The organism is Pantoea sp. SORGH_AS_0659 (genome assembly GCF_031453915.1).
GTDB classification, from domain to species: Bacteria; Pseudomonadota; Gammaproteobacteria; order Enterobacterales; family Enterobacteriaceae; genus Pantoea; species Pantoea leporis.
This window is the reverse complement of the sequence record NZ_JAVJAK010000001.1, coordinates 623,900-681,570: the sequence shown is the minus strand read 5'-3', so window position 1 is coordinate 681,570 and position 57,671 is coordinate 623,900. Positions and strand designations below refer to the sequence as shown.

The 57,671-nt window shown below is 56.4% G+C and carries 47 protein-coding genes and 1 pseudogene (2 of these 48 running past the window's edge); 16 read left to right on the top strand and 32 right to left on the bottom strand.

Going from position 1 to position 57,671, the window contains the following annotated elements; all coding sequences use genetic code 11:
- From mrdA to Q3H59_RS03300, 11 genes are all read right to left on the bottom strand, one after another.
- On the bottom strand, window positions 1–1,329 hold the 5' portion of the coding sequence (gene mrdA, locus Q3H59_RS03350; protein ID WP_309833171.1) for a penicillin-binding protein 2. Its footprint begins 546 nt before the window's first position; the window shows 1,329 of its 1,875 coding nt (coding positions 1–1,329); the start codon lies at window positions 1,327–1,329; its stop codon lies off the left edge, out of view.
- Window positions 1,330–1,535: 206 nt separating this feature from the next.
- Window positions 1,536–2,249, bottom strand: a complete 714-nt coding sequence (deoD, locus tag Q3H59_RS03345; protein WP_008103284.1) for a purine-nucleoside phosphorylase — start codon at window positions 2,247–2,249, stop codon at window positions 1,536–1,538.
- Between the two features lie 33 nt (window positions 2,250–2,282).
- Entirely contained in the window at window positions 2,283–3,506 is a 1,224-nt protein-coding gene (deoB, locus tag Q3H59_RS03340) for a phosphopentomutase (protein ID WP_101761829.1), read from the bottom strand.
- 94 nt (window positions 3,507–3,600) lie between these two features.
- Window positions 3,601–4,923 (bottom strand): thymidine phosphorylase, encoded by a 1,323-nt coding sequence (gene deoA / locus Q3H59_RS03335; protein WP_309833169.1) that lies wholly within the window; start codon window positions 4,921–4,923, stop codon window positions 3,601–3,603.
- Window positions 4,924–5,080: 157 nt separating this feature from the next.
- Window positions 5,081–5,860, bottom strand: coding sequence for a deoxyribose-phosphate aldolase (deoC, locus tag Q3H59_RS03330; RefSeq protein ID WP_110867274.1), 780 nt, complete (start codon window positions 5,858–5,860; stop codon window positions 5,081–5,083).
- A 291-nt stretch (window positions 5,861–6,151) separates the two neighbouring features.
- Entirely contained in the window at window positions 6,152–6,931 is a 780-nt protein-coding gene (locus Q3H59_RS03325; RefSeq protein WP_309833166.1) for a TatD family hydrolase, read from the bottom strand.
- Complete coding sequence (locus tag Q3H59_RS03320) at window positions 6,928–7,980, bottom strand: patatin family protein (RefSeq protein ID WP_110867276.1); 1,053 nt, start codon at window positions 7,978–7,980, stop codon at window positions 6,928–6,930. Before Q3H59_RS03320 ends, Q3H59_RS03325 begins: the two co-directional genes overlap by 4 nt.
- Window positions 7,981–8,159: 179 nt before the next feature.
- Entirely contained in the window at window positions 8,160–8,321 is a 162-nt protein-coding gene (locus Q3H59_RS03315; RefSeq protein WP_007893192.1) for a DUF1328 domain-containing protein, read from the bottom strand.
- Window positions 8,322–8,414: 93 nt separating this feature from the next.
- Window positions 8,415–9,029, bottom strand: coding sequence for a molecular chaperone OsmY (osmY, locus tag Q3H59_RS03310; protein WP_101761824.1), 615 nt, complete (start codon window positions 9,027–9,029; stop codon window positions 8,415–8,417).
- Between the two features lie 261 nt (window positions 9,030–9,290).
- Window positions 9,291–10,880 carry a peptide chain release factor 3 gene (prfC, locus tag Q3H59_RS03305; RefSeq protein ID WP_101761823.1) on the bottom strand — a complete coding sequence of 530 codons (1,590 nt, stop codon included), beginning with the start codon at window positions 10,878–10,880 and terminating at the stop codon, window positions 9,291–9,293.
- Window positions 10,881–11,119: 239 nt separating this feature from the next.
- A complete protein-coding gene (locus Q3H59_RS03300) occupies window positions 11,120–12,223 on the bottom strand; it encodes an amidohydrolase (protein WP_210081135.1) in 1,104 nt (367 codons plus the stop codon).
- Between the two features lie 238 nt (window positions 12,224–12,461).
- Between Q3H59_RS03300 and ftnA the strand changes: the two genes are divergently transcribed.
- Complete coding sequence (gene ftnA / locus Q3H59_RS03295; protein WP_101761821.1) at window positions 12,462–12,968, top strand: non-heme ferritin; 507 nt, start codon at window positions 12,462–12,464, stop codon at window positions 12,966–12,968.
- A 61-nt stretch (window positions 12,969–13,029) separates the two neighbouring features.
- Here ftnA and Q3H59_RS03290 read toward each other — a convergent pair whose 3' ends face one another.
- The 5 genes from Q3H59_RS03290 to Q3H59_RS03270 form a co-directional block, all read right to left on the bottom strand.
- Window positions 13,030–15,873 carry a bifunctional diguanylate cyclase/phosphodiesterase gene (locus Q3H59_RS03290; protein ID WP_192412104.1) on the bottom strand — a complete coding sequence of 948 codons (2,844 nt, stop codon included), beginning with the start codon at window positions 15,871–15,873 and terminating at the stop codon, window positions 13,030–13,032.
- Window positions 15,874–16,073: 200 nt separating this feature from the next.
- Complete coding sequence (locus Q3H59_RS03285; RefSeq protein ID WP_210081132.1) at window positions 16,074–17,810, bottom strand: iron ABC transporter permease; 1,737 nt, start codon at window positions 17,808–17,810, stop codon at window positions 16,074–16,076.
- A gap of 2 nt (window positions 17,811–17,812) precedes the next feature.
- Window positions 17,813–18,793: an ABC transporter substrate-binding protein gene (locus Q3H59_RS03280; protein WP_405042184.1), complete on the bottom strand. Its 981-nt coding sequence runs from the start codon at window positions 18,791–18,793 to the stop codon at window positions 17,813–17,815.
- Between the two features lie 34 nt (window positions 18,794–18,827).
- Window positions 18,828–19,895 carry an ABC transporter ATP-binding protein gene (locus tag Q3H59_RS03275; protein WP_309833156.1) on the bottom strand — a complete coding sequence of 356 codons (1,068 nt, stop codon included), beginning with the start codon at window positions 19,893–19,895 and terminating at the stop codon, window positions 18,828–18,830.
- A gap of 566 nt (window positions 19,896–20,461) precedes the next feature.
- Window positions 20,462–22,162, bottom strand: a complete 1,701-nt coding sequence (locus Q3H59_RS03270) for a lysophospholipid acyltransferase family protein (protein WP_101761816.1) — start codon at window positions 22,160–22,162, stop codon at window positions 20,462–20,464.
- Between the two features lie 275 nt (window positions 22,163–22,437).
- On the opposite strand from Q3H59_RS03270, the gene Q3H59_RS03265 reads away from it, so the two are divergent.
- On the top strand, window positions 22,438–23,058 hold the full coding sequence (locus tag Q3H59_RS03265) for a response regulator transcription factor (RefSeq protein WP_101761815.1): 621 nt from the start codon (window positions 22,438–22,440) through the stop codon (window positions 23,056–23,058).
- 35 nt (window positions 23,059–23,093) lie between these two features.
- On the opposite strand, the gene Q3H59_RS03260 is transcribed toward Q3H59_RS03265, so the two are convergent.
- The 6 genes from Q3H59_RS03260 to Q3H59_RS03235 all read right to left on the bottom strand — a co-directional run bounded on the left by Q3H59_RS03260 (window position 23,094) and on the right by Q3H59_RS03235 (window position 28,780).
- Window positions 23,094–23,798, bottom strand: a complete 705-nt coding sequence (locus Q3H59_RS03260) for a proteasome-type protease (protein WP_101761814.1) — start codon at window positions 23,796–23,798, stop codon at window positions 23,094–23,096.
- Between the two features lie 17 nt (window positions 23,799–23,815).
- Window positions 23,816–24,616, bottom strand: a complete 801-nt coding sequence (locus Q3H59_RS03255; protein ID WP_101761813.1) for a transglutaminase family protein — start codon at window positions 24,614–24,616, stop codon at window positions 23,816–23,818.
- Window positions 24,613–25,542 carry an alpha-E domain-containing protein gene (locus Q3H59_RS03250; protein WP_101761812.1) on the bottom strand — a complete coding sequence of 310 codons (930 nt, stop codon included), beginning with the start codon at window positions 25,540–25,542 and terminating at the stop codon, window positions 24,613–24,615. The genes Q3H59_RS03255 and Q3H59_RS03250 overlap by 4 nt, the downstream gene beginning before the upstream one ends.
- The gene (locus Q3H59_RS03245) at window positions 25,536–26,975 is read right to left on the bottom strand and encodes a circularly permuted type 2 ATP-grasp protein (protein ID WP_101761811.1); all 1,440 of its coding nucleotides are present in this window, start codon (window positions 26,973–26,975) and stop codon (window positions 25,536–25,538) included. Before Q3H59_RS03245 ends, Q3H59_RS03250 begins: the two co-directional genes overlap by 7 nt.
- A 110-nt stretch (window positions 26,976–27,085) precedes the next feature.
- The gene (locus Q3H59_RS03240; protein ID WP_110867284.1) at window positions 27,086–27,700 is read right to left on the bottom strand and encodes a cupin domain-containing protein; all 615 of its coding nucleotides are present in this window, start codon (window positions 27,698–27,700) and stop codon (window positions 27,086–27,088) included.
- 279 nt (window positions 27,701–27,979) lie between these two features.
- A complete protein-coding gene (locus Q3H59_RS03235; RefSeq protein WP_309833148.1) occupies window positions 27,980–28,780 on the bottom strand; it encodes an OmpA family protein in 801 nt (266 codons plus the stop codon).
- On the opposite strand from Q3H59_RS03235, the pseudogene Q3H59_RS03230 reads away from it, so the two are divergent.
- Together Q3H59_RS03230 and Q3H59_RS03225 are read left to right on the top strand one after the other, a co-directional pair.
- Window positions 28,758–30,470 (top strand): annotated as a pseudogene (locus Q3H59_RS03230) (flagellar biosynthesis protein FlhA); the annotation flags it as partial. The gene Q3H59_RS03235 and the pseudogene Q3H59_RS03230 overlap by 23 nt on opposite strands.
- 224 nt (window positions 30,471–30,694) lie before the next feature.
- Complete coding sequence (locus tag Q3H59_RS03225) at window positions 30,695–31,177, top strand: YlaC family protein (protein WP_101761807.1); 483 nt, start codon at window positions 30,695–30,697, stop codon at window positions 31,175–31,177.
- Here the strand turns inward: Q3H59_RS03225 and Q3H59_RS03220 are convergent.
- The 3 genes from Q3H59_RS03220 to Q3H59_RS03210 all read right to left on the bottom strand — a co-directional run bounded on the left by Q3H59_RS03220 (window position 31,174) and on the right by Q3H59_RS03210 (window position 37,019).
- On the bottom strand, window positions 31,174–32,586 hold the full coding sequence (locus tag Q3H59_RS03220) for a PLP-dependent aminotransferase family protein (protein WP_309836618.1): 1,413 nt from the start codon (window positions 32,584–32,586) through the stop codon (window positions 31,174–31,176). The genes Q3H59_RS03225 and Q3H59_RS03220 overlap by 4 nt on opposite strands.
- Window positions 32,587–32,667: 81 nt before the next feature.
- Complete coding sequence (locus Q3H59_RS03215; protein ID WP_192412112.1) at window positions 32,668–34,758, bottom strand: bifunctional diguanylate cyclase/phosphodiesterase; 2,091 nt, start codon at window positions 34,756–34,758, stop codon at window positions 32,668–32,670.
- A 158-nt stretch (window positions 34,759–34,916) separates the two neighbouring features.
- Window positions 34,917–37,019 (bottom strand): bifunctional diguanylate cyclase/phosphodiesterase, encoded by a 2,103-nt coding sequence (locus Q3H59_RS03210; RefSeq protein ID WP_192412113.1) that lies wholly within the window; start codon window positions 37,017–37,019, stop codon window positions 34,917–34,919.
- A 548-nt stretch (window positions 37,020–37,567) separates the two neighbouring features.
- Here Q3H59_RS03210 and Q3H59_RS03205 point away from each other — a divergent pair.
- Genes Q3H59_RS03205 through Q3H59_RS03185 form a run of 5 tightly spaced genes read left to right on the top strand, consistent with a single transcriptional unit; the run spans window position 37,568 to window position 42,790 of the window.
- Window positions 37,568–38,137: a spore coat protein U domain-containing protein gene (locus Q3H59_RS03205; RefSeq protein ID WP_101761803.1), complete on the top strand. Its 570-nt coding sequence runs from the start codon at window positions 37,568–37,570 to the stop codon at window positions 38,135–38,137.
- Between the two features lie 26 nt (window positions 38,138–38,163).
- Window positions 38,164–38,670 (top strand): spore coat U domain-containing protein, encoded by a 507-nt coding sequence (locus Q3H59_RS03200; protein WP_240632893.1) that lies wholly within the window; start codon window positions 38,164–38,166, stop codon window positions 38,668–38,670.
- 24 nt (window positions 38,671–38,694) lie between these two features.
- Window positions 38,695–39,393 (top strand): molecular chaperone, encoded by a 699-nt coding sequence (locus Q3H59_RS03195; RefSeq protein WP_309836616.1) that lies wholly within the window; start codon window positions 38,695–38,697, stop codon window positions 39,391–39,393.
- Window positions 39,393–41,828, top strand: coding sequence for a fimbria/pilus outer membrane usher protein (locus Q3H59_RS03190; RefSeq protein ID WP_309833140.1), 2,436 nt, complete (start codon window positions 39,393–39,395; stop codon window positions 41,826–41,828). The genes Q3H59_RS03195 and Q3H59_RS03190 overlap by 1 nt, the downstream gene beginning before the upstream one ends.
- On the top strand, window positions 41,825–42,790 hold the full coding sequence (locus Q3H59_RS03185) for a spore coat U domain-containing protein (RefSeq protein WP_309833138.1): 966 nt from the start codon (window positions 41,825–41,827) through the stop codon (window positions 42,788–42,790). The genes Q3H59_RS03190 and Q3H59_RS03185 overlap by 4 nt, the downstream gene beginning before the upstream one ends.
- A gap of 65 nt (window positions 42,791–42,855) precedes the next feature.
- On the opposite strand, the gene Q3H59_RS03180 is transcribed toward Q3H59_RS03185, so the two are convergent.
- From Q3H59_RS03180 to exbB, 3 genes are all read right to left on the bottom strand, one after another.
- Window positions 42,856–44,202 carry an MFS transporter gene (locus Q3H59_RS03180; protein ID WP_110867293.1) on the bottom strand — a complete coding sequence of 449 codons (1,347 nt, stop codon included), beginning with the start codon at window positions 44,200–44,202 and terminating at the stop codon, window positions 42,856–42,858.
- 181 nt (window positions 44,203–44,383) lie between these two features.
- The gene (gene exbD / locus Q3H59_RS03175; RefSeq protein WP_008103349.1) at window positions 44,384–44,806 is read right to left on the bottom strand and encodes a TonB system transport protein ExbD; all 423 of its coding nucleotides are present in this window, start codon (window positions 44,804–44,806) and stop codon (window positions 44,384–44,386) included.
- 5 nt (window positions 44,807–44,811) lie between these two features.
- The gene (gene exbB, locus Q3H59_RS03170) at window positions 44,812–45,540 is read right to left on the bottom strand and encodes a tol-pal system-associated acyl-CoA thioesterase (protein WP_192236537.1); all 729 of its coding nucleotides are present in this window, start codon (window positions 45,538–45,540) and stop codon (window positions 44,812–44,814) included.
- 260 nt (window positions 45,541–45,800) lie between these two features.
- On the opposite strand from exbB, the gene metC reads away from it, so the two are divergent.
- Both metC and Q3H59_RS03160 read left to right on the top strand, forming a co-directional pair.
- Window positions 45,801–46,991, top strand: a complete 1,191-nt coding sequence (gene metC / locus Q3H59_RS03165) for a cystathionine beta-lyase (protein WP_309833135.1) — start codon at window positions 45,801–45,803, stop codon at window positions 46,989–46,991.
- A gap of 98 nt (window positions 46,992–47,089) precedes the next feature.
- Complete coding sequence (locus tag Q3H59_RS03160) at window positions 47,090–47,752, top strand: DedA family protein (protein ID WP_101761796.1); 663 nt, start codon at window positions 47,090–47,092, stop codon at window positions 47,750–47,752.
- Here the strand turns inward: Q3H59_RS03160 and Q3H59_RS03155 are convergent, their stop codons facing one another.
- Entirely contained in the window at window positions 47,753–48,664 is a 912-nt protein-coding gene (locus tag Q3H59_RS03155; protein WP_137386539.1) for an AraC family transcriptional regulator, read from the bottom strand. It abuts the gene before it with no gap.
- A 205-nt stretch (window positions 48,665–48,869) separates the two neighbouring features.
- Between Q3H59_RS03155 and dkgA the strand changes: the two genes are divergently transcribed.
- Entirely contained in the window at window positions 48,870–49,697 is an 828-nt protein-coding gene (dkgA, locus tag Q3H59_RS03150) for a 2,5-didehydrogluconate reductase DkgA (RefSeq protein WP_110867295.1), read from the top strand.
- Window positions 49,698–49,816: 119 nt separating this feature from the next.
- Here dkgA and ftsP read toward each other — a convergent pair whose 3' ends face one another.
- The 3 genes from ftsP to parC all read right to left on the bottom strand — a co-directional run bounded on the left by ftsP (window position 49,817) and on the right by parC (window position 54,413).
- Complete coding sequence (gene ftsP, locus Q3H59_RS03145) at window positions 49,817–51,244, bottom strand: cell division protein FtsP (protein ID WP_101763013.1); 1,428 nt, start codon at window positions 51,242–51,244, stop codon at window positions 49,817–49,819.
- A gap of 119 nt (window positions 51,245–51,363) precedes the next feature.
- Entirely contained in the window at window positions 51,364–52,101 is a 738-nt protein-coding gene (locus tag Q3H59_RS03140; protein ID WP_101763012.1) for a 1-acylglycerol-3-phosphate O-acyltransferase, read from the bottom strand.
- Between the two features lie 41 nt (window positions 52,102–52,142).
- The gene (gene parC, locus Q3H59_RS03135) at window positions 52,143–54,413 is read right to left on the bottom strand and encodes a DNA topoisomerase IV subunit A (protein WP_137386541.1); all 2,271 of its coding nucleotides are present in this window, start codon (window positions 54,411–54,413) and stop codon (window positions 52,143–52,145) included.
- Window positions 54,414–54,820: 407 nt separating this feature from the next.
- Here parC and Q3H59_RS03130 point away from each other — a divergent pair, with 407 nt between their 5' ends.
- The 4 genes in view from Q3H59_RS03130 to Q3H59_RS03115 are tightly spaced (at most 24 nt apart) and all read left to right on the top strand, a layout consistent with a single transcriptional unit that may run on beyond the window.
- Window positions 54,821–56,383, top strand: a complete 1,563-nt coding sequence (locus Q3H59_RS03130; RefSeq protein WP_309833126.1) for a transcription antiterminator — start codon at window positions 54,821–54,823, stop codon at window positions 56,381–56,383.
- 17 nt (window positions 56,384–56,400) lie between these two features.
- A complete protein-coding gene (locus tag Q3H59_RS03125) occupies window positions 56,401–56,871 on the top strand; it encodes a PTS sugar transporter subunit IIA (protein WP_061720482.1) in 471 nt (156 codons plus the stop codon).
- 24 nt (window positions 56,872–56,895) lie between these two features.
- A complete protein-coding gene (locus tag Q3H59_RS03120; RefSeq protein WP_101763009.1) occupies window positions 56,896–57,210 on the top strand; it encodes a PTS fructose transporter subunit IIB in 315 nt (104 codons plus the stop codon).
- An 11-nt stretch (window positions 57,211–57,221) separates the two neighbouring features.
- Window positions 57,222–57,671, top strand: the 5' portion of a protein-coding gene (locus Q3H59_RS03115) for a PTS fructose transporter subunit IIC (protein WP_210081110.1). The gene runs 642 nt beyond the window's last position; the window shows 450 of its 1,092 coding nt (coding positions 1–450); its start codon is at window positions 57,222–57,224; the stop codon falls past the right edge of the window.

Here is a 57,671-nt window from a genome sequence, read left to right as displayed (position 1 = left end):
ATCGCCCTGATACCACACGTGTTTGTGCACCTTCTGCTTCCATTCGCGGCTCGGCAGCAATCCAGCGTACTCTTCGTTAAGATCGATGCCGGTCGATTTTCCGTAGCCAAACTGGCTCAGCATGGTGTGGATGCGATCAATGCCCATCATAAACGCCACCTGATAGAAGAAGCTGTCCGCCGACTCTTCGATGGCTTTGGTGACGTCCAGCATGCCGTGACCGGTTTTTTTCCAGTCGCGATATTTACGATCGGTGCCCGGCAGCGTCCAGGTCGGCGCGCCAAATAGGGTAAAGCTCGGCGTGATGACTTTGGTCAGCAGCGCCGACATCGCCATATAAGGCTTCACGGTGGACGCCGGTGGATACAAGCCTTGCGTAACGCGGTTGATCAGCGGCAGATCTTTATCCTGCAGCAGGGCTTTATAGGCTTTGTAGCTGATGCCTTTGACGAACGGATTGGGATCGTAGCTCGGCGCGGAAACCATCGCCAGCACGCTGCCGTCGTGCGGATCTTCAATCAGCGCCGCCGCACGTTGCCCGGCTAGCTGGCTCTCGACGTACTGCTGCAGATGCAGATCGAGCGTCAGCGTGATGTTCTGACCGGCCACCGGCGGCACCTCTTTCAGCACGCGCACGATGCGGCCGTGGTTATCCACTTCCACTTCCTGATAGCCAGTTTTGCCGTGCAGCAGCGATTCATAATAGCCTTCAATGCCCTGCTTACCGATGTTGTGGTCAGCCGCGTAGTTCTCGCCAACGCCTTCTGCGTTCAGGCGTTTGTAGTCGTTATCGTTGATTTTCGAAACATAGCCAAGTACGTGCGCCAGGTCGGCACCGTAAGGATATTCACGGTCCTGATAGGTATCGACGGTGACGCCGCTAAAGCGGAATTGATTGACGGCGAAGCGCGCGACTTCTTCGTCAGTCAGTTCCGCTTTCAGTTCAACCGGCTTGTAGCGGCTGTTCTGTTTGAGTTCATGCTCGAAGGTTTCAATCTCTTCCGGCGTAAGATCGACAATCGGCGTCAGCTCTTTCAGCGTTTCCTGCATATTGTCGATTTTGTACGGTGTGATGTGAATGTCATACCAGCTGACGTTGCGCACCAGCGGAATGCCGTTGCGATCGAAGATCAATCCACGCGTGGGCGCGATGGGGATCATTTTGATGTCGTTTTCGTTGGAACGCGTCTGGTAATAGCTGTGCTGATCGACCTGCAGGCGATACAGGTTGATGCCTAAAATGGTAAAGCAGATGACAACCAGGGCAAAAGCGACAATCGCACGGCGGGCAAACAGCTTTTCTTCTGCTTCGAAATTACGGAAATTCATCAGGTGGGCTTAATCTCTTTGTTATCACGCTAATGATAAGCAGAGATTGTTTCAGAGCCAGCACGAAGATGCACAAGCCTGGGTAAAAGTGTGTCAGATGTTTACGGGATGGTGCCCTCACCCCGGGGAGAGGGAGACGCTGCCATATGTGAGCTCGATCAATCCCCTCTCCCGCGTGCGGGAGAGGGTTAGGGTGAGGGAAAAAATCAATCGCCCAGCAGCACTGACTCCAGCGCGATCTTAATCATATCGTTGAAGGTGGTCTGACGCTCAGCCGCCGTGGTCTGCTCGTGGGTGCGGATGTGGTCCGACACGGTACAGATGGTCAGCGCTTTCGCACCAAACTCTGCTGCCACGCCGTAAATACCCGCCGCTTCCATCTCCACACCCAGAATGCCGTACTTCTCCATCACGTCGAACATCTGCGGATCTGGCGTATAGAACAGATCGGCGGAGAAGATGTTACCCACGCGCGCATCAACGCCCAGCGCTTTCGCGGCATCAACGGCGTTACGCACCATGTCGAAGTCAGCAATCGCCGCGAAGTCGTGATCCTTGAAGCGCATGCGGTTCACTTTGGAATCGGTGCAGGCACCCATACCAATCACCACGTCACGCAGTTTCACGTCTGCGCGCACTGCGCCGCAAGAACCAACACGGATAATCTTCTTCACGCCGAAATCGGTGATCAGCTCTTTGGTGTAGATCGAGCAGGATGGAATGCCCATGCCGTGACCCATCACCGAAATCTTGCGGCCTTTATAAGTCCCGGTGTAACCCAGCATGCCGCGCACGTTGTTCACTTCCACCACATCTTCGAGGAAGGTTTCCGCAATGTGCTTTGCGCGCAGCGGATCGCCTGGCATCAGCACGACGTCCGCGAAATCACCCATTTCTGCATTAATATGAGGCGTTGCCATGGTTATTTTCCTTATTAAATTTGGGGCGCTGTTTTACAGCATGCTCTTGCCGTAGTCCATGCTGGACAGGCCAAAATATTTTGCGATGGTCTGGCCGATATCCGCGAAGGTATCGCGGTATCCCAGCGATCCTGGCTTCACATTCGGGCCGTAGATCAGAATCGGAATGTGCTCACGCGTGTGCTCGGTGCCTTTCCAGCTTGGATCGCAGCCGTGATCGGCGGTGAGGATCAGAATGTCGCCCTCTTTCACCAATTCCATCAGCTCTGGCAAACGACGATCGAACAACTCCAGTCCGCCCGCATAACCGGCGATATCGCGACGATGTCCCCACGTTGAGTCAAAATCAACGAAGTTAGTGAACACAATCGAAGTATCTGGCGCTTTCTTCATCTGCTCAATGGTAGCGTTGAACAGCGCGTCTAAGCCGGTGGCTTTGACTTTCTGCGTGATGCCCTGCTCGGCGTAGATATCGGCAATTTTACCCACCGAAATCACTTCACCGCCCTTCTCATCGACCAGTTTTTTCAGCATGGTCGCTGAAGGCGGCTCCACCGCCAGATCGTGACGGTTGCCGGTACGCTCGAAGTTACCCGCTTTGTCGCCCACGAACGGACGCGCAATCACGCGGCCGATGTTGTAGCCGCCATTGGTCAGCTCCTCACGGGCGATTTCACACAGTTCGTACAGACGATCAAGGCCAAAGGTCTCTTCATGGCAGGCAATCTGGAACACCGAATCCGCCGAGGTGTAGAAAATCGGCTTGCCGGTTTTCATGTGCTCTTCGCCGAGCTGGTCGAGGATCACCGTGCCCGATGAGTGACAATTACCGAGATATCCCGGCAGATCGGCACGTTTCACCAGAGTATCCAGCAGCGCCTGCGGGAAGCTGTTCTCTTTATCGCTGAAGTAGCCCCAATCAAACAGCACTGGCACGCCGGCGATTTCCCAGTGGCCCGACGGCGTATCTTTACCGGACGACAATTCGCTGGCGTAAGCATACGCACCGATGATTTCCGCGTTGGGATCGAGGCCTGGCGGGAAACGACCGGTAGAGAGCTCAGCCGCTTTGCCGAGGCCCAGTTTGGTCAGGTTAGGTAAGTGCAGCGGGCCTTCGCGACCTTCATTGGCGCGGCCTTCGAAACAGGCTTCGGCGATATGGCCGAGCGTGTCCGATCCTTCATCACCGAATTTATCGGCGTCTTTGCTGGAGCCGATCCCGAAGGAGTCGAGAACCATAATAAAAGCACGTTTCATGCAAGTCTCCTGCGCAATGCGCGATGACAAGTCAAAAAAAAGCGATCAGATCAGTATACCCGAACGGCCGCTGCCTGGCACGAAGAAGCGCCAGTTATTCGCTAATGCGACGATAAACTACCGGCGTGATCGCTGGCGCAGTGTCGCTCAGCGTGATGGCTGCTTTAACGGCGGCGGCGGCCTGCTGCCACTGCGCTTCCGACGCGGCGTGGATAATTGCCAGCGGACGCTGCGCGTCAATCTGCGTGCCGAGCGTGGTCACGTCGCTCAAGCCCACGCTGTAATCAATGCTGTCGCTGGCGCGCTGGCGCCCCCCGCCGAGCGCAACCACCGCCATGCCGAGCGCACGCGTATCCATCGCGCTGACGATACCCGCGCCATCGGCGTATACCGCTTTGCTCAGCGTTGGCGCGGGCAGATAGCTATCCATGCGCTCGATGAAATCTACCGGCCCTTTTTGCGCCGCCACCATGCGGGAAAACACTTCAGCGGCTTTGCCGTTATCCAGCACCTGCTGCAGCTTTTGGCGCGCATCGGCGTCATTCTCAGCCAGTTTGCCGGAGACCAGCATTTCCGCGCACAGCGCCATCGTCACTTCCAGCAGGCGCGGATTGCGCGCCTCGCCGGTCAGGAACTGCACCGCTTCACGCACTTCCAGCGCATTACCAGCGGTGGAAGCCAGCACCTGATTCATGTCGGTGAGCAGCGCGGTGGTTTTACAACCTGCGCCATTGGCGACGCCAACAATCGCCTGCGCCAGATTTTCTGAGGCTTCGAAGGTCGGCATAAAGGCGCCGGAGCCCACTTTCACGTCCATCACCAATGCATCCAATCCTTCCGCCAGTTTTTTGGCGAGGATCGACGCGGTGATCAGCGGAATGGAGTCCACGGTGGCGGTGATATCGCGCGTGGCGTAAAAACGTTTGTCAGCCGGCGCCAGCGAGTTGGTCTGGCCAATAATCGCGATGCCGACGTCTTTAATGATCTGCCGAAAACGATCGTCGCTCGGGAAGATATCAAAGCCCGGAATCGCTTCCAGTTTATCCAGCGTACCGCCAGTGTGGCCAAGGCCGCGCCCGGAGATCATCGGCACATAACCGCCGCACGCCGCTACCATTGGGCCGAGCATCAGCGAAGTGACATCGCCAACGCCGCCGGTGGAGTGTTTATCAACAATCGGGCCGTTGAGATTCAGCGATTTCCAGTTCAGCACCGTGCCGGAGTCGCGCATCGCCATAGTCAGCGCCACGCGCTCGTCGAGCGTCATATCATGGAAATAGATGGTCATCGCCAATGCGGCAATTTGACCTTCCGAAACGCTGTTGTCGCGCACGCCGTTGATGAAGAAGCGAATCTCCGCTTCACTCAGCGCCTGGCCGTCGCGTTTTTTACGAATAATTTCTTGTGGCAGGAACACGGTTGCCTCCCTGGAGGGATAGAAATTGAAATGGTACGGCAGCTTGCACCTGCCGTAGCGGCGCGATTTATCGCGCGATGTTAAGTCGGGGCTGAAGCGTAAAAACCAGCGCGATAAATCGCGCCGCTACGAATCGCAGAACCATCAGCGAAAGAGATTAATAACCGGCTTTGCTGGTCGCGGTTTCGTGGCCCAGCGTATTCAGCAGGCTTGCCAGCAGGCTGGAGGCACCGAAGCGAAAATGACGCGCATCCGCCCAGCCTTCACCCAGAATGTCGTCCGCCAGCTGCAGATAAAGCGCCGCGTCTTCCGCAGTGCGCACACCGCCCGCCGGTTTGAAACCAACCTGCTGCTTCACGCCTTTGTCGCGGATCACTTGCATCATGATCGCCGCCACTTCTGGCGTCGCGTTGACCGGCACTTTACCGGTGGAGGTTTTGATGAAATCGGCACCCGCATCGATAGCGATTTCCGAAGCGGCACGAATCAGCGCTTCGTCTTTCAGCTCGCCGCTTTCGATGATCACTTTCAGCAGCACGTTCGCCGCCGCGCAGGCTTCTTTACAGGCTTTTACCAGCTCGAAACCGATATCGCGGTTGCCGGCAATCAGCGCACGATACGGGAACACCACATCCACTTCGTCAGCGCCGTAGGCGATGGCCGCGCGAGTTTCGGCCAGCGCGATCTCAACGTCATCGTTGCCGTGCGGGAAGTTGGTGACGGTGGCGATGTGGATTTCCGGCGTGCCCTGCTCGCGCAGCGCTTTACGTGCTGCCGGGATGAAACGCGGATAGATGCAGATGGCAGCGGTGTTACCGGCTGGGGATTTCGCCTGACGGCACAGCGCGATCACCTTCTCGTCGGTGTCGTCTTCGTTCAGGGTGGTTAAATCCATCAGTTGCAATGCGCGCTGTGCTGCTGCTTTCAGGTCGGTCATGATGCTCTCCAAAATTCAGATCGGCGGGCACAACCCACCGGGGAATGTGATAATTCTAACAAATACCGTGACGTTAAATTGCGTTTCACGTCACACGAAAAAGAAAACCTGTCATTTAAATACAATTATTTAGTGATGATTATCACAAATAATTGCTAACCAGGCGGGAATGCGCCGTGATGGCCATTGTTATTATTATCACAAAAATGGACGCAAAAGTGTACTCTCAGCTTTATCAATGTAGCTAATCAGGCGTAAGGCAGCGTAAATGCAGAATCTGTCGGGTGAGAATCAGGCAGGCAAGGCGAACAGCTGCTGGCTGTTATGCCAAAGCGCATCGGCGATCTCTTCAGGGGATTCGCTGCGTAACTGACACAGCACGTCAAACACATTGCGCGCCCGCTCCGGACGATTGGGCTGGCCCTGAAAACCGTGCAGCGGCATATCGGGCGCGTCGGTTTCCAGTAATAACGCCTTGAGCGGCAGGTTGGCGATGGTGTTGCGGGTTTTACTGGCGCGTTCATAGGTGATGGTGCCGCCAACGCCAATGGCATAGCCAAGCTGAATAAAGCGCTCCGCCTGCTGCTGGCTGCCCGCAAAACCGTGTACCACGCCGCGACGTGGCAGATCGTGACGACGTAAATGCAGCGCTAATTGATCGTGGGTGCGGCGCGAGTGCAAAATCACTGGCAGATCGTGCTGCTTCGCCAGCTTGAGCTGCTTATCGAGCAGCCGCGTCTGTTTGGCAAATTGCGCATCGTCCATATAGAGATCGAGGCCGATCTCGCCGATCGCCACACGCTTGCTATCCGGCTTTTTCAGCCAGCGCGCTAATTCATCAAGGTGCGCATCTTCCTGATGCTCAGCAATTTTGATTGGATGCAGACCCAGCGCGGCATATAGCGCCGGATGCTGCTGCGCCAGTTGCGTCACAAGCGCGAAACGGCTGGCATCCACGCTCGGTACAATGATGCGTTCCACGCCGGCCTGCGCAGCGCGTGCAATGCTGGCGTGCGCATCATCAACGAACGGCGGGAAATCGAAGTGGCAATGCGTGTCGATAAACTTCATGCCAGCGAGCCTTTATCAAAATCGGCATCGTTTTCCGCCAGCGCGGGCGTAATCAGCGGGCGATTGTCAGGCGCATTCGCCACGGCGGCCGGCGGCGTAACCGTGGTTGAACGCACCAGCGGCTCAGCATCACTCAACCATTGACCAAGCGTGGCGAGGAAATAGCGCCCGCTGCGGCGGCCTAAATGGTAATCCTGATTCAGCGATGACAAGCGGCTGCCAAGCGCCATGCTCGCCAGCGGTTTTGGCGGACAGATTTCGATGATGCGCAGATTATCCGGCGGCTGCTCGATGAACTGCTGAATCTCGCGATAGCTCTCTTCATGCTGATGCAAGATGTTGATCATCGGCTGCAATGCGCTGTCGGACAAAAAGCGTTCCATGCGTTTAAACCACTTCGGCGTGTAGGACACCTGCGACGGCACGGTGCGGATCACCACAATGGTATCCGCGCCACGGCGCGCAGCTTCGCGTACCGGAATGGCATCGCTGATGCCGCCGTCAAGATAGCTCACGCCGTCCATCTGCACGCCGCTGCGGTAAAAACCGGGGATCGCGCTGGACGCTTTTAGGATGTCGTGCCAGTTGGTGCTGATCGGGTTGAAGTACTCGGCGCGGTAATCATCGCTGCGGCAGGCGCACATATAGAATTCGCTGCCTTTGGCAAACAGCCCTTCGGCGGTATTGAGCGCCAGCGGGAATTCCTGTTTAGTGATATCGATCAGCCAATCGAGATCGATAAGATGCCCGCCGCGCACGAATCGTAGCGGATCAAAGAACAGTTTGCTGGTGGTGTAACGGGAGATCACGCGTCGCGCGTAGCCAGGCTGGCCACAGACAAATGCCGACAGGTTTTGCGCCCCGGCCGAGGTGCCGAGTAACAGTTGAAAAGGATTGAAGCCTGCGCGTTGAAATTCGTCCAGCACGCCTGCGGTAAAGATGCCGCGCTGACCGCCGCCTTCGCACACCAAGGCGATTTTATTCGATTTAAAAGGAGTTAAAGCCAGCGGTTCGAATGAACCTAATGTCAACGGAATACGTGTGCCCAATGGATGTCCCTCAGTGTTGCTTGCTCTGAGGGAGTCGCCGAAGCAGCATCCCGGAGAACCAGTCATTGTCGTTCCCTGACCAATTGCTTCTGCAATCGTTGCGGCTTCGTAGTATGCCGCACAAGACCGGTCTCCGCTTTAGGTGACTCGCGGGTTAGCGTCTATTGAGACGCAAGTAGTCAGGGTCGTTTGCGCCCGGTAAACAGGCTCACGAGGAACAGAATAATACCGACAATGAAGACAATTTTAGCTGCCCATGCTGCCGTACCCGCCAGACCGCCGAAACCTAATGCCGCAGCAATCAGAGCGATGACCAGAAAGATAATACCCCAACGAAACATAAGCCTCTCCTTTACCATTGTGAAAATCGAACTGCTTATTTACACCTTTGTTTTTATTACGAAACGGCACCTGCTGGTGCCGAGTCGCTCGCGTTAAGATTTCACCTTCAGGTCATTCTTCACGCTTTTCACGCCTTCAATGGCTTTGGCGATCTTCTCAGCACGGTCGGACTGTGCCTGATTCGCCACTTCCCCTGATAACTGCACAACACCGTCGGTGGTTTCCACCTTAACGTTGCGTGATGGCACGATATCATCTGCTAAAAGCTTAGCTTTAATTTCGCTGGTGGTTGCGGTATCGCCCGCATAACCTTTCAGAGAAGCATTTTTGCTGTCTTTAACGTGTAGTTTGTCGCTGACGGATTTCACACCTTCGACTTTCTGCACCAGCGCGACGGCTTTTTCAGCCTGATCCTGAGAAGCCACGAAGCCGCTCAGTGTCACCACGCCATCGTGCGTTTTGACGGAGATATCCGTGCTTTTAATTGCGTCATCATCCACCAGCGCCGCTTTGGCTTTAGCCGTGATGCCGCTGTCATCCATATAGCCATCGACTTTTTTCATAGAGCTATCGATCTTCGCACCCGCGCTGTCGGAGGTTTGCTGTGCTTTCTGCGACAGTGATTCATCTGCAAACGCCGCACCGCTCAGCAGAGCAGAACCGGCCAGGGCAGCAATCAGGGTTTTAGCAATCTTAGTCTTATTCATCGATATCATCCTTCTATCAGTTAACTCATCCGTTATCGCGGATGCGCCAGCAACGAACGGCGTTGCTGAGTTACTGGACGTAATGAAACCCGAAAGGTCTCTTTTCTCGTCCGACAGGATAATAGTAGTAGGGATTACAGCTTTTGCTGGCTCTTGTGGTTGATATATCGCCAAAAAGAGAAAAAAACAGCGGAATTAGGAGGAGTCTGTAACAAACAAAACAGGGCCAGTGAAAATCACAGGCCCTGCTGGCAACGGCGATTAGTGCTCGCGCGTTTTGCGGAATCTCACGTCAGGATAGCGTTCCTGAGTGATGTTGAGGTTCACCATGGTTGGCGCGATATACGTGAGGTTATCACCTCCATCGAGCGCCAGGTTCACTTCATTTTTACGCTGGAAATCGTCGAATTTCTTCGCATCATCACACTCAACCCAGCGAGCGGTTGAGACGTTGATGGCTTCGTAGATCGCTTCAACGTTGTATTCGCTTTTCAGGCGCGCGACCACCACTTCGAACTGCAGCACACCGACCGCGCCCACAATCAGATCGTTATTGTGCACCGGACGGAACACCTGCACCGCGCCCTCTTCCGACAGCTGAACCAGCCCTTTCAGCAGCTGTTTCTGCTTCAGCGGATCGCGCAGACGGATACGGCGGAACAGCTCTGGCGCGAAGTTCGGAATGCCGGTGAACTTCATGTTTTCACCCTGCGTAAAGGTGTCGCCAATCTGAATGGTGCCGTGGTTGTGCAGACCAATGATGTCGCCCGGATAGGCTTCTTCTACGTGCGAACGGTCGCCGGCCATAAAGGTCAGTGCATCGGAAATCACCACATCTTTACCGGTTCGCACCTGACGCAGCTTCATGCCTTTTTCGTACTTGCCGGATACCACACGCATAAAGGCGACGCGGTCGCGGTGCTTCGGGTCCATGTTTGCCTGGATCTTAAACACGAAGCCGCTGAATTTCTCTTCCTTTGCTTCCACCAAACGCGCGTCGGTGTTGCGCGGCATTGGACGCGGCGCCCAGCTAACCAGGCCATCCAGCATATGATCAACGCCGAAGTTACCCAGCGCGGTGCCGAAGAACACCGGCGTGATTTCGCCACTCAGGAACAGCTCCTGATCGAACTCGTGCGAAGCGCCCTGCACCAGCTCCAGCTCATCGCGCAGCTGCTGTGCCAGATCTTCGCCTACTGCGGCATCCAGTTCTGGATTCGCCAGCCCCTTAACAATGCGCACTTCCTGAATAGTGTGGCCTTTACCGGTTTGATACAGGTAAGTTTCGTCGTTGTAGAGGTGATAAACCCCTTTGAACAACTTGCCGCAGCCAATCGGCCAGGTAATTGGTGCGCAGGCGATCTTCAGCTCACTCTCCACTTCATCCAGCAGCTCCATGGGATCGCGGATGTCACGGTCGAGTTTGTTCATAAAGGTGATGATTGGCGTATCGCGCAGGCGCGTCACTTCCATCAGCTTGCGGGTACGATCTTCAACACCTTTCGCGGCGTCGATCACCATCAAACAGCAGTCAACCGCCGTCAGCGTACGGTAAGTATCTTCAGAGAAGTCTTCGTGTCCTGGCGTATCCAGCAGGTTCACGAGGCTGTCGCGATACGGGAACTGCATCACCGAGGTGGTGATGGAGATACCACGTTGTTTCTCCATCTCCATCCAGTCCGATTTCGCATGCTGGTTGGAGCCGCGGCCTTTGACGGTACCGGCGGTTTGAATCGCCTGTCCGAACAGCAGCACTTTTTCGGTGATTGTGGTTTTACCGGCGTCCGGATGCGAGATGATCGCAAAGGTACGGCGGCGCGCCACTTCTTCTAAAAAGGAGGCATTAGACATTGAGTGAATTCTTCTTCAAGGGCAACACGCGGACAGCGCGCTGCGAATAAATCGTTTCGGGGTTATTCCGCAGGATAACGCGGCCAATGGCGACGCAGTGGCGTCGGTTCACAGCAAGAGGTGTGCGATCTACATTGGCGGCAGTCCTGAATCCCGTCAGCATTGAGGCGGCATAGCATACAATATTTCGCAGAAAGGGGGAATCGGAGCCCTTAATAGCCCTCACCCTAACCCTCTAATCACCCCAACACCCGCACCACGGCCGCCTTGAAGATCTTCACCCCAATCTCCAGCGAGCTCAGCTCAAAGCGCATCTCAGGATGATGTAAACCCGGCACCAGATTGGTTCCCAATCCCCAGAAACCGGCTTTCACCTGCGGGTTTTTCACCGGGTAATAGAAGAAATCTTCGCTGCCCGGCGTGGTTTTGGTATCCAGCAAACCGGCTTCGCCCAGCACGTCGACAATCGCCGCGCGAATCACCGCCGTGGCTTCTTCATGAATTTCTGCCGCCGGCATCTCTTTTAGCACCACCACGTCCGCCGTGGCACCCAGCGCCGCCACGCTGTGCTGAATCGCCAGCGTGACTTTCTCTTTCAGCACCGCCATTGGCGCGTTTTCCTGCGAACGCAGATCCCACACCACGCGCGCCTCATCCGGCACCGAGTTGGTCACGCCCGCATCGCACAGAAAGCGTGTAGCTTTCACGCTCCAGGTCAAACCCGGCGGCAGATGGATGGCGTTGACGGCCTGCACAGCTTGCACCGCCGCATCCAGCGCGTTGACGCCCAAATGCGGACGCGCCGCATGCGCCGGTGCACCTTTGATGGTGGCTTCCAGCGTGCTGCAGGCAGAGTAAATCACCGCTGGCGTCGCCTGTCCCACATGACACTCTTCCAGCGGACGCACGTGGAAGCCGAGAATCATCTCCACATCCTCCAGCGCGCCGCCCTCAATCATCGCCAGCGCACCCGCACCGAGCTCTTCCGCCGGCTGGAATAGTAGCTTGAGCCGCCCTTTCTTGATCGCGCCCTCTTTCATCAGCTCTTGCGCTGCCGTCAGCACCACCGACGAATGGCCATCGTGGCCGCAGGTGTGACGCGCACAGGCTACGCCATCAATGATGTGGCCGAGCGCATCCATATCCGCACGCAGCGCCAGCACCGGACCGGGCACGCCGCTGTCGATTTCCGCCACCATGCCGGTGGTGTTATTGATGCCGCGCGTCACCTTAATTCCGGCGCTCTCCAGCTGATCGGCAATATAAGCAGAGGTCTTGAATTCCTGAAAACCCAGTTCGGGAATTTCATGCAGAAAATGGTAATGCTCTAAGACGTTCGACACCGCTAAGCTCCTGACAAGTAAAGGCAAGCCTCAGCATCGCCCGATGCGCAGCTATAATCAATCCAGCGTGAATGAAAATTAGTCAAAAGTGAGAACTCCTCGCATTCAACATGTGGAATAATTCCATTTACAATCAATAAGATAAATTCAACCTTTTTGCGAAAAACCCTTCACAAAAAAGTATAGATTGATGCATAATTCGCCGTACTTCACCTGACAAATTAAAAAGGACTCAGCCATGTTAACTGCTGAAATGACCTCGCGTTTAAACGACCAACTGAACCTCGAATTCTTCTCTGCCAACCTCTATCTGCAGATGAGTGCCTGGTGCAGCGATAAAGGCTATGAAGGTGCCGCTTCATTCCTGAAAATGCATTCTCGCGAAGAGATGCAGCACATGCAGAAGCTGTTCGATTACGTCAGCGATGCCGGCGCTTTGCCGGTGCTGGGCAGCATTGCGGCTCCAGCGATTAGCTGGACTTCACTGAACGACGTGCTGGAAGAAGCGCTGAAGCATGAGCAGCTGATTACCAAAAAAATCAACGAGCTGGTGCACACCGCCTTAACCACCCAGGATTACTCAACGTTCAACTTCCTGCAGTGGTACGTTGCCGAGCAGCATGAAGAAGAGAAGCTGTTCAAAACCGTGCTGGATAAACTGGCGATGGTCGGCAACAAAGGCGAAGGCCTGTTCCTGGTGGACAAAGATCTCGGCCACATGTCCGTCGACGGCCACGGCGCATAATAATAAAGATTACACACAGCAAAAATTGAGAACGCCCGACATGTCGGGCGTTTTTTTATGCCTATTCCAACTCTTTCAACCGCAACTCCGACGGCTGCGGACGGCCAAAGAAATAGCCCTGGAATAGCGTACACCCCTCTTCGCGCAGCTTCGCAAACTGCTCGCCGTTCTCCACGCCTTCAGCGGTAATTTGAATATCGAGGCTGCGGCTCATGCCGGTAATGGCGCGGATAATCGCCAGCGCCTCGCGGCTGTCGCCCATATCGTTGATAAACGACTTATCGATTTTGATTTTGTCGAACGGGAATGAACGCAGATAACTGAGCGATGAGTAGCCGGTGCCGAAATCATCCAGCGCAATCTGCACGCCAAGCGTTTTCAAACTCTGCAAGGTGCGGATATTACCGAGCGTGTCGTCCAGCAGCACTGATTCGGTGATCTCCACTTCCAGCCGATGCGGCGCCAGCCCGGATTCCCGCAGCGCACCTTCCACCACCGACACCAGCGAGCTGTTTTTAAACTGCAGCGGCGACAGGTTCACCGACACCGATTGTTCGGTGTTCCAGCTCTGCGCTTCGCGGCAGGCTTCATACAGCGCATAGGCGCCGAGCATGTGAATCAAACCGGTCTCTTCAGCGATCGGGATGAAATCGTTCGGCATGATCAGCCCTTTGATCGGGTGATGCCAGCGCATCAGCGCTTCATAGCCGATGATGCCCTGCTCGTTGGTAATCGGCTGATAGTAAAGCTTAAGCTGACGACCAGAAATCGCATCACGCAGATCGTTCTCAATCACGCGACGGCTGCGCGCCTGATTGTCCATCTCAATGGTGAAGTGTTCGAAGCGATTGCGGCCATTACGTTTGGCTTCGTACAGCGCCATATCGGCGCAGCGCAGCATATGCTCCGGCGTGTTGGTGGCCTGCGAGGTGAGCGCGATGCCAACGCTCAAGCCCACCGACAGATTATGCCCTTCAACGTTGATCGGCGGACGAATCGCCTCGATCAGCCGCTGCGCCACCACCGCCGCTTCATCGGCAGCACGAACATTGGGTAACACAATGGCAAACTCATCGCCGCCAATGCGCGCCAGCGTATCGTGATCGCGCAGCGCGCTGCGCAGGCGTTTTGCGACCACGCGCAGCAGGTCATCACCAATCTGGTGGCCGAGTGCATCGTTGACGTTTTTGAAGTTATCAAGATCGAGACACAGCGTGGCGCTGACCTGGTGGTTCTGACTGTCGACGCGCAGCGCTTCACTCAGCTTCTGGCGGAACAGCACGCGGTTCGGCAGGCTGGTGAGATTGTCGTGATGTGCCATGTGACGAATGCGCGCATCGGCTTCACGCTGGTCGGTCACATCCTCAACAATCAGCATCACGTAGTTCTGACGCATATCTTTGCCGCTAATGGTGGTGGCGCGCGTATGCAGAATGCGCTCGCCGCCCGCCGTCAGCAGCAGCTGTTCGCGCGAGTGAATGCCTTCGCTGCGCAGCGCCACATCCGCCAGGCTGTTGAAGTAATCCCCCAGCTCCGCCGACATACATTCGTGCGGGCGCTTATGCATGATCAGCGCTTTATTAATGCCAAACAGCTGCTCGGCTTTGTCATTCACCATCAGGATTTCACGGCTGATGGCGTCTTCAACAATCACGCACGAGGGAATATTGCTGATGATGGTGTCGAGAAAACCCGACAGCTCCGACATTTTCGCGCTCTGCGACTGGGCCAGATCCCGTGCGCGCAGCAGCTGCTGCTCGTTCTCACGCCGTTCGGTGATATCGCGGGTAATTTTGGCGAAACCGATCAGTTTGCCGCTTTCATCATGAATCGCTTCGATAACAACGTGGGCCCAAAATGCCGAGCCATCTTTGCGGTAGCGCCAGCCTTCATCTTCAAAACGCCCGGTTTTCAACGCAATGCCGAGGTTAGCTTCGGGCGCATTGGCATGACGTTCCGCTGAACTGTAAAACACCGAGAAGTGCTGACCGACAATCTCGTCAGCCAGATAACCTTTAGCGCGCTGTGCACCGTTGTTCCAGTTCACCACGCGGCCCTGCACATCCAGCATATAGATGGCGTAATCGCGCACGCCTTCCACCAGCAGACGGAAGTTCTTCTCCTGCTCGTGTTGTTTACGCAGCAGCGCCTGTTGTTCGGTGCAGTCGCGGGTGATTTTGGCGTAGCCAATCAGCTTGCCGGCATCATCACGAATCGCGTCAATGATGACATGTGCCCAAAATGCGCTGCCATCTTTGCGGTACCGGTAGCCTTCGTCTTCGAAACGACCGGTTTTGAAGGCGGTGGTGAGATTTTTTTCCGGGATATGGTTTTTACGATCCTGGGCGCTGTAGAAGCGTGAGAAGTGCTGTCCAACAATCTCTTCGGCAACGTAGCCTTTCGCGCGCTGTGCGCCTACGTTCCAGTTTTCCACGTTGCCGTCCAAGTCGAGCATATAGATGGCGTAATCACTGACGCCTTCCACCAGCATGCGAAAGCGCTGTTCCTGCTCGCGCTGTTTACGCTGCTGCTCTTGCTGCTCGGTACAGTCGCGGGTGATTTTGGCAAAACCCAGCAGCTCACCAAACTCATCGCGGATGGCGTCGATCACCACATGCGCCCAAAACGCGCTGCCATCTTTACGGTAACGCCAGCCTTCGGTTTCAAAGCGCCCGGTTGCTGTTGCGGTCGCCAGTCCGCGCTGCGGCGCGCCGTTTTTACGATCGTCTTCGCTGTAGAACAGCGCAAAATTCTTCCCTACGATTTCATCGGGCGTGTAACCTTTGGCGCGCTGCGCGCCGCTATTCCAGTTCGCCACCGTGCCATCGGGTTTGAGCATGTAAATGGCGTAATCCACCACGCTCTGTACCAAAAGTCGGTACATGACGTCAGAGTTATTATTCATTGTTATTCGCCTATTGCTGGGCTGGTATCGTCGAAACTTAAGAAAATTCTTAATTATCAAGCAGACTTAAGCGCAAATACGCAGCGCTGACAAGCGCTATTCATCCGCAGACAAATGTTGGTAGGTAAGTTATCGGCAGTGGCGAGAAAATGTTCAGTAGGATACTTCACAAATCATCATACGTTGACGGCAGGCTGGCGTTACGCTTGCCACGGTAAAATGCCGTGCGGCAAGCGTCGCGTCAGGCGTGTGGCAACCGCCATTAATAAGCAAACCACCACAATCATCAGGCAGCCCACCGCCGCCGCCAGCGACGCGGATCCGCCTTCATCAAGGAATACGATGGTCGGTCCGATGGTTTGCGTTTGCGAGGTGACCAGCAGCACCGAAACCTGGATTTCATTCAGCGCGGTGAGAAACACCAGCACGCTGCCCGCCAGCGCCGACGGTGCCGCCAGTGGCAATAAGATGTCGCGCATGCGGCGCAGAAAACCGGCGCCGCACAAACGTGCCGCTTCATCTAATGCCGGTTCCAACTGGGCGAATCCGGCCAGCGTTGGGCGCAGCACCAGCGCGAGGAAGTTCGCCAGATAGGCGGCAAGGATGATCCACACCGTGCCATACAGCGAGACATTAACGATCGGCAGCGGACGCAGGAAAAACAGCATCGCCGCCACGCCGGTGACAATGCCCGGCAGCGCATAGGTCAGTTCACTCGCCAGCCACAATCCGCGCACTAATTGAGTTCGCCGCCAGCTGAGGAAATAGGCGAGAAACAGCGCGCAAACCGTTAAAATCAGCGCCGCCAGCGTGGTCAATCCGAGGCTGGTGAGAAACGCCTGTCGCACCGCCGGATAACCCCACAACGCGGCGCGGAAGTTCTCCAGCGTCAGCGTTTGCCAGCTCAGCGCCTGGCCAAAACCGCTGGTGAGCGCGGTGATCAACAGCGCGCTGAGCGGCAACAGCAAGGTCAGCGCCATCCACAGCCAGGCGACGCCCTCAACCGCCATACGCCCGCGCCCCAGCGATTGCTGCCACAGGCGCGGTGCACCGTTGACGCGCACATCATGGCGTCCGCCCAACCAGGCGCTGGCCGCCATGCCCGCCAGCGTAATTACCGCAATCAATAACGCATACACCGCGGTGTTTGGCAGCGCGCTCGGACCAATGCCATTCAACTGCTGATACACCAGCGTGATCAGCGTTGGCACGCGCGCCGGAATCCCCAGCATCGCCTGAATACCGAAGTTGCCCGCCGCCGCAACGAAGGTCAGCGCGGCACCGGCAAAAATTGCCGGGCGCGCCAGCGGCAGCACAATGGTGAACAGGATGCGCGCGCGTGACGCACCGCTGGCCTGCGCCGCTTCCACCAAATCGGCGGGCAAGCGGCGCAAACCGGCGCGCACGGTGAGGAACACCAACGGCGCATTGTGCGTGCCGAGCAGCAGCACAATGCCGGTTAAGGAGTAGAGCGGCTGCTCGCCGGGCGCAAACCACGGCAACTCCAGCGTGGCGAACAGCAGCGCCAGCGGACTGCCCGGAGCCAGCGCCTGCAGCCAGGCCAGCGCCGTCACCTGCGGCGGAATCATCAGCGGCAGGATAAACGCAAACACCCACGCGGTTTTGGCGCGCAGATCGCTAAGCGCCACCAGCCACGCAGCGGCGGTGCCGAGCACCACGGAAATCAGAGTAGAACTGAGCGCGATGAGCAACGTATTGCCGCTGGCGATCAACACGCGATCGCTCGCCAGCAGGCGCGTTAAGCGTGCGATATCCGGCACGCCGCTGGGCGCAATGGCGGTCCACACCAGCCGCATCAGCGGCGCCACCGACAGCAAACCAATCAGCAGCACCAGCAGCGCCAGAATCAGCCGTTCGCTGTTAACGCGCGGCGCTTTGCGCGTCACATTGCGCCATTCGTTGCTCAACACGCTCATGCTTAGCCACCAAACAGCGCGCTGAACCGATCGCGCACTGCCGCATCTTCTTTGATCGCTTTCGCCACGTCCGGCGACAGCAGCTTGATTTTATTGATCGGCGTGAAACCTTCCGGTGCTGAGACGCGATCATCCACCGGACGGTTGCCCTGCTCGACCACCAGCTTCTGGCCTGGCTCGGAAAGCATAAAGTTAACGAAGGCTTTGGCGGCCGGCAGGTTGTGCGCGGTTTTCATGATGGCAACCGGTTCGGTGACATATGACACGCCCTCTTTGGGATAGACCAGATCCACCGGTGAACCCTTTTTCTTCGCCAGAATAACGTCGGCGTCGGTGATGATGCCGTATTTATCCAGCCCGCTGGCGACCGCCTTCAGCGCCGGACCGTTGCCGCCCTGGGGCGCGATGCCGATGGCCGCCAACTTTTTGTAGAAGCTCCAGCCAATCGATGGCGTGTTGATATCGGTGTGCAGCTTGTAGAGCGCCGCGCCGGAGTAAAGCGGGCTTGGTACCGCAATCTGCCCTTTGTTGGCTTCCACCGCCAGCGCGTTCCAGCTATCAATCGGCTGCGCATACTGGGTGTTGTAGGCAATTACCGTGGCGATGATTTTGGTGCCGAAGAAGGTTTTGTCTTTGTCGTAAAACGATGGATTGATGTGGCTAAGCGGCGCATCGCTGTAGCTGTAGAGATGGTTTTCGTTTTTCAGCGCGCCGAGGTTGATGGCGTCGGCAATCAGCAGCACATCCGGCTTGGCTTCGCCGCTCATCATTTCGGTGCGCAGCACGTTCATTAACTGCGTGGTGCCGTTGCGCGTCCACTCGACCTGCACATTGGGATAGGCGGCTTTAAACGCATCCATGGTTTGCTGGGCAATTTCGGGTGCCTGCGAGGTATAAACCACCAATTTCCCTGCTGGCGCCTCGTCGGCAAAGCTGGCGGCAGAGATCACGAATCCACTGGCTAACATCAACACGTTGAACATCGTACGCATAGCATTTCCCTGAAGGTTTAGAAGATTAAGAAGGAAGAATCCAGCCGTCACGCAGCGTCACACCCACAGTGGCGTCGACAACGGGTAAAGGCTGATCGGCCAGCAGCAGCGTGATGCTGCATTCGGGCGCGGCCAGCGGCGTCACGTTGAGCTGATAGTGGCCGCCGCGATAGATCACCCGCTGCACGCGCGCGGCAAACTGTGGTTCGCCCGGCGCGGCTAAGTGGAAATCGACTGCGTGAAAACTGGCTTGCGCCTGCGGCTGCGGACGCTGATGCGGCGCGCAGCGTAACGACACGCGCATACCGCACAGCGTGGCATAAGCGCGGCCCTCGCCGAGCGGTTCGATATCGCTGATCGGCAGCACTTTGCCGTCGTCAATAAAGCGCGCGACCATGGCGTTCGCCGGTTCGCGCCACAGCGTTTGCGGCGTGGCGAACTGCATCACACGGCCGGCATCCATCACCACGATGCGATCGGCCAGCGCCATCGCTTCATGCTGATCGTGGGTAATGTAGAGCAAGGTGGCGTGACTGTGATGATGGAAGCGGCGGAACTCCTCTTCCATGGTGGCGCGCAGGTGGACATCGAGGTTGGCGAGCGGCTCATCGAGCAGAACTAAGGTCGGTTGCGCCACTAAACAGCGCGCCAGCGCCACGCGCTGACGCTGACCGCCGGAGAGATCGGCGGGACGACGGGCGGCGAACGCTTCCAATCCCACCAGCTCCAGCGCCTGCTGCGTGCGGCGCTCGCGCTCGGCACGCGCGACGCCGTTCACTTTCAGACTGTAGGAAACATTTTCCGCCACCGTCATATGCGGCCATAGTGCATAGCTCTGGAACACCACGCCAAGCTGACGATCTTCCGGCGGCAGATGCACGCCCGGCGCAGCGAAGCAGCGTTCGCCCACGTGGATCTCTCCGGCATCGGCGGTTTCAAAACCGGCCAGCAGGCGCAGCAAGGTGGTTTTGCCACAGCCCGACGGGCCCAATACGGCGATAAATTCTCCCTGCGCAATCTGCAGTGAGATGTCTTGCAATACCGGCTGCGCCGCAAAGGATTTGCGCAGCCCGCGCAGTGTGATTGATGCCATGTTTCTGGCCTTTCGCTAACCGTCCGGCTAAGACCCTACGACACTGTGATGACGATTCCATGACATTGAAGCTGGTCGCCCTAAATGGCGTAATGCTTGTCTGATAAGCAGCGCGCTGACATCGCAGGGGTACCGCCCGCTAAGCATCCAGCAGTCTCAGAATGCCTGGCTTGGTTTTTCGAGAGTCTGCATTTATGCGCATCTGGTTGCCATGAATGGCAATCCCAGCGGATGGATAGCGATTTTGAGTTAAGGATACGCACCACTGCTGCAGCGCGGGTGTTGGGGCGACATCCTAACCCGCTGAACGAATGAGAGATTCCAGGGCGAGCCGCAGGGATGCGGCGAGAGGCGGCGCTGAGCAGGAGCGAATCGCCGCCGGTCCGTCAGGAATCGTAAATGAGTGAAGGCACCGCGAAGCGGCGGGTTGGGCTGGCGCAAGGCCCGGGAGTGCAGAGGGCGCGGCCAGGCGTCCTCTGCTCGGTCGCCGCACCGAAGTGCTGCAACTGCCCAGGTTCAAGGCGAACGAAAGCCGCTCCGTGCTTAACTAAGCGGCATGACGCGATTCACAGATGCATGCCGATATAGCGCTCATAACGTGCGGGCTTCACCCGCGTGAGATCCACCAGCACTAAGCCATCAATACAGTTATTGAAATCGGGATCGCTGCCGAAATCGATAAACTGCACGCCGCCCGGCTCGCACACCTCGGAATATTGCTTGTAGAGCGTGGGAATGGCGGTGCCGAGATTCGCCAGCAGATGTTTCAACCGGCGTAAATCTTCGCTGTAGTTATCGCCGGTGAACTGCGCCAGCACTTCCGGTAACGAGGCAGGATAAGGGCGGCGTGAAGTCGCCAGCGGCAGTTCGGTAGGGAAATAGAGACGATAGAACGCCACCAGCAGATCGCGCGCCGCCAGCGGCATGCCGCCCGAGATCGAGACCGGACCAAATAAGTAGCGGGTTTCGGGATATTTAGCGATGTAGGCACCAATGCCCATCCACAGATAATCGAGGCCGCGTTTGCCCCAATAGGCGGGCTGAATAAAACTGCGGCCCAGCTCCAGCCCCTGATTGATGATCGGCAACATGCGCTCGTCGTAGTGGAACAGGCTGTCGCTGTAGATGCCTTCCAGCCCACGACGCTCCAGCTGCTCGGCGCCCGGAATAAAGCGATAGGCGCCGACGATCTCCAGCGCATCGTCGTCCCACAGAATCAGGTGATAGTAATCGTCATCGTATTTATCGAGGTCGCGACGACGCCCGCTGCCCTCACCCACCGCGCGGAATGCCACTTCCCGTAAGCGCCCGAGCTCACGCAGCAGCGGCACCCAGCTGGCACCGTTGCGTCGCCACAGGTAGATCTGCTTGCCATCCGGCAGCGTGCCGAGTCGCTCGCTCTCCATCAACGCTTTTTTCAGTTCGGCGCGATCTTCCGGCCGCGCAATCGCCGCTTCGGTCTGAAACAAGCCGCGTCGTCCCTGACCAATGCGATACAGATGTTTGCGCAGCCGCTTCGCCAGCTCTTTGCCCGGCGTGTGGCCATCATGCCAGTTGGCAAACGGGATCTGTTCGCCGATGTGTAACTTAATGCGCGAACCGCGCTGACGAAACATTTCGCGTACCAGCATCAGTAACGCGAGCGGCGAGGCAATTTTTGCGGCGGCGTAAAATGCCAGGCTGTTGCGCCCCACCACGTGCACTGGCACGATGGGCGCGCGAGCGCGGGCCGCGAGGCGTAAGAAGCTGTGATGCCAGTGACGATCGCGCACGCCTCGGCTGGAAAGGCGCGACACTTCACCCGCTGGGAAGATAATCAGCACGCCCTGATTATCGAGATGCTGCTGCATGCGCGTTAGCTGTTCGCGGCTGGTACGGTTGCCCATGTTATCCACCGGCAACATCATGTTGTTGATCGGCTCCAGCATCATCAACATGCGGTTGGCGACAATTTTCACATCGCGTCGCACCTGCGAAACCGCCGCCAGCAATGCTAAACCATCCAGCGCACCGAGCGGATGGTTGGCAACAATCACCACCGGGCCACGCGTGGGAATCTGCTCCAAATCGCGCTCGCTCAGTTCACAGCGCACATCAAGATGCTCCAGTACCTGCTCCACCATATCCACGCCTTTCAGATGACGATAGCGGGCGGCAAACGCCTGGAATTCATGTTCGCGAACGGCCCATTTCAGGGCGCTTTTCTGCCAGTTTGCCGGTTGATGACCTGGCCAGTAGGTATCGAGAAGCTGATCAACGGAAAACATCATTCACCTTTTACACGCAGCGGTTTATCGCTTCGACGTTAAAACGGCTTGTTTTCAGATTTATGACTGCGGCGTCGTGAAAGCCTAAAAAGCAGCCACTTGCATTGTTCTTGCGCATAAAAAACAAAAACTGACCTTAAAACCCCAAATTCAAGACATGACTTAAAGCTTATTGTTAAGCAGCGTGAATTAATCTGGTCACACCAGTTAAATAGTTTGTTAAAGGGTGTTTTAACTTTGCGTTTATTTTTTATTTTTTCCTCTGGGCTACACATATGATTCATTCGGTATTTATTGTTGATGACCATCCGTTAATCTGTACGGGCATTCAGGCATTACTGCAGTCATATCACTACGCCATCGCTGGCACTGCTAATAAAAGCGATCTGTTAATTACCGAGCTGCATAGGACACGTCCGGACGTTTTGCTGCTCGATCTCACCATGCCTGGGCGCGCTGGCATTCCGTTGATTACGGACATTAAGCGCGCGTTGCCAGACCTCAAAATCATTGTTTATACCGCGTCAGAAAGCCTTTTTTATCAACGATGTTGCTTGCAATTAGGCGTGGAAGGCTATGTGTGTAAACGCGGCAATTTAGACACTCTCCTTACCGCAATAAAAGAGGTGGAATGTGGTAAGCGTTTTTATCCGGTAACGGAGGAAGCGGCCGAGGTAAACGAGTTAATTGAGAGTGAAAAATTGATGAGCCTGACGCGCCGGGAACTGATGGTGTTGGTGAAACTGGCGTCGGGAATGACAAATAAAGAGATCGCCTCACAATTGCAACTCAGTAGTAAAACCGTGAGTACCTATAAAATAAAAATCCTGCGTAAATTAGGTTTAAAAGGGATTAGTGGCATTAATATGACAGCAAAATTGAATGAGTTAGTGTGAAAAACCTGGTCGCCATGAATGGCGACCCCACTCAATTAGAGTTTTAACGGTGGCAGCTGCGAAAACACGCTCAACAATCCTTTGCTCCACAGCTGACGAATTTGTGAAAAATAGGGATGCTGTTCGGTAATGTGATATTGCTCGCTATCGCTGAAACTGTCGGTGCGATAGACCATCACATCCAGCGGTAATCCCACCGAAATATTACTCGCTAACGTGGAATCCATTGAAATCAACGCACACTGCATCGCCTGACTGAGCGGCGTTTCATAGCGCAGCACGCGGTCAATAATCGGTTTGCCGTACTTGCTCTCACCAATCTGGAAATAAGGCGTATCAACGCTGGCTTCGATGAAGTTGCCCTGCGGATAGATCTGGAACAGACGCGGCTCCTCGCCACGAATTTGTCCCCCCAGCAGCAGCGTGCCGCCAAACTCCTCGCCATCGCGCTTGATCACCTCGCGCAGCGTTTCACCCACCATCAGCGCAATGTCATACAGCGATCGTCCATTCAGCAAATTAGGTTGATCGTTATCGCCGTTATGCCGTCGCAGCAGGCTCAGCACGCTCTGCGTGGTAGCCAGATTGCCAGCGCTTTGCAGCACCAGCGTGCGTTCATCATCGACCTGAAACACATGCAGTTTACGGAATGAGGAAATATGATCGACGCCCGCATTGGTCCGCGAATCAGAGACAAAAATCATCCCTGACGATAAACGCATTGCCACACAATAAGTCATAGTTACGCCTGTTCTGATTACTGCTGCGCATGCACCTGAAGCACCGCAGCCACCGCCAGCATATCTTCACCGCCGCCGCCCAGCCGCATACCGCGCACCGGACAGGCATCGAGATAATCCACACCAACCGCCAGACGTAAATGCTGGCGCGTGCTGCGAGTATTATTGGTGATATCAAAGCTGTGCCAACTGCCATCCAGCCAGGCTTCAACCCAGGCGTGAGTGGCGACGTGCTCAACGTTTTCAGTATAGAGATAGCCGCTTACATAGCGCGCCGGAATTCCCAGAGTGCGACAGCAGGCGAGAAACACGTGGCTGTGATCCTGGCAAACGCCGCTGCCTGCGGCAAATACTTTCGCGGCGGTATCAGTTACCTGGGTGCTGCCGGGACGATACGGCATCTTCAGCAGCAATTCATCCATCAACTTTTCCAGGCTGGCGAGCGGCTTTTCCGGCCGCCAGTAGCGCTGGGCAAACTCGCGGATCTCGGGATTGGGCAGCGTCAGCGGCGTGGCGCGCAGAAACACCAGCGGCGACAACGCGCACTCCGGATCGGGTGCCCACTCGCCGGCATCAAGGATCTCCACCACACCGCGCGCGGCGATATCGAGTTGCTGATGCGGCGTATCCAGCGTTAGCACATGCATCACGTTGCCGTAAGCATCCTGCGTGCAGGTGGCTGCGCAGGGCAGCTCCAAATCCCACGAAATAATTTGCTGATGCACCGAATTTTGCGGCGTCAAACGCAGATACTGGGTGCTGAGTGTCACCTGCTGCTCGTAGGCGTAACGGGTTTTGTGCTCGATGTTCAGTCTCATTTCGCCTCCAGATAGGTGTGATTGATGCTGTCTGCCAGCGCGTTCAGGCGCGTCAGGAATGCATTGAGCCAGTGCGTTAACCCTTCCTGGGTCAGGCTTTCCCAGGTACTAAACCTGATTTCCGCCAGCAGCACGGTGATCAGATAACGCGGACGATCTTCGCCGCTGCTACCGATCTGCTCGAGCTGGGTAGCGATCTCATCAATACAGGAGTGCAGCGATCGCGGACTTTCACTGCGCAGGATCAGCATCTCATTCACCAGATCCGGTAACAGCTGCTGCTTAAAGATGGCGTTGTAGGCTTCACGCGCCGACACCGCGCGCAGCAAGGTGTCGAGGCGATAATATTCGCGTACCGAATCGGACTGTTGTTCCAGCAGTTGCTGATTGACGCTCAGCAAACGCGCGGTGCCGTCGCTGCGCTCCATCAGTGTGCCGATGCGGATAAAACTCATGGCATCACCGCGCAGCAAGGTGCCGAACATCGCGCCACGAAACAGGTGCGAGCGCTCTTTGACCCAATCGAAAAAGCTATCGGCGTTGGCGCTGGTAATACCGCGCCGCCGCGTATTGCGCATCTCAATCCACGTCGAGTTGATGCTCTCCCACACTTCCGACGACAAACTGCCGCGCACCGCATGCGCATTGTTCCACGCCTCCTGCCAGCAGCTGAAAATGCTGCACGGATTGCGATCGTCGAGGGCGAAAAAGTTGAACAGCTGCGGCATGGTGAAGCGGCCGTTGAGGGTTTCAAACAGTTCACGCGTGCCGGTGAGATTAAGCGGCAGCAGCAGATCGTCGCCCTGGTCACCGCGCACCGGCATTAACGACAAACGGTTGGTCACATCCAACACGCGAGCAAGTTGTTCTGCGCGCTCAAGATAGCGCGCCATCCAATAAAGGCCACTGGCCGTGCGGCTTAGCATGATGCGTCATCCTCCAGAACCCACGTGTCCTTGGTGCCACCGCCCTGCGACGAGTTCACCACCAGCGAACCTTCGTTCAGCGCCACGCGGGTTAAGCCGCCGGGCACCAGACGAATATCCGCGCCGCACAGCGCAAACGGGCGCAGATCAATGTGGCGCGGCGCGAGGCCGTTATCGATAAAGGTTGGACACGTGGAGAGCGATAGCGTGTCCTGCGCGATGTAGTTTTCCGGGCGCGCTTTGAGGCGATCGCGGAAATCACTCAGCTCCTGCTGGCTCGCCACCGGGCCAATCAACATGCCGTAACCGCCTGCGCCGTGCACCTCTTTCACCACCATTTTCGCCAGGTTGGCCAGCACGTAGGTAAGATCCTGCGGTTTGCGGCATTGCCAGGTGGGTACGTTATTGAGGATCGGATCCTCATCAAGATAGAAACGGATCATGTCCGGTACGTAGGGATAGATCGATTTGTCATCGGCGACGCCGGTGCCGATCGCGTTCGCCAGCACCACGTTGCCGGATCGATACACCGACAACAAGCCCGGCACGCCGAGCATCGAATCCGGGCGGAACGCCAGTGGATCGAGGAAAGCATCATCAACGCGACGATAGATCACATCGACTTTGCACGGCCCGGCGGTGGTACGCATCATCACCGCGCCATCTTTGACGAACAGATCGGCGCTCTCCACCAGCTCAACGCCCATCTGCTGCGCGAGGAAGCTGTGCTCGAAGTAGGCGCTGTTAAAGCGGCCCGGCGTCAGCACCACCACCACCGGATCGTTGACCGGCGAGCTTTCCCGCAGGGTTTGCAGCAGATGCGAAGGATAACGCTCTACCGGCGCGATGTGCTGCCCGGCGAACAGTTCCGGATAGAGGCGCATCATCATCTTGCGGTTCTCCAGCATATAGGAGACGCCAGACGGCGTGCGCAGATTGTCCTCGAGAACGTAATATTCGCCGTCGTTATTGCGCACCATGTCTACCCCAACAATGTGCGCGTAGATGTGGCGATGCAGATCGACGCCTTGCATACAGGGCTGATATTGATCGTTCACCAGCACCTGTTCAGCGGGCACGATGCCGGCTTTGAGGATCAGTTGCTGATGGTAGATGTCGTGCAGGAAGGCGTTGAGGGCTTGTACCCGCTGGCGAATGCCGCGATCGAGCATTGCCCACTCGCTGGCAGGAATGATGCGCGGCACGCTGTCGAAAGGAATTAAACGTTCCGCGCCGCCGTCATCACCGTAGACGTTGAAGGTGATGCCGACGCGATGAAACAGCAGTTCCGCTTCTTCACGTTTGCGCGCCACGGCCTCTTTGTCCGCCTGTTGTAACCATTCCCAGTATTGCTGGTAGTGAGCGCGGTGTTGGCCATCGCTCAGCCACATCTCATCATAGAATTGTGATGCTATCTGGTAGCTTTCTTTCATGATTTACCCGGCGCTTGTCAGAGGACCTCACTCTCTCCTGCACAAACTGTGCCAGAGGCTTGCCCCGGCAGGCACACGCGCCGCGTCAACGGAAATGGCTGTTTTGCACTTTACTGGTGCATTAGCTGCTGCGCGATTGGCAGCCAGATCTCCGTCATCGCGCCTTCGCCACCGGTAAAAGGATCGCGGGATGGCAGCGGCACCTGCTGGATCTTCTCCTTCGACGTACGTAAACGCGACGGCTCATCACGCACGGTTTCCGGGGACATGCCTTCAGGATAGGCGCCAACGGTGAAAAAATCCTCTGAGGCAAATACCTGTTTGTGGCCGACACCCGCCGGGATCAGTACCGCATCGCCTTCACGCAGCGTCACCATGCGACCGCTGTCGCCGCCGAACAGCACTTCCGCCCAGCCAGCCGCAACACCCAGCACTTCATGGGTGTTCGGATGGTAATGCGTATAAGGGAAGATCGGCGCACGCCATGCGGCGGGCCAGCCGTTGCGGGTAAAGGTTTTTTCAAACCAGGCGGCGCTGTCTTCCGTAGGGTTTTCATCGTCATACGGCACAATGCCGGGCCAGATGATCAGCGGCAGCGGGCTGTTGGGCACGCCACCCGACGGCAGCGACAACATCAGATGTTGCGGATTGCTGGAGGATCCAGCGGAAAAGGTGCCGGCGGCGAAAGACATCAGTAACAGCAGGCTGGAGTGGTTGGCAGTCATACTCTTTCTCCGGTTAATCACAATGCTTAATTGTGGCTTACCAAAGTGGCATTGCAATGTGCGCCCACCAACAAAATTCACAAAAAAGAATGATTTAGCTAACTAAAGCCAAATTTATTAGCAACATAATTAACATCTCGTGCGGGTGAATGAGGGTCGCCATAACTGGCGCGCATTTATGCGCACCTGGCCGCAAAGCGGCATGAATTTAATGCAAAAAAAACCGGTGGATTTCGCCACCGGCCGAATCAAAAAAAGCGATTCAAAGGCACTGACAGGTTATCGCAGGCGCTCAGCGATAGGTTTCACAACGTTCTCCCCTTCGCGGCCATAAAACTGGAACAGGGTTTCTGCAGCGGCATCGGTTAACACCAGAATTTCGATGCGGCGATTACGCGCACTCATGGGATCGTCAAGATCGCGCGGCATGCGTGACGCCATGGCATTAACCTGCAATACGCGCGCACTCTCCAGCCCGCCACGCTCCAGCGCGCGGCGTGCCGCCAGCGCACGATCGCCAGACAGATTCCAGTTGTTGTAGGCGGCGTTGCCGCTGTACTGCGCGGCATCGGTGTGGCCGCTGATCATGATTTTGTTGTCGATGCGGTTAAACACCGGGCCGAGCTCGGTAAGCAGTTTCTGGAAGAATGGCGTTAGTACCGCGCTACCGCGTGGGAACATCATGCGATCCTGATCGTCCTGAATCAGAATGCGCAGCCCTTGTGGCAAGGTTTCCAGCATCAGGTAATTTTGCGCGTTATAGCTGTTGATCATCCGTTGCAGCTGGTTGTGTAACAACACCAACTCCGCATCCGAGCGTGACAGCACGCTGTCTAAATCTTCCTGTGGCTTGCTGCCGGCGTTCAAACTGATGTCAGCCTTACCTGGGCTGACAGTCGCTGTTTGCGTCGGCGGGGAAATTGCCATGGTTTCGCCGATAATCGCCGATCCGCCGGAGTTCTCAACGTCAAAAGGATTGAAATTGGTGCCATCAAAAACCGACGTGCCGTTCAATTGCGCGACGATCTCTTTACGCTCCTCTTCACTCACCGCGCCCATGATCAACTTTGTGGTGGTCACCAAAGGTGCCGAACGTATATCTGAAGTCTCGGCGCGCTTTACGCTTGATGCGTTGCCAGGCAAACAGATGGCGATCGATGCCGATCTCAATGCCGGGTTAATCAATCAGGAACAGGCGCGCACGCGTCGCCAGGATGTGGCAAACGAAGCCGACTTCTACGGTGCAATGGATGGCGCGTCCAAATTCGTACGCGGCGACGCCATCGCCGGCATCATGATCCTGCTGATTAACGTGGTTGGCGGAATCTTGATTGGCGTGTTCAAGTACGGTTTACCGGCAGGACAAGCGTTCGAACAATATGTCCTGCTGACCATCGGTGATGGCTTAGTCGGACAAATTCCTTCACTGCTGCTCTCAACGGCGGCGGCGATTATCGTGACGCGCATCAGCGATGGTGCGGACATGGGCGATGACATCAAGTCTCAACTGCTGGCTAAGCCAGGTACGCTGTATACCGCTGCGGCCGTGATGTTTGTGCTGGCGGTGGTACCGGGCATGCCGCATCTGGTGTTCCTGGTATTTACCGGCCTGCTGCTGTTCGCTGCGTGGCGTCAAAGCCAGAAAATCAAAGCGCCGACGCAAGATCATCACGCTATGGAAGCGATCAACCAGGCGCTGACGCAGCCGGACGATCAGCCCGCCATCGGTTGGGACACTATCCCGATGGTTGAGCCGATCGGGCTGAATCTTGGCTACAAGCTGGTGACGCTGGTGGATAAAGGCAAAGGTGCACCGCTGACGCTGCGTATGCGTGGCGTGCGGCAAGTGGTGTCGGAAACCAGCGGCGTACTGCTGCCGGAGATTGCGCTGCGCGAAGATTTCCACCTCAAGCCGGCGCAGTACGCGATCAAGATCAATGGCGTGCGCACCGCCGTCGGCGAAGTGCACGCCGATCGTCTGATGGCGATCCCGACGCCGGAACAGTACGGCGAAATCGATGGCGTATTGGATACCGATCCGGCCTACGGCATGGCGGTGACGTGGATTCTGCCCGAGCAGAAAGCCAAAGCGCTGAACCTGGGTTATCAGGTGGTGGATTGCGCCAGCGTGGTGGCCACCCATGTGAATAAAGTGGTGCGCGAGAATCTGCCGGAGCTGTTTAACTACGATGACATTACCCAGCTGCATCAGCGTCTGGCGAATGTGGCGCCTAAGCTGTCGGAAGATGTGAATGCGGCGGTGAACTTCAGCTTGCAGCTGAAAGTGTATCGTCTGCTGCTGAACGATCAGGTGTCGCTGAAAGACATCACCACCATCGCGACGACGTTGCTGGAGAGCGCGGCGATCACCAAAGATCCGATCCTGCTGACTTCCGATGTACGCTATGCCCTGCGTCGCGCCATGGTGGCGGCGATTGCGCCGGACAACAAACCGCTGTCGGCTTATACGCTGGAAAACAGCCTGGAGAATCTGCTGCTGGCGGCGCTGAATCAGGCACAGCAAGCCGGTAAAGTGGCGCTGGATAGCTTCCCGGTTGATCCGAATATCCTGACGCAGCTGCAGAGCACGCTGCCGGTGATGGTGGAGCAGTTGAAAGCGCAGAACCTGACGCAGGTGCTGCTGGTAACACCGCAATTGCGCCCGCTGATTGCGCGCTACGCCCGTCTGTTTGCCAATGGGTTGAATGTGTTGTCGTACAACGAAGTGCCCGATGATGCGAATTTGCAGATTGTGGGTCAGGTTTCTTGATTTATTACTCTGCGGCTTGATGCCCTCACCCCGGCCCTTTCCCACAAGTAGAAAGGGTAGTTAGAACGGGCTCAATCGGTTCCCTCGCCCGCTTGCGGGAGAGGGTTAGGGTGAGGGAAACACCGGCCCCTCGCAACTGTTATAAAAAAACACAGCGAATCTGTCTCTAATTCGCTTCACTGTTATGTGCTTTACTGGCAGGCAGTGATAATTAGAGGTGAACAATGGACGCGATCAAACAAATCCTGCTCGACGAAATCGCCACGCTGAACCGCGAAGGACAGCGTGATAATTTGCCGCGCTTTAGCTTTTCCTTCCTCAAAACCCATCCGGGGCTCTGGGCCATTATGTATCTGTGCTACGCGCTGTGCGTGGCGCTGATCTTTTCAACCGACATGCTCGGCTGGCCAGCGTTCTGGTTTGCCACGGTGTTTGTGGTGGTGATGAGCGTGCTGATGCTGATGGATATCAACCCGAAATATCGCTTCGAAGATATCGACACGCTGGATTTGCGCGTTTGTTACAACGGCGAATGGTATTACGTGCAGCCGGTTTCTCAACAAGCGCTGGATAAGATTCTCGATAACCCCCACACGCCGGAGCGCGTACGCAGCGGCATTGATCGCCTGATGAAGCAGAAAGGTGAAGTGGATTTCTACGACGTTTACTATCTCACCTGGGGCCACCAGCAGGCGGCCCAGGTTTAACCGTTTAGCGTGCCAATCAGTTTTCCCAACGTCTCTACCGCCGCCTCGGCGCGTGCATCCCACGGCCAGGCGGTGTTGAAGCGGAAACAGTGGCTGAAGCCCTCGCTACTGGAAAACAGCTGGCCGGGCGCGATGCTGATACCCTGCTGCAAGGCCAAATGATACAGCTCAGTGGTATTGATCTGCGCCGGCAGCGCAACCCAGAGAAAATAACCGCCCGGCGTATCGCTGATGCTGGCCTCAGCAGGTAATACCCGGCGCAGCGCCTGTTGCGCCAAAAGCTTACGTTTAGCCAGCGTCTGCCTTAGCTTCTTTAAATGCGTGTCGTAGCTGCGCGTGCTGAGGAAATCGGCCAGTGCCAGCTGCATCGGTGCGCTGGTCGAGAGCGTGCTCATCAACTGAATACGCTGCACGCGCTGCGCATGACGTCCGGCAGCCACCCAACCGACACGAAATCCCGCCACCAGATTCTTCGAGAAACTTCCGCAGTGCAGCACGTTGCCATCGAGATCAAAAGCTTTAGCCGGCAGCGGTTTGTCATGGCCTTCATACAGATCGCCGTACACATCGTCTTCAATCATCGCCACGTTGTAGCGCGCCAGCAGTTCCACCAACTGCTGCTTGCGCTCGGCGCTCAGGGTGAAGCCGAGCGGATTTTGCCGGTTGGTCATCAGCCAGCAGGCTTTCACCGGCCAGCGCTGCAAGGCCTGCTCCAGCTCCTGCAAATCCATACCGTGTTCGACATCGCTGGCGATGGCAATCGCGTTCAGCTTCAGGCGTTCAATCGCCTGGAGCGCACCATAAAACGATGGGTTTTCGAGGATCACCCAATCACCGGGTTCGGTGACGGCTTGCAGGCTGAGGTTGAGCGCCTCCATTGCGCCATTGGTGATGACGATGTCATCCGGCGACAGCGTGATGCCCTGCTGTGCGTAGCGCTGGGCGAGAATTTTGCGCAACGCTTCATTGCCTGGCGGCAGATTGTTGAGCGCATCGGTGGGCTTTAAGTTGTGTGAGACTTTTACCAGCGAGCGCATCAGCTGGCGCTGCGGGAAGAGTTCGGGATCGGGAAAGGCTGAGCCAAACGGCATGATGGCGGGATTGCGCGTGGCTTGCAGCACGTCGAACACGAAGCTATTGGTATCCGCCTGATCGGTTTTGCCGATCTCATGCGTGGGCAGTCGCGGACGGCTTTCGGCGGCGCGCGGGGCCACGTAATAGCCGGATTGCGGCTTTGAGACGATCCAGCCCTGACTCTCCAGCACTTCATAGGCGTGCATCACCGTCATCAGGCTCAACCCGCTCTGCTCCGCCTGCTGACGTAGCGACGGCAGTTTTTCGCCCGGCGGCCAGATGCGCGCCTCGATTTGCGTGCGAAGCTGCTCGACCAACTGCTGATATTTCGCCACCCGAACTCCGATGTAGAGGATTTGGCGGCTAGTTTCCCTCACCCTAACCCTCTCCCGCAAGCGGGAGAGGGAATGAAGGCGTTAAGGCACCTGCTCCAGCGCTAACTCTTCTTGATAAAAATTCGGCAGCTCGCCAATGCGTTCCGGCGGCACCGGTTTGCCCAGCAAATAGCCCTGCAAGGTATCGCAGCCTAAACCAGTGAGGAACGCCTGTTGATCCTGGGTTTCTACCCCTTCGGCGACCACTTTCAGATGCAACGACTGCGCCAGCGCGACAATGGCGGAGACGATGGTGGCATCTTCCGAATGCGCCTGCAGTTCATTAACAAAAGCGCGATCGATTTTCAGCTCGCTGGCCGGTAACCGCTTGAGATACAACAAGCTGGAGTAACCGGTGCCGAAATCATCAATCGAGGCTTTTACGCCCATATTGGTGAGTTCGGTGAGGATACGCACGCTCTCTTCCGGATCGCGCATCGCCGTGGTTTCGGTCACTTCCAGCGTCAAAAGTTCAGCCGGAATCTGGTGCTGCGTCAGCGCCTCGGTAACGGTTTCCACCAGATTGCTTTGCTCAAATTGTACAGCCGACAAATTGACCGCCACCGACCAGTGCGGATGACCCTGCAGATGCCAGGCACGCAGCTGGCGACAGGCTTCGTTGATCACCCAGTTGCCGATGTTAATGATCATGCCGGTCTTTTCCGCCATCGGCAGAAAGGCGTCCGGCGCCAGCAGACCGCGTGAAGGATGCTGCCAGCGCAGCAGCGCTTCAAAGCCAAGGATCGGGCCGCTCGGCGCGCAGTATTTTGGCTGATAGAACAGGCGTAACTCTTCGTTATCCAGCGCTTGCCACAGATCGTTGTTCAGCTGCAATTGCGACTGCGCCAGCGTGTTCATTGACGGCTGGAAGAAGGTGTAACCGTTGCGGCCGTTGTTCTTGGTGTGATACATGGCGGCATCGGCGTTGAACATCAGCTCGCGATCATCTTTGCCGTCACCGGGGTAAACCGCAATTCCAATACTCAGCGACACCACCAGCTCATAGCGCGAGATATCGAATGGGCGATCCACCGCTTTCACCAGCGTATCAGCAACCGCTGCGGCATCATTGGGTTCATCAATTTCCAGCAGCAGCACAAACTCGTCGCCGCCCATGCGCGCCAGCGTGTAGTGCCCTTTCATCTGTTCGGTCATGCGCTCGGTCACGCCAATCAGCAGGTTGTCGCCCACGTGATGGCCAAAAGCGTCATTTACCGCTTTGAAGCCATCCAGATCCATAAACATCAGCGCAAACTGCGTTTTCTCACGGTTGGCTTTATTGAGGGCTTGCTCCAGACGATCTTCCAACAAAATACGGTTGGGCAGACGCGTCAGGTTATCGTGTAGCGCCAGCTGTGCCAGCTCACGGTTGGCTTCCGCCAGCGAGTGGGCGAGGATCGAGGTGCGCGCTTGCAGACGTGCATCGAGCATTGAGACCAGCAAAGTAATGCCGAGGATCGCTAGCGTCACCACCGTCACCACCACCGCCAGCCAGTTGCTGTTTACGCCCATGTGCGTCGCATGGCTGTGCATCGGGAAATTGGCCGCCGCCATGCCGGTGTAGTGCATGCCGGCAATCGCACAGCCCATCACCACCGATGCGCCTAAACGCAGCGCGGTGACGCGGCCGTGACCTTCGCGCAGGTTAAACGCCAGCCAGAGCGCGGCGCCTGAGGCCACCAGCGCAATCGCCACCGATGCCGCCACCCAACCCCAATTCCAGGTGATGCCGGGCGTAAACATCAGCGCCGCCATGCCGGTGTAGTGCATGGCGACCACGCCGGAACCCAGCACCACAGCGCCTCCACACAGTCGCAGCCACGGCAAAGTGGGCGTTGAGCACACCAGCCACAGCGCAAAAACCGAGGCTAATACCGCCACCACCATGGAGGTGACGGTCAGCGTGGGATCATAGCTCATGACCATATCGAGGCTCATCGACAGCATGCCAATGAAGTGCATCGCCCAGATGCCCACGCCCATAGCGAATCCACCGCCGAATAACCAAACCAGCGCCACCTTGCCAGTTGAGGAAGCCACGCGCCCTGCCATATCAAGCGCAGTAAACGAGGCCAGCATCGCTACCAGAATCGAGACGATGACGGTAAACGAATCGTACGAAGTCACTAACATAGTGATTTCCCAAGTAAAAGCCGGTGTAAGTCAGCTGTGGTGTTGTTGTTAAAAAAGTGCGGTCTATTGGTTTTATTGTAGGAATTATCGGCAGCGTAACTGCCGATATGAGTTTTTGAACGATGAAACCTTCCGATGGGGAAGAAACTAAAAATTGTTTATTGCGCGCCCGCCAGCGGCACCACGTTATCGCTAAAGGCCAGCGGCACCGCAAGCGCAGCGGTAAATTCACCGATGCGATCGGCTGGCGTGGGCTTGCCGAGCAGATAACCTTGCAGCGTGTCGAAGCCTAACCCGGTGAGCAAACGCTGCTGCTCCTCGGTTTCGACCCCTTCCGCCACCATGCGCAGGTTAAGCGTTTGTGCCAGCGTCAACATCGCAGTGACCACCGTGGCGTCTTCGCTGCCGGCGCGCAAACTGTTGATAAAGGCGCGGTCGATTTTCAACTCGCTAGCTTCAAGGTGTTTCAAGTGCAGCAAGTTGGCGTAGCCGATGCCGAAGTTATCAATCGCCACTTTCACCCCAAGACAATGCAGTTCGGCAATGCGCTGCTGGCTGAACTGCGGATCGCGCATCGCAATGTTCTCGGTAATTTCCAGCATCAACGCCCCGTCAGGGATTTGATGGCGCTGCAATGCCTGGCGCACGCTCTCAATTAAATCACGCTGCTGGAACTGCAGCGCCGAGAGATTGACCGATACCGTCCAGTCGCCGTTACCTTCATCGTGCCACTGCTTCAGCTGGCGGCAGGCTTCATTGATCACCCAGTTACCCAGCGCGACAATTTGCCCGGTTTTCTCGGCGCGCGCCAGGAACATATCGGGCATCAGCAGGCCGCGACGCGGATGCTGCCAGCGCAGCAGCGCCTCGAAGCCCATCAATACGGTGCCACCCGCGCGGAATTTTGGCTGATAGAACAGGCGCATCTCCTGATACTCCAGCGCGTTCCACAGATCGTTAGCCAGCGCCAACTGATGCTGCGCCACCGCGCTCATCGCCGGTTCAAACAGGCACCAGCCGTTACGCCCGCTGTGTTTGGTGTGATACATGGCGGAGTCGGCGTTGAACATCAGCTCCTGCTGGCTGCGACCATGCAGCGGGAAGATAACGATACCGACGCTGAGCGAGACGCGCAGCGAATAGCGATCAAGTTCGAAAGGCGCATCAATGATTTGAACCAAACGCTGCGCCAGTTTGGTGGCCTGATGCAGATGAAATTGCGGGCACAGTATGACGAATTCATCGCCGCCCAGACGCGCCAAAAGAATCTCCTCACTCAGTTCATCGCGCAAACGATCGGCTACCGCGATCAGCAAGCGGTCGCCAACGTGATGGCCCCATGTGTCGTTAATGGCTTTGAAACCATCGAGATCCATGAACATCAGCGCGAAGTTTTCATCCTGCAGCGTCGCCTGCTTGATCGCCGTGGTGAGTTGCTGCTCCAGCATCACGCGATTTGGCAGCGCGGTGAGGTTGTCATGCATCGCCAGCTGGCGCAGCTCGCTGTTGGCGCGCTTGAGTTTGGCAGCGAGACGCGCGGCACGCAGTTGCGCATCCAGCATCGATATCAGCAACATCAGCCCCAGAATGCTCAGCGTGATAATCGTGACCCACACCGCCATTCCCTCTTCGCTGGCGCCGTGATGTTGCATGCTCACCGGCATAACGAATTCTGCTGCCGCCATGCCGGTGTAATGCATGCCGGCAATCGCAATGCCCATCACCAGTGCCGCGCAGGCACGCAGCAGCAGCAGGCTTTCGCCCTGGCGCAGATGAAACGCCAGCCACAACGCCGCACCTGATGCTGCGTAGGCAATCAGCACCGAGAGCGTCACCAGCGGCAGATTCCAGTAAATCGGGGTGGCAATCATCAGCGCGTTCATGCCGAGGTAGTGCATGACAATGATGCCGCTTCCCATGATTAAGGTGCCGCGAATTAAGCGGCGTCGGGTGAGATGACTGCCCTGCACGCCCTGCGCAAAGGCGAAGATGGCGCTGATAATCGCCACCAGCAATGAGATGGCGGTCAGCTCGACGTTGTAGCGCATGGTCATTGGCATCATCATCGCCAGCATGCCAATAAAGTGCATTGCCCACACGCCGATGCCCATCGCGGTGCCCCCGCCGATCAACCACAGTGTTGCCAGATAACCGCGTGAAACGGCCACGCGCCCGGCGGTATCTAAGGCGGTGAACGCGGCAATGAAGGCCACGATCAGTGAAACGGTAACCAGAACGCTATCCCAGGTAACCAGCAGCATGTGCGCTCCTAAACTCTACCCGCTGCGGAGCGGGTGCGGTGTCGTCAAAACAAAACAAGAATGATAAAGCGCCGATCAAGGGCGATTAATGTCCCCCTGCGGCGCAGTTCAATACAGAACTGGTCCAGAAAAATCTGGAGTTGTCGTGCGGATTTTTTTTATTTTCATCGTCAGTCGTTAAGCGAAAAATTAATAATATCTGATTAATGCACGAACATAACATTGAACCGAAGCGCGCGGTAGAGGGTGAAATCATCGTCTATTTAGTTTTTTTAACCGCTCGCTACCCCTTGTGATTACTGAGTTATCGGCGAAAAGTGTGAATTGATTAGGGAAAAATTGAACCATCTGCATACAGGGGCCAATTTGCTGATCTATAGTAAAGAAAACTGATATAAATCATTAATCCGCCATCCAGGAATTTTCTTAGGCGGCAGGCGCTTACGCTGTCGAGTCCATTGCGGCTCTTGTTTGATTTCGGATGTATTTCCATAAATGTATGACCAGGTGAAAAAGCACTGACCTTGGATAATCAGTAAGGAATGATTATGAAACTCAAGCTTTTTCTTGTGGCGTCTAGCCTAAGCGCCGCACTGGCACCTCATGCTGTTTTTGCCGCCACCACAACGGGAACCATCAATGCGACGTTGACGCTGACCACCGGTTGTTTGGTGAACGGTCAATCGGCCACGGCGGGAGTGAACTTCGGTACCCTGAACTTTGGTAGCAGCGCAGCCACTTTTGATACGCTCAATGCCACCCTGGTTGGCGCAGCAGGTAACGGCATCTTTGTTCGCTGCACCACCGGACAAACTTTCAACGTGCAGGTCACCAGCAGCAACGCTGCACCGGCGACCGTTTACGGTACGGTGAGTGGCCAGCCACGCTACCTGATCCTCGGCTCCAACAATACGCAAGGCATTGCCTATACGCTGTATAGCGACGCCGCATTCACTACCGCCATCGCCAACAACACCAATATCGCTGCCAGTGGTACCACCGATCCTACACTCGGGACCAACTACGCCATTTATGGTCAGGTTGTGGGCGGCGGGTTTAACCCCTTGATTCCGGCAGGGACCTACACCGACACCATCAACGTGGCGGTGAATTACTGAGGGAAAGGATAATCAGGGAGGCCGTGGTGCAACGGTGGGTGCACAGTGCAGGCGGCCTTGCCCTGCTGATAGGGAGCGTCTCCGCCTGGGGGTTGCCGACCGCAACGTTTCAGGTTTCAGCATCAGTAGTGGCAGGCTGTGTTGTCTCCGGAACCAATACCGGGGTATTTGGCACGCTTAATTTTGGTACCCAATCTGGCGTGGCCGCGAGCAGCGTCAGCGCCAGCTATGTACAAAGCACCACCATCACGCTCGCCTGCACGCCAGGCACCGCCGTGAGTATGAGCATCAACGGCGGCAGTCATTACACCTCCACGCGCAATCTCAAACACACCAGTAACACCAATACCGTGGCGTACAGCCTGTATACCAATGCGGCACACACCACGGCTATTCCGGTGAATAGCCCAATGGCGCTGAGCTACAGCAATGCCAACAACATCACGTTGCCGATTTACGGCTTATTAACGCTGCCCGGCCCCACGCGCGCCGGGACCTATACCGACACTTTAACCGTCACGCTGAGTTGGTGATGGCGTCACTTAAAAGGAGGAATGATGATTAACCTGCGCGCCCTGATCCTGTTGTTATTTGTGGCCCTAACGCCTGCGGTGCATGCCGCCAATTCGCTGATGGTGTGGCCGATCGATCCGGCGATTGATCCGGAAGATAAAGCCAGCGAGCTGTGGCTGGAGAATCACGGCAATGCCACCACCATGATGCAGGTGCGCATCTTCAGCTGGCAGCAGGTTAACGGCCAGGAGCAGTATCAAACCCAGCAGCAAGTGGTGGCGAGCCCGCCGATGGTGCGCCTCGAGCCAGGACAGAAGCAGCTGGTGCGTTTAATTAAGCAAACGCCACCTGAAGCCGGACGTGAAGTGGCCTTTCGCGTGGTGCTGGATGAGATCCCTACGCCGCGTACGCCAGGCGAAAATCAGGCCGGACTCACTTTCCAGATGCGCTATTCGGTGCCGCTGTTCATCTACGGCAGCGGCGTGACGCGCGACACGGCAAAACCGCAGCTGAGCTGGCAGGAAGTGAACAGCGGCGGCAAACGCTGGCTGGAGCTGACTAATCGCGGTAATGGCCACGCGCGCTTAAGTAACGTCACCATAGGCGGACGCAAAATGGGCAACGGCTTGTTTGGCTATGTGCTGGCCAACAGCAGCCATCGCTGGCCGTTAACCCGCAGCGTGAGCGGTGAGCTGTCGGCCGAAATGAATAAAGGTCACTGGAGCAGCGCGGCCGCGCGTTGATGAAGTTTACGCCGCATCCCTGCGCGCTGGCCGTCGCCAGCGTGCTTTGTATCAGTCCGATGAGTAGCAGCGCGGAGACCTTCTCCGAACTGCCACCGCCGCCTGCGCTGGAGAATAACGCCAGCGGTCAGCAATACATGCTGGAACTGGTGGTGAATCAGAGCGAACGTGGCGACATCGTGCCGGTTGAACGTAAGAATGGTGATTTCTGGTTGCGACGCGGCGATTTGCAACGCGCCGGTATTCCGGCCGAGAAACTGCAAGGCCAGCAGATCGATGTCAATCAACTCAGCGGAGCGAAAGTGGAGTATGACGAACGACGCCAGCGCCTGTTATTGACGGTGCCACCCGCCTGGCTGCCGGGTCAAACCATTGGCCAGTTACAGCATGCACCGCGCTTTCCCGGTCGCGCCAGCAATGGCGCGCTGCTCAACTATGACTTTTACGCCACCCGTACCGATAACGCCGGTTCGCGCCTCTCCAGCTGGAACGAACTGCGCTTGTTTGGCCCGGCTGGCCAGTTTTCTACCAACGGCGTTTACGTGCAGCAACTGGAAGGTGGCGTTGCCGGTCAGCAGGAAGGCTATATCCGCTACGATACGTGGTTCAGTAATGAAAACGAGAACGCAGCGATCAGTTGGCGCGCCGGGGATTTGGTTACTGATGCGCTGAGCTGGAGCAACAGCGTGCGGCTGGGTGGCGTGCAGATTGGCCGCGACTTCAGCGTACGGCCGGATCTGGTGACCTATCCGCTGCCCGCCTTTTCCGGCCAGGCGGCGGTGCCCTCTTCGGTCGATCTGTTTATCAATGGCTATCGCAGCACACAGGCCGACGTGCAACCGGGCCCGTGGTCGCTCACCAATGTCCCTTTCGTTAACGGCGCCGGCGATGCAGTGATCACCACCACCGATGCGGTGGGCCGACAAGTCACCACCACACTGCCGTTTTACGTCTCCAGCAGCTTGCTGAAAACCGGGTTATCCGATTATTCATTCTCCGCCGGTGCCATTCGTGAAAACTACGGCATCAACAATTTTGATTATGGCGCAGCGGCGGCCAGCGGCTCCTATCGCTACGGGCTGAACGACTGGCTGACGCTGGAGAGCCATGCGGAAGGCAGCGACAGCGTGGCGATGGGCGGGGCGGGTGGCTTAGTGAAGCTCGGCAGCTTTGGCGTGGTGAATGGCGCGCTGGCGCAGAGCCAGATGGACGGTAATCCCGGCACGCAATACAGCTGGGGCTATCAGTACAACAATAGTTGGTTCAGCCTGGGAACCCAGCACATCATTCGTAGCGTCGATTTCGGGAATCTCGCGTTGATCGGCAGCCGTGGTGACAGCGCCAACACCAGTTACTCGCTGGCGCGACGCAGCGCGCAATACACCGCCAGCGTGTCGCTGAGTGACTACGGCAGCCTTGGCCTGGCTTATTTTGATATCTCCGGCGGCAACGGTGACCGCACGCGTTTACTGAATCTGTCGTGGAGTAAAAATCTGTGGGGCAACAGCAGCCTGTATATCTCCGCCAGCCGCGATCAGGATCAGGGCAACTGGAGCGGCGCCATTTCGCTGATCATCCCGTTCGGCGAACAGAGCAGCGCCTCGGTAAGTACGGAACGCGATCAGGAGGGCAATAACAGCCAGCGTCTGTATGTGTCGCGCGCGATGCCAACCGACGGTGGCTTCTCCTGGGATGCGGCCTGGGCTAATCAGGCCAGCGACAGCGGCGATTATCGTCAGGCCAGTCTGCGTTATCGCAATAACAAAATTGATACCTCAGCCGGTTTCTACGGCGATAACGACAACACCACGCAATGGGCCGATTTTACCGGCTCGGTGGTATTGATGGATAACCGCGTGTTCGCTGCCAACGACATTAACGATGCCTTCGTGGTAGTGAAAACCGATTATCCGGATGTCACGGTGCGTTATGAGAACCAGACAATGGGCCGCACCGATAAACAAGGCTATCTGCTGGTGCCATCGATCAGCAGCTATTACGGCGCCAAATACGACATCGATACGCTGGACCTGCCCGCCGATCGCACCGCGCCGAAGGTTGAACAACGCTTTGCGGTGAAGCGCAAAAGTGGCTACCTGCTCAATTTCCCGGTGGAGCGTCTGCGCGCCGCCAGCGTGGTACTGCATGACAGTCATCATCAGCCGCTGCCGATTTCCAGCCAGGTGTTACGTCCGAATCAGGCCACCGAATATGTCGGCTGGGACGGCATTGTGTGGATGGAAGATCTCGGTGCTAATAACCCGATTCATGTGGTGACGCCGGATGGACGCAGCTGCGATACGCAACTGGCTATCGCCGACGGCCAGCCAAAAGCGCTGGAAACTTACGGACCGCTTACCTGCCCGCTGCCACCGCCGTCGCAAGGCTCAGCGGTGAGCAGCGCGGATAATTCACCGTCAGGGATTTCACCATGAGAAAGCTTCTGCTCCTGCTGGCGCTGTTTTTAATGCCGGGAACCAGCTATGCGTTGTGTAGCTTATCGGCCCCCGCCGCCACGTTCGGATCGGTTACCACGTTTTCCGTCGCTTCAACGGTGAATAACACCTCAAGCACCACTAACGTCAACTGCGGTTCGGGTACGCTTTCGCTGCTGGGCTCCGATAACATTACCTACGCTTTTACCACCGCCTCAAACCTCAGCGGCACGCGCGCCGTGTTGAAAACCGCCAGCGGCGGCACCGATAACATTCCGATTCAGCTGTGTATCGACAGCGCCTGCGCCACCGAATTACAGCAGGGCGGCAGCTATCGCTGGAGTTCCGCCTCGCTGCTGGCGTTGGGAAACACCCTTAACTTCAATATTCCGCTCTACTTCCGCACCGTACCCGGCCAGGTGATCGCCGCCGGCACCTATACCACCACCATTACCATTACCGTGAGTTATACGGTGTGCGCCGGGTTAAACGTGGGAGGATTGTGTGTGGGAACGGTACAGAGCAGCACGGGTACGGCGATGCCGATTACCGTGAATCTGGTGGTGACCAACGATTGCACCACCATCACTGCGCCCAACGTCAGTTTTGGCAGCGCGCCTTTGGTGGGCAGTTTCTCAACGGTGCAGCAGACGATTAACGTGGTGTGTTCGAAGGGCAGCACTTATACCGTCGGCTTGAGCAACGGCAGTTACTACAGCGGCACCACGCGGCAGATGGCGAGCGGAACTAACCGGCTGGCGTATGACATCTACAAAGGCACCACCACCACATCGCGCTGGGGACCGACCGGCACCGATCGCTGGAGCAGCACCACCTCGACATCGTTGAATGCGGATACCGTGACGCGCAACTTTACCTATACGGCGCAGATTTTGACCACGCAGAATACGCCCGCGGCGGGGAATTATACCGATAGCGTGGTGGTGGATGTGTCGTTTTAGCGGGGTGCGCGCTGTCCCTCATCCCAGCCTTTTCCCGCCGGCGGGAGAAGGGGCTGATCGCGCCGTTACCTAAACATTCCCTCTCCCGCTTGCGGGAGAGGGTTAGGGTGAGGGGAACGATGTTGCGCTTGATACTGCTTCACCATGCGGCCAATCAGCAGCGTGCCGACCAATCCGCACACCGCCGCAAAAGAGAGCCACACGCCCGGCATCGCTTTATCGCCTGTCGCATGAATCAGATAGCTCGACACCGCTGGCGTAAAGCCGCCAAACAGCGCGGTTGCCAGGCTGTAGGCCAGTGAGAAACCCGAAGCGCGCACTTCTGCCGGCATGATCTCAGCCAGATACACCACCATCGCGCCGTTATAACTGGCATAAAGGAACGACAGCCACAGCTCGGCCTCAACCAGATGGGAGAAGGTCGGCGCTCCCACCAGCCAATGCAGCACCGGCCAGGTAGTTAAAATCATCAAGAGGGTGCAGACAATCAGCAGCGGACGACGACCGATGCGATCCGACAGCGAACCCATCACCGGCAGCCAAAACAGGTTGGAGATGCCGACAAACAGCGTCACCAGGAAGCTCTGTTTGTCACTCATCATCAGCACGGTTTTGCCGAACGTCGGGGTAAAGGCGGTGATCATGTAGAACATCACGGTGGTGGTAACCACCATCAACATCCCTGCCAGCACCAGCGCCCAGTTCTGCCCGACCGAACGCATAATCTGACGCATTGAGGGATGATGTTTACGCTGGCTGAAGGCTTCGGTCTCTTCCAGCATGCGGCGGATATAGAACAGGAACGGCACGATCATACATCCCACCACAAACGGAATACGCCAGCCCCATTCGGTGACGGCGTCTTTCGCCAGCAGATGGTTCAGGCCCAAACCGAGCAGCGCGGCGAAGATCACCGCAACCTGCTGGCTGCCCGATTGCCAGCTGACATAGAAGCCTTTGCGCCCTTTCGGCGCCACTTCCGCCAGATACACCGATACGCCGCCCAGCTCAACGCCCGCCGAGAAGCCCTGTAATAAACGACCGAGCAAAATCAGGATCGGTGCGGCGGCACCGAGCGTGGCGTATCCGGGCACCAGCGCGATGGTTAAGGTCCCAATCGCCATCAAGCCGAGCGTTAACAGCAAGCCTTTACGACGGCCATGATGGTCGATGTAAGCACCAAGAATAATCGCGCCGAGCGGGCGCATCAGGAAGCCTGCACCGAAGGTCATCAGCGTCAGCATGAGAGAGGCAAAGGGATCATCGCCGGGAAAAAAGGTTTTGGCGATCGCCGTGGCGTAATAGCCAAACACCATGAAATCGTACATCTCAAGGAAGTTACCGCTGGTAACGCTAAAGATGGTTTTGGCACCGCTTTGCGGCGATTTTTGTAAAGAGTGACTCGCGCTCATATTGTCCTTCCTGGTTTTTCTTCCGTTGTAGCGTGCCGGGCCAGGAATAAACGTGATCTTCTTCACCATTGCAGTTTACAAAAATACGACCAATAGTAACAATAAATTAACAAATTGCGTGCAGGCATTAAAAAAGGCCGCTACGGGAGCGACCTTTACGGCAAGGCTAAGTGGAGTGACGTTACTTCTTCACCGTTTCCATGCCCATCAAACCAATCTTCAGATAACCGGCTTCACGCAGCTGATCCATCACTTCCATTAGGGTGGCGTAATCCACCGATTTATCCGCCTGGAAGAAGATGGTGGTGTCTTTCTTGCCTTCGGTTTGTGCCGTCAGCGCATTCACCAGCGTCTCTTTGGTGACCGCATCGTTTCCGATGAAGATCTGCTTATCTTCCTTGATGGAGAGATAAACCGGTTTTTCCGGACGCGGCTGCGGCGCGCTGGTCGATGCTGGCAGGTTAACGCGCACATCGACGGTAGCTAATGGCGCGGCGACCATAAAGATGATCAGCAGAACTAACATGACGTCGATAAACGGCGTCACGTTGATTTCGTGCATTTCGCCATCGCCGACGGAGTCATCGTTTAAACGCATCGCCATAATACTTATCCTACGCGCAGTTTCTGTGCCGCCGCTGGACGGTTGGCTTCTTTCGCGGTATCAACGTTGCCGAGATCCAGATCGCGGCTCTGCAGCAACATCACCTGCGCGGCGACATCGCCCAGCGACGCTTTGTAGCTGGCAATCATACGCGCGAAGACGTTGTAGATAACCACGGCGGGGATTGCCGCCACCAAACCAATCGCGGTAGCCAGCAGCGCTTCGGCGATGCCCGGCGCGACGACTGCGAGGTTAGTGGTTTGCGTTTTCGCTATGCCGATGAAGCTGTTCATGATGCCCCAAACGGTACCGAACAGACCGATAAACGGCGCAACGGAACCGATGGTGGCGAGGAATCCATTACCGCGACCGGCATGACGGCTAAATGCAGCCACGCGGCGTTCGAGACGGAAGCTGGTGCGCTCTTTGATGCCATCCAGATCTTCAGTACCAGCGGAGAGCTCCAGCTCATTCTGCGCGTCGTTAAGCAGCACAGCGCTGTGGCTGTTACTTTTGAAGTTTTCAGCAGCACGGTAAGCATCGTTTAATGAGCGGGCTTCGCCCAGCGCTTGCTGCTCGCGTTTCAGGCGACGTTTTGCCCCGCTCAGCTCAGCAAACTTACCGAAGAAAATTGCCCAGGTGACAACCGAAGCCAGTAACAGGCCAATCATCACAATCTTTACCACGATATCGGCATGCTGATACATGCCCCAAACGGAAAGATCCGTTTGCATCAAATCACTGGCTACCACGCTGCATCTCCAACTTCTGTTGCACAGTTCACGATTGAAGCGCGGATCATAGCAAAAAACACCACCGAAGTGATAGTGGTTCTCATTACTATTTACAAAGCAAAGATGCCCGCCATTTCCACAAGTTAGCGGATGTTATGCGCTATTCTGGCCTCACTCTGATAATCCGCAATCAGGCTCAACCCGCTACACTGATTCGTGGTAACGTGAATGTTTTGTGGGAAATGTCAGGAAAGGCAGTGATGGCAACGAAAAAAATAGACACCACGCTTGTCAGCGCGGGACGCAGTAAACGTTACACGCAAGGCTCAGTTAACAGCGTAATTCAACGCGCTTCATCCCTGGTTTTTGACACGGTCGCCGACAAGAAACGTGCTACCGCTGGCCGCGCGTCAGGCGAGCTGTTTTATGGTCGTCGCGGCACCCTCACCCATTTCTCGCTGCAAGACGCCATGACCGAGCTGGAAGGCGGCGCAGGTTGCGCGCTCTATCCGTGCGGCGCGGCGGCGGTCTCTAATGCCATTTTGTCCTTTGTCGAAGCCGGCGACCATATTCTGGTGAGCGGCGCGGTCTATGAACCGACACAGGATTTCTGCTCGAAAATTCTCAGTAAGCTGAACGTCACCACCACCTATTTCGATCACTGCATCGGCAGCGAAATTGGCGAACTGGTGCAGCCGAATACGCGCGTGGTGTTCCTGGAATCACCGGCGTCGATCACCATGGAAGTGCAGGATATTCCCGCGATTGTTGCCGCCGTGCGCGCCAAAGCGCCGGAGGCGATCATCATGATCGATAACACCTGGGCGGCGGGCGTGTTGTTTAACGCGCTGGAGCATGGCATCGATATTTCGATTCAGGCCGGCACCAAATACATCATTGGTCACAGCGACGCGATGATTGGCACGGCGGTAGCAAATGAGCGTTGCTGGCCGCAGCTGCGCGAGAACTCCTATCTGATGGGCCAAATGGTCGATGCCGATACCGCTTATATGGCGAGCCGCGGCATTCGTACGCTGGGCACACGTCTGCGTCAGCACGAAGAGAGCGGATTGCAGGTGGCGGAATGGCTGGCCACGCAGCCGGAAGTGGCGCGCGTTAATCATCCGGCGCTGGCGCAGTGTAAAGGCCACGCATTCTGGCAGCGCGATTTCAGCGGCAGCAGCGGTTTGTTCTCGTTCATCCTGCATGAAAAACTGAGCCGTGAGCAGCTGGCAAATTACCTCGATCACTTCCACCATTTCAGCATGGCGTATTCGTGGGGCGGCTATGAATCCCTGATTTTGGCGAACCAGCCTGAAGAGCTGGCGGCGATTCGTCCGGCGGGCGGCGTGGATTTTGACGGCACGCTGGTGCGTCTGCATATCGGCCTCGAACATGTCGATGACTTGCTGGCTGACCTTAAAGCCGGTTTTGCACGTTTAAGAAGTTAAACAGAAGATAAACCACGCTGTGGCGGCGATGAGAGATCAACGTATGCGATGCCACAGAAGGTTAAAATTAGACTCCTTGTGACTCGATGGAATAGCTGATGGGTGTTTTACATGAGATTGTCCAGGCGCTTTGGCATCAGGATTTTGCCGCGCTCGGCAATCCGGATGTGGTTTGGATTGTCTACGGCGTGATGTTTTTAACGCTGTTTCTGGAAAACGGTTTGCTGCCCGCGTCATTCCTGCCGGGCGATAGCCTGCTGTTACTGGCGGGCGCGATGGTCGCCAAAGGTGTGATGGACTTCGTGCCGACCATTGTGATTCTGACCACGGCGGCCAGCCTTGGCTGCTGGCTCAGCTATCTGCAAGGACGCTGGCTCGGCAACACCAAACTGGTGAAAAGCTGGTTGCTGCATCTGCCCGCGCAATATCATCAGCGCGCGTGGAATATGTTTAACCGCCACGGTTTGATGGCGCTGCTGGTTGGCCGCTTCCTGGCCTTTGTGCGCACCTTACTGCCGACCATGGCCGGGATTTCCGGCTTAAACAATGGCCGATTCCAGCTGTTTAACTGGCTGAGCGGCTTGTTGTGGGTTGGGATTGTGGTGACGCTGGGCTACGGCATCAGCCATGTGCCCTTTATCAAGCGCCATGAAGATCAGGTGATGGCGATCCTGATGATTCTGCCGATCGCGCTGCTGTTTATCGGCCTGGCAGGCAGCATTGTGGTGATCTGGAAAAAACGCCGCCAGAAACTCTCCTGATTACGACGCGGCGTCAAACGGTAAGGTTTGACGCACGCGGCTCGCCTCTTCTCCCGGCGTCACGCCGAAATAGCGCTTAAACTCACGCGAAAACTGCGATGGACTTTCATAACCGACGCGCACCGCCGCCGCGCTGGCTTTCATGCCATCCTGCAGCATCATCAGGCGCGCCTGATGCAGGCGATAGCGCTTAAGGTATTGCAGCGGCGAGGTTTGCGTCACCGCTTTGAAGTTATGATGAAACGCCGAAACGCTCATGTTCACTTCAGCGGCCAGCATGTCGACGCTCAAACTCTCCGCGAAGTGGTTTTCGATGCGACGCAGCGCGCGCGCAATCTGGCTGAACTGCGTCTGACGATTGACCAGCGACAGCAACGCGCCGCCAATCGGTCCGGTTAGCACGTAATAGATGATCTCGCGCACCAGCTGCGGCCCCAGCACGCGGGCGTCGCGCGGGTTATTCATCACATCCAGCAAGCGTTCGGCCGCACACAGCATCTCTTCGCTCATGAACGCCGAATGGATGCCGGAGGTTTGTGCCTGCGGCTGGAACTGCTCGTCATCGCCGATATCCATCAGCAAATCCTGCAGGCTGGCGACATCCACGCTCAAACACATGCCGGCCAGCGGCTCCGCCAGCGTGGCTTCGGTTTCGCACTCCACTGGCAGCGGTACGGTGAGCATCAGATATTTGGTGGCGTCGTAGTGGAAAACGGTGCTGCCGAGATAGCCGGTTTTACGCCCCTGAAACAGAATCACGATGCCGGGTTGATACATCATCGGCGTTCGCGGCAAGGTTTCGCAGGCATAGATCAATTTGACATTTTCTACCGCGCACAGCGGCTTATGCAGGTCATTCATCAGCGCAACCACGCGCTGCGCTAGCTGGCGGCAAAGGGCGTCGTTTGGCATGCATCTCTCTCAGGCAGCAAAAAAGTCAGTTTGCCGTAAGGCTGTACAAAGCTCCACTATTCTGGAGAATCAGGCAAGATTCTTGCAGAAATCTATCAGGCAAAAGTGCCGCCCGCTTGCCACAATGATCCTGAGGTGAGGTTTGTTGACTAGACTTAAGCACATCTTTTCTACGGTAAGTCCCTGCAACAGATAAGGAGCAATTATGGCAGATCAACCCATTATTAAATTGCGCGACGGCAACATGATGCCGCAGCTTGGCCTCGGCGTGTGGCAAGCGAGCATTGAGGATGCGCGCAACGCCATCCTGGAAGCCCTGAAAGTCGGCTATCGCTCCATCGATACCGCCGCTATCTACAAAAATGAGGAAGCGGTTGGGCAAGCGCTGCAAGAGACCGACGTGGCGCGCGATGACATTTTTATCACCACCAAGCTGTGGAACGACGACCAGACCAACTGGCAACAGGCAATGGAAACCAGCCTGAAGAAGTTGCAGTTAGAGCAGGTGGATTTGTATCTCATGCACTGGCCGTGCCCGGAAAAAGATCACTACGTTGAAGCCTGGAAAGGTTTGATTGAGCTGCAGCAACAGGGCTTAACCAAGAGCATCGGCGTATGTAACTTCCACGAGGCGCATCTGAAGCGTTTGATCGATGAAACCGGCGTGTCGCCGGTGGTGAACCAGATCGAGCTGCATCCGATGCTGCAACAGCGCACGCTGCATGCGTGGAATGCGCTGCACCAGATTCAAACCGAATCCTGGAGCCCGCTGGCGCAAGGCGGTAAAGGCGTGTTTGATCAGGAGATTATCCGCGAACTGGCGAAGAAATATAGCAAGACGCCGGCACAAATCGTGATTCGCTGGCATCTGGATAGCGGCCTGGTGGTGATTCCGAAGTCGATTACCCCGGAACGTATTCGTGAGAATTTCCAGGTGTTTGATTTTAGGTTGGATAAAACTGAAGTGAGTGAGATCAGTAAGCTGGATAGCGGTAACCGTTTGGGACCGGATCCGGAGGCGTTTAACGGGTAGAATGGCGCGCGTTTCCCCTCACCCTAACCCTCTCCCGCAGGCGGGAGAGGGAACCGTAAGGTGCGTTTTGCTCGATCTGCTCCCTCGCCCGCTTGCGGGAGAGGGCTGGGGTGAGGGCGTTAAGACGCTGAATTCACCAATAACTGCCCCGCCGTCCCGCGATCCGCCATCTCTAACGTCTGGCTGTAATAGACAAACGGGAAATGATCCGACGAACTCTGCGGGAAGCTCACCAGCAGTTCCACGCTGCCATCCACCCAAACGGTATCTTTCCAGCCGCGATCTTCGCCCATCGGCTGCGCGCCATTGACGTTCTTAATCAGGAACATCACGCCCTGAATATGCAGCGATTGCGGGCGATCCGCGTGGATAATCCAGCGCTCAAAGGTGCCCTGCTGCACGGTGGTATCAATGCGGTTCATGTCCCACAACACGCCGTTAATGCCCGGCTCGCTGTCACCAATGCGGAATTCGCGCGTACGCACCGCCACGCCATCAAGAATCTGATCCGCCAGCAAACGCATCGGCAGATTGTCAGTCACCAGCGGCAACAAGCCGGTTGGGCGTAAGCTCAGCACCAGCGTATTGGTCAGAATCGATGACGGCTCAAACAATCCGCGCAGGCGATCCATCAAACCCGCCGCCGTTCCGGCCATGATCGAAACTTCATCGCCCTGTGACATATCCACCAGCACTTCACGACGTTCGCCGGGAGCCAGCGTCAGCAGCTGCACCGCCACCGGCGCAGGCAGGAAGCCCTGATCGCTGGCGATCACCGTAAAGGGGCGATTATCGGAGAAGGTGAGATCGAAGCGGCGCGCGTTCGAGCCGTTCAGCAAACGCAAACGCACCCAGCCGCGCGACACTTCGACATAGGGATTTTGCACGCCGTTCACCAGCAGCACGTCGCCCATAAAACCGCCGCTGGAGGGCGGGTTATAAACCGGCGTGGCGAAGTTATCGAGGCGCTTGTCCTGAATAATCAGCGGGAAATCATCGACGCCATAATGCTTCGGTAGCGGCAGCGATTTACTGACGTCATCTTCCACCAGCCACATGCCGGCGAGTCCGTTGTAGACGTGCGGCGCCATGCGATTTGGCGTATTGGCGTGATACCACAATGTGCCCGCGCCCTGACGAATCGGCAGCACCGGCGCCCAATCAGCTCCGGCCGACATCATGCGCGGCGCACCGCCCATTAACGCGCCCGGCACCTGCAAACCGCTGACGGTCATCGATACCGGTTCGTTGAGGCGGTTGCTGTAAATCAGCTTCACATCGTCGCCGCTATACACGCGCACCGTTGGGCCGAGATACATGCCGTTAAAGCCCCACACCGGCACTTTGTTGCTGTTGCCGCTGAAAGACCAATGGCTGCGCTGCAAGGTGAGAAACAGCGGCTGACCGCGACGTGATTCAATCAGCGGTGGAATAGGAAGTGGCGTATCGCCCAATGGCGCGGCGGCGCGGGCGGCGAAAGGCATAGCACCGGAAGCCAGTGCGACACCGGCAGAAAGCTGAATAAACTGACGTCTGCTGCAAGACATAAAACTTCAGACCTTTTGAGCGTGGCGTGAGGACGCCGTGTCCATGTTGTTCTAATTAATGATGAGTTGCTGTGTGGCTTGAGAACGGGGCAGATGATCACCTGCCCCATTTTGGCTGCTCAGAGTTTACCGTTTTTTTCGCGTTCGGCGACTTCGGCGTTCAATTCTTCCAGTTTAGTCGACATTAATTCACGGCAGTGCGTGGCGAGCTTACGCACCGAGGTGGTGGCAAACTGCGAGGTATCGACCGGCGGCAACATCTCCACAATTACCAAACCGTTGTTCCAGCGGTTCAGCTTGATCTTGTCGTGGGTGTTGGAAACCACTATCGGGATGATTGGCACACCGGCGGCTACCGCTGCATGAAACGCACCGGTTTTGAACGGCAGCAAACCACGACCGCGGCTGCGCGTCCCTTCCGGGAACATCCAGAACGAAATGCGCTTTTTGTTGAACTGTTCCACCAACTCACCGATGGTGCCGTGCGCTTTGGAGCGGTTATCACGGTCAATCAGCAGGTTACCGGTCAGCCAGTAGAGCTGGCCAAAGAACGGAATCCACAGCAGGCTTTTCTTGCCCACGGTCACGGTGGTCGGCTGCACGATTTTAGCCGCCGTGATCATGTCGTAGTTGTTCTGGTGGTTAGCGATATAGATCGCGTTGCCATAATGCGCGGCTTCCGCCGGTTTACGCAGTTCCACTTTGAGACCAAACACCGTCGACAGACGACCGAGCAGATGGCCGAAGGTTGCGACGTGACGCGGATTACGCGGTGAAAACAGACACCAGATACAGCCAACAATACTGACCAGAATCGAATAAACAATAACAATAATTGCTCGTAAAATTAGTAACATAGATTCCTCAAATGGGGCATTCCATCGCCTGAATTACAGCGTTACTCTTCACTCGCGTCGGCTTTCGGACGCGCTGGTGCATTCACTTCTACGCTATCGATGCGTTGCAGGCCACGCGCCACGCTGCCGCGACGACCGCGCTCGGCACGCACTTTCTGCAGATCTTCATCACGCATGATCAGCTTACGTTTACCGACATATACGGTGATTGACGCGCCCGGCGGCAGAATCAGCAACCATTGTAGTTTGTCGGTGCCCGCCGCGGCTTCCGCAGCAGGAATCGAAATGATCTTGTTGCCTTTGCCTTTCGACATCTGCGGCAGATCGCCAACCGGGAACATCAACATGCGTCCAGCCTGGGTAATCGCCAGCAGCATATCATCGCCGGAATGCACCGCCATTGGCGTCATCACTTTGGCGTTTTCCGGCAGCGTCAGCAGCGCTTTACCGGCACGGTTGCGCGACACCAGATCGGCAAAGGTACAGATGAAACCGTAACCGGCGTCAGAGGCCATCAACAGCTTCTGATCGTCGGGCTCCATCAGCACCTGCTCAATCACCGCGCCCGGCGGTGGCGTCAGTTTGCCGGTGAGCGGCTCGCCCTGTCCGCGCGCGGACGGCAATGAGGTCGGATCCAGCGTGTAGCTGCGTCCGGTGGAGTCGATAAAGGCCACCGGCTGATTGCTCTTGCCGCGTGCGGCGGCCAGATAGCTGTCGCCCGCTTTGTAGCTTAAGCCCGCCGGATCGATATCGTGGCCTTTGGCGCTGCGCACCCAGCCCATCTGCGACAGCACGATGGTCACCGGCTCAGCGCTCACCAGCTCGGTTTCGCTCAGCGCTTTGGCTTCTTCGCGCTCGTGCAGCGGCGAACGGCGATCGTCGCCGTAGGTTTGGCTATCGGCCAGCAGCTCTTTCTTCAGCAAATTGCTCATCTTGCGCTCGGACGCCAGAATCGCCTGCAGCTGATCGCGCTCTTTTTCCAAATCCGCCTGCTCGCCGCGAATCTTCATCTCTTCCAGTTTGGCGAGATGGCGCAGTTTCAGTTCGAGAATCGCTTCGGCCTGGGTTTCGCTGATGTCAAAACGCGACATCAGCACCGGCTTCGGCTCATCCTCGGTACGGATGATGTGGATCACTTCATCAATATTGAGGAACGCCACCAGCATACCTTCAAGAATATGCAGGCGACGCAGCACGCGATCTAAACGATAGTTGAGGCGGCGCGTCACGGTATCGCGGCGATACACCAGCCATTCAGAGAGGATTTCCAGCAGGTTTTTCACCGCCGGACGGTTATCCAGTCCGATCATATTCAGGTTAACGCGGTAGCTTTTTTCCAGATCGGTGGTGGCAAACAGGTGATTCATCACTTGCTCGAGATCCACGCGATTGGAGCGCGGCACAATCACTAAACGCGTCGGGTTTTCGTGGTTGGACTCATCACGCAGATCTTCCACCATCGGCAGCTTTTTATTGCGCATCTGGTTAGCGATCTGCTCCAGCACGCGTGCGCCCGACACCTGATGCGGCAACGCGGTGATCACCACATCACCATCTTCTTTTTTCCACACCGCACGCTGACGAATCGAACCGCGACCGCTCTGATAAATCTTACGGATTTCGCTGCGTGGCGTGATGATCTCCGCTTCGGTCGGGTAATCCGGACCTTGCACAATATCCAGCAGCTCATTCAGCGTGGTTTTCGGGTTGTCGATCAGCTTGACCGCTGCTTCCGCTACTTCGCGCAGGTTATGCGGCGGAATGTCGGTCGCCATCCCCACGGCGATGCCGGTGGTGCCGTTGAGCAGAATGTTGGGCAGACGCGCCGGCAACATCTTCGGCTCCTGCAGGGTGCCGTCGAAGTTCGGGATGTAATCGGACGTGCCCTGACCGAGTTCACCCAGCAGGATTTCAGCGTATTTAGACAGGCGCGATTCGGTGTAACGCATCGCGGCGAAGGATTTTGGATCATCCGGCGCACCCCAGTTTCCCTGGCCATCCACCAGCGGATAGCGGTAGGAGAACGGCTGCGCCATCAACACCATCGCTTCATAACAGGCGCTGTCGCCGTGCGGATGGTATTTACCCAGCACGTCACCAACGGTACGCGCCGATTTTTTGAATTTAGCATTGGAATTGAGACCCAATTCCGACATGGCATACACAATACGGCGCTGCACTGGCTTGAGGCCATCGCCGATGTACGGCAGCGCGCGGTCCATGATCACGTACATGGAGTAGTTCAGGTACGCGTTTTCGGTAAACGTGTGCAGGGCAAGACGCTCTGCACCATCCTGCGTCAATTCGCTCATTCAGCTCGCATCCTCACTTCGTGGCCCGCAACGGCGTGACATCCGGCGGTCATTTGGCGAGGATATTACCTTATTCGTGCGGTTTAGTCACAGAGAAGCCCGTTCAGCAAACAGAATCGTCTTGCATTAAATAGCGTGATATTGGTTGGAAAATTAAAACGGAATGGGAGCCATGTCACAGTGAATATCGGCAATAATCTGTGAGCAACTTCGCAATTAATATCGCGAGGCAATTAGCGTATTAATGGTGTCCGCAAGCCAGGACAACATTTAGTATTGTTGCTTAGTGATTACTCTCCTAAATTCATACTCCACAAGCCCCACATTTTTGCGCGTCTGATTTCTGGCATGGAATAAATATAACCACCAATTAGCCATAAACGTTTTGCCAAAATAAGGGTGAACGAATGCAAATACTGACTTCGCGACAACACCGATTAGTAAAATTGCTGCTGCATCATGCCGCACCGCAGCCGACAAAAGAATTAGCTTTACAGCTTGGCGTGTCGGAGAAAACCATCCAGCGCGATTTGCAATGGCTGGAGAGTTGGCTTCGCGACTGGTCGCTGCAGCTGGAAAAAATGCCGGGACGCGGCATACGTCTGCGGGTAAACGATCTGCAGCAGCGTCTGCAACTGGAGCAGCAGCTTAACGGCGACGAAAGCAGTTCGGATGCGCTGAGCCACAACAGCCGACGGGTGAAAATTGCCTCGCAGCTGCTGAGCGATGCGCCACGCGCAACTTCAATCAGTAAATTGTCGGAACGCTACTTTATTAGTCATGCGTCAATCGTGAATGACCTGAAGGTGATCGAAGAGTGGCTGCAGCCGCTGGGTTTGGTGCTGCAGCGCGGCCCCGGCGGCACCCACATCGAAGGCAATGAGCAGACGCTGCGCCAGGCGATGGTGTCGCTAATTAATGATGTGATGCAGCAAAACGTCGCCGGCACGCCGCTGCTACCACGCCTCGATCCCGGCAGCCAGCAAGCGCTGGTGCACTATTTTGGCGACGAGGATGTGGCTTTTGTGCAGGCGCTGCTGCAGCAAATGGAGCAGCAACTGAGTTATCCGTTGGGCGACGCGTGGTACCTCAATCTCTGCACCCATATTCTGATCATGATGCATCGCATGGCGCAAGGTAACGCGCTGGCGCTGGAAACCCTGACCAGCGCGCAGGATCTCGATCAGCGCATTCTGAAGATTGCCCAAAATATGGTGGTGCAGATTGAACAGCGCATGTGCTGCGCATTGCCAGCCGATGAAGTGGGTTTTATTTATCAATATATTGTCTCGTCCGGTATTGTGGTGGAAGAGCGTGGCGATAATGCCCCGCTGCATAATCAATTTTCTACCGCTGAATCAGTGAAAATAACCTGTGAATTAATCGATCGCTTCGCGTCATTTATTCAGCAGGACTTAGCGCAGGACCGATTATTATTTGAAGGGTTATTAGTTCATATAAAGCCATTATTAAATCGACTCAAATATCATATTCATATTCGTAATCCGCTGCTGGAGGATATTCAGCAGGAGATGAAGGAAATATTTTCATTAACGCAACAGGCGATGCAATTAACCGCGCGCAGCCAGGGACTTTCATCGGTGGCGGATGACGAAATAGGTTATCTGTGCGTGCATTTCCAGGCAGCGCTGGAGCGACAAATCGCCCACAAACGCATTCTGGTGGTGTGCTCCAGCGGCGTGGGAACCTCGCATCTTTTGAAGAGTCGCATTCTGCGCGCCTTCCCGGATTGGGAGATTGTCGGCGTGGTTTCCGCCAGTAATCACGCGGAGTTTTGCCAGCGAGAAACGGTGGATTTGGTGATTACTACTATTCACCTTAACGCCGGAGCGGTTCCGGCGGTGTATGTCAGCGCCTTTTTTAACGATGACGATATTCGGCGGGTGACTGACGCCATGATTGGCAGCCAGCTGCCTGACGGCGCCTCCTGCGCTTTGGCTGAACATTAATTGAATGAGGATTGATCATGGATATTTCGCGCATTCTGACGCCGCGCCGCGTTAACCTGGCGCTGACCGCCACCACCAAAGAGCAAGCGATTCATGAGCTCACCGATTTGCTCTACCACGACGGCGCCATCAGCGACCGCGCCGCCTTTATCGAAGACGTCTGGCTGCGGGAAGCTGAAGGTTCCACCGGCTTCGAAAATCATATCGCCATCCCGCACGGTAAATCCGCCGCGGTGAAACAAACCACGCTCGCCATCGGCCGCACCCAACACGACATACCGTGGGAAACGCTCGATGGCAGCCAGGTGCGCTGCATCATCCTGTTCGCGGTGCGACTGGAAGATCAGAACACCACCCATATTCGCCTGTTGTCGCAGGTGGCCAGTGCGCTGGCCGATGATGAGGTGATAGCCCAACTGCTGGTGGAAAACGATGCCAGCAATATCATCCGGCTGTTTAGTCAGTACGCCGAAACCGACCTCTGTTAACACCCTAACTCTCTGAGGTGACACATGAATATTGTCTGTGTAGCGGCCTGCACGGCAGGCATCGCGCATACCTATATTGCGCGCGAAAAACTGATTAAAGGGGCCCACGCGCTGGGCCACACCATCCACGTTGAAACTCAGGGCACCATCGGCACCGAAACGGCGCTGACGCAGCAAGATATCGCCGCTGCGGACGTGGTGATCCTCGCCGTTGACGTGAAGATCAAAGGCGAGGAGCGCTTTCAGGGCAAACCCATTGTGCGAGTGAAAACCGAAGTAGTGATCAAATCACCGGTGAAATTCCTCGAAAAAGTGGCGGATTCACTGGCGCGCGCCTGAGGAGATCCATCATGAGTGACAACAAACGTCAGTATGGCCAGGAGATCAAAGGGCATTTGCTTACCGGGATCTCGTGGATGATCCCGCTGATCGTCGCCGCCGGGATCTGCATCGCGCTCGGCCAGGTGATCGGCGGGCCGGATGTCGGCAAACAGACCGGCACTCTCGCGTGGATGTTGAATCAGATCGGCGGTTGGGGCATGGGGCTAATTGTGCCGCTGATCAGCGCGGCGATTGCTTACTCGATTGCCGATCGTCCCGGCTTCGCGCCTGGCCTGATCGTCGGTTTTATCTGCGGGCAGATCGGCACCGGCTTTATCGGCGGCATCTTCGGTGGCTTCCTGGTCGGTTACACCGTGCTGCTGCTGCGCCGCACCATTAAGTTGCCGAAATCGATGCAGGGTTTGATGCCGATTATGGTGCTGCCGGTGCTGAGCACCATTATCGCCGGGCTGCTGATG

Bases quoted from the DNA above. Each gene is read 5' to 3' on its own strand.
- deoD (WP_008103284.1), bottom strand. From the start codon at position 2,249: ATGGCAACGCCTCATATTAATGCAGAAATGGGTGATTTCGCGGACGTC.
- deoB (WP_101761829.1), bottom strand. From the start codon at position 3,506: ATGAAACGTGCTTTTATTATGGTTCTCGACTCCTTCGGGATCGGCTCC.
- deoC (WP_110867274.1), bottom strand. From the start codon at position 5,860: ATGACCGACCTGAAAGCAGCAGCACAGCGCGCATTGCAACTGATGGAT.
- Q3H59_RS03325 (WP_309833166.1), bottom strand. From the start codon at position 6,931: ATGAAGTTTATCGACACGCATTGCCACTTCGATTTCCCGCCGTTCGTT.
- Q3H59_RS03315 (WP_007893192.1), bottom strand. From the start codon at position 8,321: ATGTTTCGTTGGGGTATTATCTTTCTGGTCATCGCTCTGATTGCTGCG.
- osmY (WP_101761824.1), bottom strand. From the start codon at position 9,029: ATGAATAAGACTAAGATTGCTAAAACCCTGATTGCTGCCCTGGCCGGT.
- prfC (WP_101761823.1), bottom strand. From the start codon at position 10,880: ATGTCTAATGCCTCCTTTTTAGAAGAAGTGGCGCGCCGCCGTACCTTT.
- ftnA (WP_101761821.1), top strand. From the start codon at position 12,462: ATGTTAACTGCTGAAATGACCTCGCGTTTAAACGACCAACTGAACCTC.
- Q3H59_RS03290 (WP_192412104.1), bottom strand. From the start codon at position 15,873: ATGAATAATAACTCTGACGTCATGTACCGACTTTTGGTACAGAGCGTG.
- Q3H59_RS03285 (WP_210081132.1), bottom strand. From the start codon at position 17,810: ATGAGCGTGTTGAGCAACGAATGGCGCAATGTGACGCGCAAAGCGCCG.
- Q3H59_RS03280 (WP_405042184.1), bottom strand. From the start codon at position 18,793: ATGTTCAACGTGTTGATGTTAGCCAGTGGATTCGTGATCTCTGCCGCC.
- Q3H59_RS03275 (WP_309833156.1), bottom strand. From the start codon at position 19,895: ATGGCATCAATCACACTGCGCGGGCTGCGCAAATCCTTTGCGGCGCAG.
- Q3H59_RS03270 (WP_101761816.1), bottom strand. From the start codon at position 22,162: ATGTTTTCCGTTGATCAGCTTCTCGATACCTACTGGCCAGGTCATCAA.
- Q3H59_RS03265 (WP_101761815.1), top strand. From the start codon at position 22,438: ATGATTCATTCGGTATTTATTGTTGATGACCATCCGTTAATCTGTACG.
- Q3H59_RS03260 (WP_101761814.1), bottom strand. From the start codon at position 23,798: ATGACTTATTGTGTGGCAATGCGTTTATCGTCAGGGATGATTTTTGTC.
- Q3H59_RS03255 (WP_101761813.1), bottom strand. From the start codon at position 24,616: ATGAGACTGAACATCGAGCACAAAACCCGTTACGCCTACGAGCAGCAG.
- Q3H59_RS03250 (WP_101761812.1), bottom strand. From the start codon at position 25,542: ATGCTAAGCCGCACGGCCAGTGGCCTTTATTGGATGGCGCGCTATCTT.
- Q3H59_RS03245 (WP_101761811.1), bottom strand. From the start codon at position 26,975: ATGAAAGAAAGCTACCAGATAGCATCACAATTCTATGATGAGATGTGG.
- Q3H59_RS03240 (WP_110867284.1), bottom strand. From the start codon at position 27,700: ATGACTGCCAACCACTCCAGCCTGCTGTTACTGATGTCTTTCGCCGCC.
- Q3H59_RS03225 (WP_101761807.1), top strand. From the start codon at position 30,695: ATGGACGCGATCAAACAAATCCTGCTCGACGAAATCGCCACGCTGAAC.
- Q3H59_RS03215 (WP_192412112.1), bottom strand. From the start codon at position 34,758: ATGTTAGTGACTTCGTACGATTCGTTTACCGTCATCGTCTCGATTCTG.
- Q3H59_RS03210 (WP_192412113.1), bottom strand. From the start codon at position 37,019: ATGCTGCTGGTTACCTGGGATAGCGTTCTGGTTACCGTTTCACTGATC.
- Q3H59_RS03205 (WP_101761803.1), top strand. From the start codon at position 37,568: ATGAAACTCAAGCTTTTTCTTGTGGCGTCTAGCCTAAGCGCCGCACTG.
- Q3H59_RS03195 (WP_309836616.1), top strand. From the start codon at position 38,695: ATGATTAACCTGCGCGCCCTGATCCTGTTGTTATTTGTGGCCCTAACG.
- Q3H59_RS03190 (WP_309833140.1), top strand. From the start codon at position 39,393: ATGAAGTTTACGCCGCATCCCTGCGCGCTGGCCGTCGCCAGCGTGCTT.
- Q3H59_RS03185 (WP_309833138.1), top strand. From the start codon at position 41,825: ATGAGAAAGCTTCTGCTCCTGCTGGCGCTGTTTTTAATGCCGGGAACC.
- Q3H59_RS03180 (WP_110867293.1), bottom strand. From the start codon at position 44,202: ATGAGCGCGAGTCACTCTTTACAAAAATCGCCGCAAAGCGGTGCCAAA.
- exbD (WP_008103349.1), bottom strand. From the start codon at position 44,806: ATGGCGATGCGTTTAAACGATGACTCCGTCGGCGATGGCGAAATGCAC.
- exbB (WP_192236537.1), bottom strand. From the start codon at position 45,540: ATGCAAACGGATCTTTCCGTTTGGGGCATGTATCAGCATGCCGATATC.
- metC (WP_309833135.1), top strand. From the start codon at position 45,801: ATGGCAACGAAAAAAATAGACACCACGCTTGTCAGCGCGGGACGCAGT.
- Q3H59_RS03160 (WP_101761796.1), top strand. From the start codon at position 47,090: ATGGGTGTTTTACATGAGATTGTCCAGGCGCTTTGGCATCAGGATTTT.
- Q3H59_RS03155 (WP_137386539.1), bottom strand. From the start codon at position 48,664: ATGCCAAACGACGCCCTTTGCCGCCAGCTAGCGCAGCGCGTGGTTGCG.
- dkgA (WP_110867295.1), top strand. From the start codon at position 48,870: ATGGCAGATCAACCCATTATTAAATTGCGCGACGGCAACATGATGCCG.
- ftsP (WP_101763013.1), bottom strand. From the start codon at position 51,244: ATGTCTTGCAGCAGACGTCAGTTTATTCAGCTTTCTGCCGGTGTCGCA.
- Q3H59_RS03140 (WP_101763012.1), bottom strand. From the start codon at position 52,101: ATGTTACTAATTTTACGAGCAATTATTGTTATTGTTTATTCGATTCTG.
- parC (WP_137386541.1), bottom strand. From the start codon at position 54,413: ATGAGCGAATTGACGCAGGATGGTGCAGAGCGTCTTGCCCTGCACACG.
- Q3H59_RS03130 (WP_309833126.1), top strand. From the start codon at position 54,821: ATGCAAATACTGACTTCGCGACAACACCGATTAGTAAAATTGCTGCTG.
- Q3H59_RS03125 (WP_061720482.1), top strand. From the start codon at position 56,401: ATGGATATTTCGCGCATTCTGACGCCGCGCCGCGTTAACCTGGCGCTG.
- Q3H59_RS03120 (WP_101763009.1), top strand. From the start codon at position 56,896: ATGAATATTGTCTGTGTAGCGGCCTGCACGGCAGGCATCGCGCATACC.